50 protein-coding genes (1 of these 50 running past the window's edge) are annotated in these 57671 nt (G+C 44.9%); 46 read left to right on the forward strand and 4 right to left on the reverse strand.

Annotation, left to right across the window (positions count from 1 at the left end):
* Positions 1 to 256: 256 nt before the first annotated feature.
* Both LKD41_RS09595 and LKD41_RS15675 read left to right on the forward strand, forming a co-directional pair.
* Positions 257 to 934, forward strand: a complete 678-nt coding sequence (locus LKD41_RS09595; protein ID WP_022244433.1) for a GTP pyrophosphokinase — start codon at positions 257 to 259, stop codon at positions 932 to 934.
* A gap of 38 nt (positions 935 to 972) precedes the next feature.
* A complete protein-coding gene (locus LKD41_RS15675) occupies positions 973 to 1107 on the forward strand; it encodes a hypothetical protein (protein WP_022244432.1) in 135 nt (44 codons plus the stop codon).
* Between the two features lie 66 nt (positions 1108 to 1173).
* On the opposite strand, the gene LKD41_RS09600 is transcribed toward LKD41_RS15675, so the two are convergent.
* The gene (locus LKD41_RS09600; RefSeq protein ID WP_022244431.1) at positions 1174 to 1797 is read right to left on the reverse strand and encodes a chemotaxis protein CheC; all 624 of its coding nucleotides are present in this window, start codon (positions 1795 to 1797) and stop codon (positions 1174 to 1176) included.
* Between the two features lie 372 nt (positions 1798 to 2169).
* Here LKD41_RS09600 and LKD41_RS09605 point away from each other — a divergent pair, with 372 nt between their 5' ends.
* From LKD41_RS09605 to LKD41_RS09650, 10 genes are all read left to right on the forward strand, one after another.
* Positions 2170 to 2985: an Rpn family recombination-promoting nuclease/putative transposase gene (locus tag LKD41_RS09605; RefSeq protein ID WP_227701049.1), complete on the forward strand. Its 816-nt coding sequence runs from the start codon at positions 2170 to 2172 to the stop codon at positions 2983 to 2985.
* Positions 2986 to 3863: 878 nt separating this feature from the next.
* Entirely contained in the window at positions 3864 to 6512 is a 2649-nt protein-coding gene (locus tag LKD41_RS09610; RefSeq protein WP_227701050.1) for a valine--tRNA ligase, read from the forward strand.
* Positions 6513 to 6639: 127 nt separating this feature from the next.
* Positions 6640 to 7929 (forward strand): bifunctional folylpolyglutamate synthase/dihydrofolate synthase, encoded by a 1290-nt coding sequence (locus LKD41_RS09615; RefSeq protein WP_227701051.1) that lies wholly within the window; start codon positions 6640 to 6642, stop codon positions 7927 to 7929.
* Positions 7926 to 8066 carry a hypothetical protein gene (locus LKD41_RS09620; RefSeq protein ID WP_022244427.1) on the forward strand — a complete coding sequence of 47 codons (141 nt, stop codon included), beginning with the start codon at positions 7926 to 7928 and terminating at the stop codon, positions 8064 to 8066. Before LKD41_RS09615 ends, LKD41_RS09620 begins: the two co-directional genes overlap by 4 nt.
* A 22-nt stretch (positions 8067 to 8088) precedes the next feature.
* Entirely contained in the window at positions 8089 to 9471 is a 1383-nt protein-coding gene (locus LKD41_RS09625) for a tetratricopeptide repeat protein (RefSeq protein ID WP_118172985.1), read from the forward strand.
* 210 nt (positions 9472 to 9681) lie between these two features.
* Entirely contained in the window at positions 9682 to 10002 is a 321-nt protein-coding gene (locus LKD41_RS09630; protein WP_022244425.1) for an STAS domain-containing protein, read from the forward strand.
* Positions 10003 to 10025: 23 nt separating this feature from the next.
* Positions 10026 to 10457 carry an anti-sigma F factor gene (gene spoIIAB / locus LKD41_RS09635; protein ID WP_227701052.1) on the forward strand — a complete coding sequence of 144 codons (432 nt, stop codon included), beginning with the start codon at positions 10026 to 10028 and terminating at the stop codon, positions 10455 to 10457.
* A 7-nt stretch (positions 10458 to 10464) separates the two neighbouring features.
* Complete coding sequence (locus LKD41_RS09640; RefSeq protein ID WP_118056454.1) at positions 10465 to 11187, forward strand: SigF/SigG family RNA polymerase sporulation sigma factor; 723 nt, start codon at positions 10465 to 10467, stop codon at positions 11185 to 11187.
* Between the two features lie 116 nt (positions 11188 to 11303).
* Complete coding sequence (locus tag LKD41_RS09645) at positions 11304 to 12248, forward strand: magnesium transporter CorA family protein (RefSeq protein WP_117946568.1); 945 nt, start codon at positions 11304 to 11306, stop codon at positions 12246 to 12248.
* 21 nt (positions 12249 to 12269) lie between these two features.
* The gene (locus tag LKD41_RS09650; protein WP_227701053.1) at positions 12270 to 13040 is read left to right on the forward strand and encodes an HAD family hydrolase; all 771 of its coding nucleotides are present in this window, start codon (positions 12270 to 12272) and stop codon (positions 13038 to 13040) included.
* On the opposite strand, the gene LKD41_RS09655 is transcribed toward LKD41_RS09650, so the two are convergent.
* A complete protein-coding gene (locus LKD41_RS09655) occupies positions 13003 to 13884 on the reverse strand; it encodes an AraC family transcriptional regulator (RefSeq protein WP_117946466.1) in 882 nt (293 codons plus the stop codon). The genes LKD41_RS09650 and LKD41_RS09655 overlap by 38 nt on opposite strands.
* Before the next feature lie 171 nt (positions 13885 to 14055).
* On the opposite strand from LKD41_RS09655, the gene LKD41_RS09660 reads away from it, so the two are divergent.
* Positions 14056 to 16311: a glycogen/starch/alpha-glucan phosphorylase gene (locus LKD41_RS09660; protein ID WP_022244419.1), complete on the forward strand. Its 2256-nt coding sequence runs from the start codon at positions 14056 to 14058 to the stop codon at positions 16309 to 16311.
* Positions 16312 to 16398: 87 nt separating this feature from the next.
* Here LKD41_RS09660 and LKD41_RS09665 read toward each other — a convergent pair whose 3' ends face one another.
* Entirely contained in the window at positions 16399 to 17322 is a 924-nt protein-coding gene (locus LKD41_RS09665) for a 30S ribosomal protein S1 (protein WP_227701054.1), read from the reverse strand.
* Between the two features lie 688 nt (positions 17323 to 18010).
* Here LKD41_RS09665 and LKD41_RS09670 point away from each other — a divergent pair.
* From LKD41_RS09670 to LKD41_RS09800, 27 genes are all read left to right on the forward strand, one after another.
* Complete coding sequence (locus tag LKD41_RS09670) at positions 18011 to 18967, forward strand: tetratricopeptide repeat protein (protein WP_158567182.1); 957 nt, start codon at positions 18011 to 18013, stop codon at positions 18965 to 18967.
* A 65-nt stretch (positions 18968 to 19032) separates the two neighbouring features.
* On the forward strand, positions 19033 to 19842 hold the full coding sequence (locus tag LKD41_RS09675) for a Cof-type HAD-IIB family hydrolase (protein WP_022244416.1): 810 nt from the start codon (positions 19033 to 19035) through the stop codon (positions 19840 to 19842).
* 14 nt (positions 19843 to 19856) lie between these two features.
* Positions 19857 to 21131 carry a M18 family aminopeptidase gene (locus LKD41_RS09680; RefSeq protein ID WP_227701055.1) on the forward strand — a complete coding sequence of 425 codons (1275 nt, stop codon included), beginning with the start codon at positions 19857 to 19859 and terminating at the stop codon, positions 21129 to 21131.
* Positions 21132 to 21258: 127 nt separating this feature from the next.
* A complete protein-coding gene (locus tag LKD41_RS09685) occupies positions 21259 to 22695 on the forward strand; it encodes a methyl-accepting chemotaxis protein (RefSeq protein ID WP_227701056.1) in 1437 nt (478 codons plus the stop codon).
* A 25-nt stretch (positions 22696 to 22720) separates the two neighbouring features.
* Complete coding sequence (hflX, locus tag LKD41_RS09690; protein WP_227701057.1) at positions 22721 to 23971, forward strand: GTPase HflX; 1251 nt, start codon at positions 22721 to 22723, stop codon at positions 23969 to 23971.
* Between the two features lie 57 nt (positions 23972 to 24028).
* Positions 24029 to 25312: a dihydroorotase gene (locus LKD41_RS09695; protein ID WP_227701058.1), complete on the forward strand. Its 1284-nt coding sequence runs from the start codon at positions 24029 to 24031 to the stop codon at positions 25310 to 25312.
* A gap of 21 nt (positions 25313 to 25333) precedes the next feature.
* Complete coding sequence (gene pyrF / locus LKD41_RS09700; protein WP_118056444.1) at positions 25334 to 26260, forward strand: orotidine-5'-phosphate decarboxylase; 927 nt, start codon at positions 25334 to 25336, stop codon at positions 26258 to 26260.
* Between the two features lie 9 nt (positions 26261 to 26269).
* A complete protein-coding gene (locus LKD41_RS09705; RefSeq protein WP_227701059.1) occupies positions 26270 to 27037 on the forward strand; it encodes a dihydroorotate dehydrogenase electron transfer subunit in 768 nt (255 codons plus the stop codon).
* Positions 27037 to 27942: a dihydroorotate dehydrogenase gene (locus LKD41_RS09710; RefSeq protein WP_022244409.1), complete on the forward strand. Its 906-nt coding sequence runs from the start codon at positions 27037 to 27039 to the stop codon at positions 27940 to 27942. The genes LKD41_RS09705 and LKD41_RS09710 overlap by 1 nt, the downstream gene beginning before the upstream one ends.
* A gap of 87 nt (positions 27943 to 28029) precedes the next feature.
* Positions 28030 to 29364, forward strand: coding sequence for a sensor domain-containing diguanylate cyclase (locus LKD41_RS09715; RefSeq protein WP_227701060.1), 1335 nt, complete (start codon positions 28030 to 28032; stop codon positions 29362 to 29364).
* A 382-nt stretch (positions 29365 to 29746) separates the two neighbouring features.
* Entirely contained in the window at positions 29747 to 30295 is a 549-nt protein-coding gene (locus tag LKD41_RS09720; protein WP_022244407.1) for an RNA polymerase sigma factor, read from the forward strand.
* Positions 30282 to 30644 (forward strand): DUF4179 domain-containing protein, encoded by a 363-nt coding sequence (locus LKD41_RS09725; protein WP_022244406.1) that lies wholly within the window; start codon positions 30282 to 30284, stop codon positions 30642 to 30644. The genes LKD41_RS09720 and LKD41_RS09725 overlap by 14 nt, the downstream gene beginning before the upstream one ends.
* Positions 30631 to 31257: a histidine kinase gene (locus tag LKD41_RS09730; protein ID WP_227701061.1), complete on the forward strand. Its 627-nt coding sequence runs from the start codon at positions 30631 to 30633 to the stop codon at positions 31255 to 31257. The genes LKD41_RS09725 and LKD41_RS09730 overlap by 14 nt, the downstream gene beginning before the upstream one ends.
* On the forward strand, positions 31254 to 31853 hold the full coding sequence (locus LKD41_RS09735) for a PrsW family glutamic-type intramembrane protease (protein WP_227701062.1): 600 nt from the start codon (positions 31254 to 31256) through the stop codon (positions 31851 to 31853). Before LKD41_RS09730 ends, LKD41_RS09735 begins: the two co-directional genes overlap by 4 nt.
* A 161-nt stretch (positions 31854 to 32014) precedes the next feature.
* Positions 32015 to 32368, forward strand: a complete 354-nt coding sequence (locus LKD41_RS09740) for a hypothetical protein (protein ID WP_022242566.1) — start codon at positions 32015 to 32017, stop codon at positions 32366 to 32368.
* Positions 32365 to 41265: a cell wall anchor protein gene (locus LKD41_RS09745; protein WP_227701063.1), complete on the forward strand. Its 8901-nt coding sequence runs from the start codon at positions 32365 to 32367 to the stop codon at positions 41263 to 41265. The genes LKD41_RS09740 and LKD41_RS09745 overlap by 4 nt, the downstream gene beginning before the upstream one ends.
* 80 nt (positions 41266 to 41345) lie before the next feature.
* A complete protein-coding gene (locus tag LKD41_RS09750) occupies positions 41346 to 41732 on the forward strand; it encodes a DUF5640 domain-containing protein (protein ID WP_227701064.1) in 387 nt (128 codons plus the stop codon).
* Positions 41733 to 41915: 183 nt separating this feature from the next.
* Positions 41916 to 42716 (forward strand): PD-(D/E)XK nuclease family transposase, encoded by an 801-nt coding sequence (locus tag LKD41_RS09755; RefSeq protein ID WP_022244160.1) that lies wholly within the window; start codon positions 41916 to 41918, stop codon positions 42714 to 42716.
* Entirely contained in the window at positions 42709 to 42951 is a 243-nt protein-coding gene (locus LKD41_RS09760; protein WP_118056440.1) for a hypothetical protein, read from the forward strand. Before LKD41_RS09755 ends, LKD41_RS09760 begins: the two co-directional genes overlap by 8 nt.
* Positions 42952 to 43215: 264 nt before the next feature.
* Positions 43216 to 43893, forward strand: coding sequence for an orotate phosphoribosyltransferase (gene pyrE, locus LKD41_RS09765; RefSeq protein WP_022244161.1), 678 nt, complete (start codon positions 43216 to 43218; stop codon positions 43891 to 43893).
* 28 nt (positions 43894 to 43921) lie between these two features.
* Positions 43922 to 44392, forward strand: a complete 471-nt coding sequence (locus LKD41_RS09770; RefSeq protein ID WP_227701065.1) for a VanZ family protein — start codon at positions 43922 to 43924, stop codon at positions 44390 to 44392.
* Positions 44393 to 44424: 32 nt separating this feature from the next.
* A complete protein-coding gene (locus tag LKD41_RS09775; RefSeq protein ID WP_022244163.1) occupies positions 44425 to 44757 on the forward strand; it encodes a DUF6142 family protein in 333 nt (110 codons plus the stop codon).
* Between the two features lie 30 nt (positions 44758 to 44787).
* Positions 44788 to 46881, forward strand: coding sequence for an aminopeptidase (locus tag LKD41_RS09780; RefSeq protein WP_227701066.1), 2094 nt, complete (start codon positions 44788 to 44790; stop codon positions 46879 to 46881).
* 49 nt (positions 46882 to 46930) lie between these two features.
* Positions 46931 to 47437 carry a 5-(carboxyamino)imidazole ribonucleotide mutase gene (gene purE / locus LKD41_RS09785; RefSeq protein ID WP_022244165.1) on the forward strand — a complete coding sequence of 169 codons (507 nt, stop codon included), beginning with the start codon at positions 46931 to 46933 and terminating at the stop codon, positions 47435 to 47437.
* Between the two features lie 131 nt (positions 47438 to 47568).
* Positions 47569 to 48489, forward strand: coding sequence for a sugar phosphate nucleotidyltransferase (locus LKD41_RS09790; RefSeq protein ID WP_227701067.1), 921 nt, complete (start codon positions 47569 to 47571; stop codon positions 48487 to 48489).
* Between the two features lie 17 nt (positions 48490 to 48506).
* Positions 48507 to 49439, forward strand: a complete 933-nt coding sequence (gene arcC, locus LKD41_RS09795; RefSeq protein WP_227701068.1) for a carbamate kinase — start codon at positions 48507 to 48509, stop codon at positions 49437 to 49439.
* A gap of 29 nt (positions 49440 to 49468) precedes the next feature.
* Complete coding sequence (locus LKD41_RS09800; RefSeq protein WP_227701069.1) at positions 49469 to 50629, forward strand: N-acetylmuramoyl-L-alanine amidase; 1161 nt, start codon at positions 49469 to 49471, stop codon at positions 50627 to 50629.
* Here the strand turns inward: LKD41_RS09800 and LKD41_RS09805 are convergent.
* On the reverse strand, positions 50626 to 50979 hold the full coding sequence (locus LKD41_RS09805; RefSeq protein ID WP_022244169.1) for a cupin domain-containing protein: 354 nt from the start codon (positions 50977 to 50979) through the stop codon (positions 50626 to 50628). The genes LKD41_RS09800 and LKD41_RS09805 overlap by 4 nt on opposite strands.
* Positions 50980 to 51102: 123 nt before the next feature.
* On the opposite strand from LKD41_RS09805, the gene LKD41_RS09810 reads away from it, so the two are divergent.
* The 6 genes from LKD41_RS09810 to LKD41_RS09835 form a co-directional block, all read left to right on the forward strand.
* Entirely contained in the window at positions 51103 to 53001 is a 1899-nt protein-coding gene (locus tag LKD41_RS09810) for an ABC-F family ATP-binding cassette domain-containing protein (protein WP_227701070.1), read from the forward strand.
* 11 nt (positions 53002 to 53012) lie between these two features.
* Positions 53013 to 54101: an S-methyl-5-thioribose-1-phosphate isomerase gene (gene mtnA, locus LKD41_RS09815; protein WP_227701071.1), complete on the forward strand. Its 1089-nt coding sequence runs from the start codon at positions 53013 to 53015 to the stop codon at positions 54099 to 54101.
* Between the two features lie 136 nt (positions 54102 to 54237).
* The gene (locus tag LKD41_RS09820) at positions 54238 to 55008 is read left to right on the forward strand and encodes an Mrp/NBP35 family ATP-binding protein (protein ID WP_022244172.1); all 771 of its coding nucleotides are present in this window, start codon (positions 54238 to 54240) and stop codon (positions 55006 to 55008) included.
* A gap of 176 nt (positions 55009 to 55184) precedes the next feature.
* Entirely contained in the window at positions 55185 to 56573 is a 1389-nt protein-coding gene (locus LKD41_RS09825) for a uracil-xanthine permease family protein (RefSeq protein WP_227701072.1), read from the forward strand.
* Positions 56574 to 56775: 202 nt separating this feature from the next.
* Positions 56776 to 57327, forward strand: coding sequence for a phosphatase PAP2 family protein (locus tag LKD41_RS09830; RefSeq protein WP_227701073.1), 552 nt, complete (start codon positions 56776 to 56778; stop codon positions 57325 to 57327).
* 96 nt (positions 57328 to 57423) lie between these two features.
* A protein-coding gene (locus LKD41_RS09835; protein WP_022244175.1) for an AAA family ATPase crosses the window boundary here: on the forward strand, positions 57424 to 57671 show its start. It continues 712 nt past the right edge of the window; the window shows 248 of its 960 coding nt (coding positions 1-248); the start codon lies at positions 57424 to 57426; the stop codon falls past the right edge of the window.

The following is a 57671-nucleotide window of genomic DNA, read 5'->3' on the forward strand; positions in this document are numbered from 1 at the left end:
GCACACTGCGGCGTATAAGGTAGATGTCGCAAGCGACCGCCGCAGGCGCGAGAATGTGCCAAGGCACATTCTTTGTTACGCAAGTAGCGAGAAAAAGTCTAGCAGAAAAGAAAGAGCCAAGTTTGCTTGAGCGAACTTCTTTTCTGCTAGACTTTGGTGAGCACTGCGATAACTTTAGAAAAAATTAATAGTTGTTTCGGGTATTTTCTGATATGATAGAAAAGTAAGAAAAATAAACTTATGAGGAAAGTAAAAGATGAATCCATTAGATTTTAGCAGAATAAAAGACGAGGCACATCCGGAGGATTTTTTAAGTGAGATGAAACCCTTTGGGGATTTGATGATGTATTACCGGTGTGCCATGATGGAAGTGGAAACAAAGTTTAAGGTATTAAATGAGCAGTTTTCCACACAATATAACAGGAATCCGATTGAGTCCATAAAAACAAGACTGAAGAAACCGGTAAGTATTATTGAAAAAATCAAACGGAAGAACATTGGATTTTCCATGAAAGCAATTGAGGAGAATATGTTTGATATTGCGGGAGTGCGTGTCATCTGTTCTTTTCAGGAAGATATTTATACTATGGCAGATTTGCTGCTGCAGCAGGATGATATCATTCTGGTAGAGAAGAAAGATTATATTGCACATCCGAAGGATAACGGATACCGTAGTCTGCATCTGATTGTAGATGTGCCGATATTTTTATCGAACGAGAAGCGCCATATGAAAGTGGAGGTGCAGCTCCGGACCATTGCCATGGATTTCTGGGCGAGTCTTGAGCACAAGCTTCGCTATAAGAAACATATTAATAATTCAGAAGAAATAGCAGATAAATTAAAGCATGTTGCAGATGTAATTACAGAAATGGACTGCGAGATGCAGGATATTCGTCATATGATAGAATTTATAGACGATAATACAGAATCGTAGTATACTATAGATATCTGGCACAAGGAGGAGGTAATAAGATGACAGAGGGTGGACTTCTGATTTTCCTTGGAATTTTAATCTTATTTGTAATAATTGTAGCTGTAATAGCGGTAGTAGCCGCAGTATCCGGGGCAGCAGCGGCAATTGCAGATGAGGACAAAGAAGAAGAGTAAAGAAAAAGAACGTTCCTGAATGGAAATTATTCCAGACGGGAACGTTCTTTTTTGTCTTTTACAATGTTATAAATCGATACCAAGTCCTTCAAAAAGCACTTTCATAGAGTCTATTTCAAGAATCAGAATCATGGCACTTTTAATCTGGGTATGGGCAAAACTTAACCGTTCATCAATAAAGAGAACCTGATAATCCAGTTTTGTAAATTCTTTTTCCGGGACAGCCAGAATTTCACCAATGGTACCAAGATGGTTCTGCGGTGGTTCAATATCAATAAAGGTATTTGTCATTTTTGCAATAGAATTTACATAAGCAGCAGTTGTGATGTTTGCCATTTCGCGCAATACGGATAAATCCATATCATCCAGTGAATCAATGGAATCGACATTTTTTTCATAAAAGGTGTTGATAAGCCGGCTGGTAAATTCTTTCTCCACAATCTGAAGCATAACACCATTCATATCACCTTTTACATTTACAGTCATACCAATAGCAGTTTTATCTGCCCCACCAAGATAATCTGCAGCTTTGGTATAATCCATCAGGCAGATATTTGGCACTTCAATATCTACCGGTGTATTTAAGAGACCTGCCAGTGCAGTAGCAGCATTACCGGAACCGATGTTGCCAATTTCAGCTAGAACGCTTAAATGTATAGAATCCAGTTCTTTTAAATTTAGCATAGACATAAAAACTCTCCCTTTGTCATTACAGTATAAATTTTTCTCGTTTTCATTTATTATAACATAGGATACAGGCAATGAGAATGGATTTTTATGGCATTTCGAAAGGAATTATAAAGAATTTTGAAGAGAATTTGAAGAATAAAAATTCTGCTTGTATTCTCCCTTTTTATTTGTTACAATCAGCACAAAGCATATATTCTATTTTTCGAATGGCAAAAGCCAATCTAAATTTCTGGTAACAATTCAATGAATTCTATGCTTTCAAATTCTAATTACAATTAACAAACGCATAGTGCATTGAATGGACGGAACATCAGAGGAAGAAATAGTGTATGCAATCCTGCTTTTCTATGTGCTATGGGAAAAGGAGGAAAAATGAAAACTTTAGAAGAACTGAATCTGGTGGATGACTTTCTGGTAAACAGCCTGACCAGCCACAAAGTTTATGGGGAACAGTCAGCAAGGTATATTTTGGAATGTATTCTGCACCGTCCGATTGGAAAGCTTACAGTGGTGCCGCAACGATTCTTCGGTGGAGAAAATACAGAAGCCCATGGTATCCGGCTGGACGTATATCTGGATGAAGAGAATGGAGAAATTTTTGATATTGAGCCGGACCAGAATGACGGAAAGGGAGATCTCGCAGCACTTCCCCGTAGAGCACGTTTTTATCATGCAAAGATCGATGCAGGAAATTTGCCGGCAGGCGAAGAATATGGAAAGCTTCGAAATGTAATTGTGATTTTTATCACAACCTATGACCCTTTTAGTGAGAACCGAATGGTATATACCATTAAGAATAGCTGTGTAGAAGTGCCGGAATTAGAGTATGAGGATGGTGCAAAGACCATATTCTTGTATACAAGAGGAAAAGAAGGAAACCCACCGGAAGAATTAAAGCAGCTGCTGCATTACATGGAGCATTCGTCCATAGAGAATGCTTCCACCGAAAGCCTGAAAAAGCTTCATCGGATGGTAACTGCAGTAAAGCGGGATGGAGAGGTAGGTCTTGCATATATGAAGAGTTTTGAGCGAGAAGCGAGAATCAGAAGAGAAGGTCAGACACAGGAAATCATAAGACTTGGTCGCAAATTCGGAAAATCAGAGGAAGAGATTTTGGCGTTATTGCAGGAAGAGTTACAGATAAGTGAAGAGTGGGCAAAAGAGTTGTTGGGAAAGTATACTTTATAAAACTCACCCTTGACAAAAGTGCCTGGCAAATTTAATATAAAGCCTAGAGATAAAGGTAATGAGAAAGAGAAGTACATCGGTACGGTTCTAAGAGAGGACGGCTCATCGGCTGGAAGGTCGTCTGAATACGACAGATGGAAGGTAGCTTTTGAACCGGAAGACCCAGAAAGCCTGTAACCGGAATCATATAAAGAATTTCAACAAGGCATAAGTTTTCCCGACACTCCACGTTACGGAGAAGAGATATGCATAGATACTATGCATAACGAAGGTGGTACCGCGCTGATTCGCCCTTCTTATCCAGCTGGATAGGGAGGGCTTTTTATTTTACAGGAAATTGCTTTCCTGTAAAGTAAAAAACGCTCCGCGAGGATGCGCACTGCGGCGTATAAGGTAGATGTCGCAAGCGACCGCCGCAGGCGCGAGAATGTGCCAAGGCACATTCTTTGTTTCTGCATGAGTATAGTATTTGTGGAAGATAGAATATTTATTTGAGGCATTTCAGTTATCTGAAAGATGTAGGACTTTATCTGATAGGAAATACTAGCTGCTCTAAGGTACATGTTTTTCTTGCTTGCAGGCTGTCTTTCCGTTACTTTGACAGGACGGCGGTACTGTCCGACAGAGGCGGATGCGGGACAGTGCTTGTAGACAGCTTATAGGAAACTAAAATAGCATCCGCGTATTGGCGAACAGTGAAGCTGGCTTGTCAAATATTGGAAAGACAGCCTTTATAGCAAAAAGAAAAACATGTGCCTTTAGAACAGCAGTATTTCCTATCAAAAGTCCCATACCTTTCAGATAACTGAAATGTCTACTAATAAAGATAGCACTTTTACAAATTACGAAACGTCCAATTTAGAAAAAGGAGAACAATTATGAGCAAAGAACTTGCAAAAACCTACGACCCAAAAGGGATTGAAGACCGACTTTATAAGAAATGGGAAAACAATGGATATTTCCATGCACAGGCTGACCGCAGCAAGAAACCGTTTACCATTGTAATGCCGCCGCCAAATATTACCGGACAGCTTCATATGGGACATGCATTGGATAATACCATGCAGGATATATTAATCCGTTACAAGAGAATGCAGGGATATAATGCATTATGGCAGCCGGGAACAGACCATGCAGCCATTGCAACAGAGGTAAAGGTTATTGATTCCTTAAAGAAGCAGGGAATTGACAAGAATGACCTCGGAAGAGAAGGCTTCTTAGAAAAATGCTGGGAGTGGAAGGATGAGTATGGCAGCCGCATCATCAACCAGTTAAAGAAAATGGGTTCTTCCGCAGACTGGAGTAGAGAACGTTTTACCATGGATAAAGGATGCTCTGATGCAGTTCTTGAAGTATTTATAAAATTATATGAAAAAGGTCTTATTTATAAAGGCTCCCGTATTGTAAACTGGTGTCCTGTCTGCAAGACATCTATTTCCGATGCCGAGGTAGAACATGAAGAACAGGATGGCTTCTTCTGGCATATCAATTATCCGGTAGTAGGAGAAGCGGGAAGATTCGTAGAAATCGCAACCACCCGTCCGGAGACTTTATTTGGTGATACTGCAGTAGCAGTAAATCCGGATGATGAACGTTATCAGGATATTATCGGAAAAATGTTAAAGCTTCCGATGACAGACCGTGAGATTCCGGTTATTGCAGACTCCTATGTAGATAAAGAATTTGGAACCGGATGTGTAAAGATTACACCGGCTCATGACCCGAACGACTTTGAAGTTGGAAAACGTCATAATCTGGAAGAAATCGTTGTTATCAATGATGATGCAACCATGAACAGCAAAGCCGGCAAATATGCGGGCATGGACAGATACGAATGTCGGAAAGCACTGGTAGAGGATTTAGAGAAGGAAGGACTTTTGGTAAAAGTTGTTCCGCATTCCCATAACGTAGGAACCCATGACCGCTGTGGCACAACCGTAGAGCCAATGATTAAACAGCAGTGGTTTGTAAAAATGGATGATTTAATCAAACCGGCAGTAGAAGGTGTAAAGAATGGAGAAATCAAGCTCCTTCCAAAACGTATGGAGAAAACCTACTTCAACTGGACGGATAATATCCGTGACTGGTGTATTTCCAGACAGCTCTGGTGGGGACATCGTATTCCTGCATATTACTGTGATGAATGCGGAGAAATGGTAGTATCTAAGAACGCACCGGAGAAATGTCCGAAGTGCGGCTGCACCCATATGACACAGGATCCGGATACTCTGGATACCTGGTTCTCTTCTGCATTATGGCCATTCTCAACCTTAGGCTGGCCGGAGAAAACAGAAGACTTAGATTATTTCTATCCGAATGATGTATTAGTAACCGGATACGATATTATTTTCTTCTGGGTAATCCGTATGATTTTCTCAGGATATGAGCAGATGGGCAAAGCACCATTCCATACTGTATTATTCCACGGACTGGTTCGTGATTCCCAGGGCCGTAAGATGAGTAAATCTCTTGGAAATGGAATTGACCCGTTAGAGGTTATTGATAAATATGGTGCAGATGCCTTGAGACTGACACTGATTACCGGAAATGCACCGGGAAATGATATGCGTTTCTACTGGGAACGTGTAGAAGCATCCCGTAACTTTGCCAATAAAGTGTGGAATGCATCCCGTTTCATTATGATGAACTTAGAGGGTATGGAAGTAACAAAGCCTGCAATTTCTGACCTGGCACCGGAAGATAAATGGATTCTTTCAGCAGTTAATACATTGACCAAAGATGTAACAGAAAATATGGATAAATTCGAACTTGGTATTGCAGTACAGAAAGTATATGACTTTATCTGGGATGAATTCTGTGACTGGTATATCGAGATTGCCAAAGTTCGTACTTATAAGAAAGACGAGGATGCCAGGGCTGCCAACAGTGCACTTTGGACACTTCGTACTGTATTAGGACAGGCATTAAAATTATTACATCCGTATATGCCATTTATCACAGAAGAAATCTACTGTACCTTAAATCCGCAGGAAGAGACCATTATGCTGGCTGACTGGCCGGTTTACAAAGAAGAGTGGAATTTCTCGGCAGAAGAAGAGATGCTTGCTCATGTAAAAGAGCTGGTAAAAGGCATCCGTAACTTAAGAACAGAGATGGATGTTCCACCATCCAGAAAGGCAAAGGTATTTATTGTATCTGAAGACAAAGCACTTTGTGAGACCTTCGAGAGCATGAAGAAAACATACCAGAATCTTATCAGTGCCAGCGAGATTGATGTCCAGTCCGATAAGGCAGGAATCGGAGAAGATGCAGTATCCGTAGTTATTCCGGGAGCTGTTGTATACATGCCGTTGGAAGACTTGGTAGATATGGAAAAAGAAAAAGAGCGTCTTTTGAAAGAAGAAGAGCGTCTTAAGAAAGAACTTGCCCGCTCCCACGGCATGTTAAATAATGAGAAGTTTGTAAGCAAGGCACCTGCTGCAAAGATTCAGGAAGAGAAAGATAAGCTTGCAAAATATGAGCAGATGATGGCTACCGTACAGGAGCGTCTGGCTCAGATGAAATAGTTACAAAAGTTAAAAGACAGGTATTGTCGATTCGCCGCAGTTTCTGCGGCGAAAACTTTTTATGGAAACAGGATAACCTCTTGAAAAAATTTCCCACTATATTATACTTAGAAAAGTGGTGACAAAAATGACTTATGAAGAGATTTGCAATTATATATATGAAATACCAAAGTTCACAAAGAAAAACAGTTTAGAGCATACGAAAGAAATGCTGCAGAGGCTTTCTATCAGAGAGCATCAGTTTGAAATCATCCATGTGGCAGGAAGCAATGGCAAAGGAAGTGTCTGTGCATTTATCAATCAGGTGCTGGTGGAACATGGATGTGAAGTGGGACTCTTTACTTCTCCGCACCTTGTATGCATGGAAGAACGTTTCGTAATCAATGGCGAAAAGTGCAGTCAGGAAGAATTTGTAGAAAGCTTTGAGGCAGTGCAGAAGGTGGTAGAGCAGATGGAAGCAGAAGGACTGCCGCATCCAGCATTTTTTGAATATCTTTTTGCCATGGGCATGTATCTTTTTCAGAAGCGGAAAGTACATTATCTTATTTTAGAGACCGGACTTGGCGGAAGGTTAGATGCAACGAATGTATTTGAGGAACCGTTGCTTACGATTATTACATCTATCAGTCTCGAGCATACACAGATTTTAGGAGATTCCATTGAAGCAATTGCAGGAGAAAAGGCAGGGATTATCAAAGAAGGCGTTCCTGTTATCTTTGATGGAAGTAATGAAACAGCGGCAGAAGTGATAAGGCAGACTGCAAGGGCAAAAAGAGCACCTTATTACTGTATTTCTTTAGAAAGTCTTAAAATTCATAAAATAACCGGGAAAACTATTGATTTTTGTTATACCAATGGGTATGATGTTGTTGATTTGAAAATCCCGTTTCCGGCAGAATATCAGATGATGAATGCGTCACTGGCATATCGGGCGTTATCTGTCCTTCAGGTGGAAACCGGAATTGGAAAAGCAGAGATTATCTCTGCAATGGAACATACCAGATGGATGGGCAGAATGCAGCAGGCAGAGCCATTTATCTATTTTGACGGAGCACATAATGCAGATGGTATTGCCCACTTTGTGAAAAATGTGCAGAAGATTGCGGAAGAAAAGCCAGTTCTTCTTTTTTCCATGATGGAAGAGAAGAATCATAAAGAAGCAGTAAAAGTACTGTGTCAGGAAGTTGCGTGGGATAGTATTGTGCTGACCCGCATCCCGGACAGCCGTGGAATAGACCCATTGAAATTGCAGGATGAATTTATGGCAAACGACCGGGAAACAGTAGTAATAGAAGACTGTGCACAGGCATACAGATATGTAAAGGAATACAGGAAGGACAACCAGATGGTATTCTGTGCGGGTTCCCTGTATTTGATTGGAGAATTGGAAAAGATAGCAGGAGGAAATGAAGCATGATAGATTTTGAAGAAGAATTAAAGAAATTCAAACCAAGCCTGGAAGTAGAAGAGGCAGAGGAAGCTATTTACAATCAGGACTTAACGGATATGACAGACATTTTAAGAGAAATGATGAAAGAAGCAAGACGACAGTAGAATTCGTTAAGTGAGGTAAAGTATGAAATGTTATAATTGCGGAGCAGATCTGACAGGGGACAACCGTTGTCCGAACTGTGGAATTGACGTAAAAGTATATAAGAAAATTGTGATGACCTCTAATTATTATTATAATCAGGGATTAGAGCGAAGCAATGTCCGTGATTTATCCGGAGCGATTGAAAGTCTTAAGAAGAGTCTTCGGTTTGATAAGACGAACATTCAGGCAAGAAATCTCCTGGGACTGGTACTTTTTGAGACCGGTGAGGCGGTATCTGCCATGGGTGAATGGGTGATTAGTAAGAGCCTTCAGCCAAAGGATAATGATGCAGGACGTTATCTGGACGCTGTGCAGAAGAATCCGGCACAGTTAGAAACGGTAAATCAGACCATTAAGAAATACAATCAGGCATTGTTATATTGCAGACAGAATAGTACAGATCTTGCAATTATCCAGTTGAAGAAGGTATTGTCCTTAAACCCGAAACTGGTAAAGGGACATCAGCTGCTGGCTCTTTTGTACATGAAAGAGAATAAATTCGAGCAGGCAAAGAAGTCATTGCGGGCAGCTATGAAAATTGATTCCAGCAATACGATTACACTGCGTTACATGAAAGAGACCAATCAGATGCTGCGCAGTGCCAACAGCGGTAAGAAGAAAAAGAAAGAAGATGACCTTATTTCCTATAAGAGTGGAAATGACCTCATTATCCAGCCGACAAAATTCAAAGATACTTCAGGTTTTGCCACAATACTGACCATTTTGCTTGGGGTGGCAATTGGTGTTGCAGTCACCTGTTTCCTTGTAGTGCCAAGTGTAAAGCAGAAGGCAAAGAGTGATGCCAATACATCAGTGGTTCAGGCAAATGATACCATAACCACGAAGAATCAGCAGATTACCAATCTGGAAAATCAGATTGATGACCTGAACCAGCAGGTGTCTTCTGCAAAAAGCGATTCCGAGGAGACTTCCAATAAGATTAGCAGCTATGACCAGCTGCTTTCAGCATATAAATCCTTCCAGGAGGGAGATATTACAGCAGCAGGAGATGCACTTTCCGGTGTGAAGGAAGAAAACCTTTCCGATACCGCAAAGGAAATTTATCAGAATATCAACGCAACTGTAAATGACCAGTATCTTCAGGTGACTTATGCAGACAGTTATCAGGCATACAGTAATTATAACTATGAAGAAGCGAAGACCGGATTTGAAAAAGTAGTAGAGATGGATGAGGCATACCAGGATGGCAATGCGATTTATTATCTGGCACAGACCTACCGGAATCTGGGCGAGAATGAAAAAGCCATTGAATACTATCAGAAAGTGATTGATGGTTATCCGAATACGGAACGTGCAGCCAATTCTTCCCGCTATCTGGAAGAATTACAGAATGCAGAACAGTAACAGAATAAAGAAAAACAGTTTACAAAAGACGTCAGGCAGATTGCCGGGCGTCTTTTGTAGTTTACAGGAAATTGCTTTTCTGTAAACTACAAAACGCACCGCGAGGATGCACACTGCGGCGTATAAGGTAGATGTCGCAAGCGACCGCCGCAGGCGCGAGAATGTGCCAGGGCACATTCTTTTTACGTAATGTATATGGAGGATAGAAGAATGGAATTTAAGTATGAATTAGAAAATGGATGTCTTACCATCCGGGTACCAAAGGAGTTGGATCATCATTGCGCCACACAGCTGCGGGCAGAGGCAGATTTACTGATTGATTCTTACCGGGTTAACAAACTGGTTTTTGATTTTGCCGGTACAGAATTTATGGACAGCTCAGGGATTGGCGTGGTAATCGGAAGGTGCCGGAACATGAATTACAGCGGCGGAAAAGTGGTGGCAGAGAATATGAATGAGCGGATCCGGAAAATTTTTGTGGTATCAGGTCTGCATAAACTGGTTCAGATGAAAGAAGGGGAGAAGAAGTAGGTATGAAAATGGAGGCTGTAAATATGGAAAGAAGAAATGAGATGAAACTGGAATTTGAGGCATTATCCGTAAATGAAGGATTTGCCAGAGTAGCGGTAGCAGCATTTTGCGCCCGGATGAATCCCACACTGGATGAGTTAGAGGATATTAAAACTGCGGTATCGGAGGCAGTAACCAATGCCATTATCCATGGCTATGAAGAAAAGGAAGGAACGGTAGTGATGCAGTGCTGTCTTTCCGGAAGTACCGTACATATTACCGTAAAAGACAGCGGGAAGGGAATTGCGGATATTGAACGGGCAAAGGAGCCGTTTTTTACGACAAGGCCGGAGCTGGAGCGGTCCGGTATGGGCTTTTCTTTTATGGAGGCTTTCATGGATGAAGTAGAAGTACGGTCAAAGGTCGGAGAAGGAACTGTTATAAAAATGAAAAAAAATCTGGTGCGGGAAAGTTAAGTGGAGAATGGAACAGACAATTGCTTATATCAAACGGGCACACAAAGGGGATAAGCAGGCAAGAGATACGCTGGTGCTTGGAAATCAGGGGCTGGTCTGGAGTGTGGTACAAAGATTTTTAGGAAGAGGACATGATAAAGAAGAACTGTTTCAGATCGGATGCATTGGACTGATGAAGGCAGTGGATAAATTTGATGTAAGTTATGAGGTATGCTTTTCCACTTATGCAGTGCCGGTGATTATGGGAGAAATCCGCCGCTTCCTAAGGGATGATGGCATGGTGAAGGTCAGCAGGAGCATGAAAGAAAAAGGCTATCTTATCAGCAATGCAAGAAAGGAACTGACAGACATGCTTGGAAGGGAGCCGGAGTTAAAGGAACTGGCAGAAAAAACCGGGCTTTCGGAGGAAGAGATTGTCCTTGCAGTGGAAGCCAATGGAGAAGTAGAATCCATTTACCAGAGCGTCTATCAGTCGGATGGCAGTGAAATCTATCTATTGGACCGGTTAAAGGATAAGAAGAATGCGCAGGAAGAACTGGAAAATAAGCTTCTGATAGAAGAATTGCTGCAACAGTTATCCGGAAGGGAGCAGCAGCTGATTAAGATGCGTTATTTTGAAAATGCCACGCAAAGCCAGATTGCTGCAAAGCTTGGCACCAGTCAGGTACAGGTCAGCCGCATGGAGAAGAAAATATTACTGCAGATGAGAAAATACATGAGTCAGGGTTGACAAACAAAGGGGGTGGAAATATACTAAAAAAGGATTAAGCGAGATTCCCTTGTCAAAGTGTTCCGGCTTTGATGGGGATTTTTTTTACAGGAAATGAAGAGAAAGGAAGTGGAAAGATGATTAAGTACTATTGCAGTGAACAGAACCGTATCACCGAAATTGAATCACCAGGGGAGGATTGCTGGATTTCCCTTGTAAATCCAACAGAGGTAGAAGTCGCAGCAATGGTAAATCAGTATGGAATTGATGCAGATGCCATGCGTTCCGCACTGGATACGGACGAGCGCTCGCGTATTGAAACAGATGAGAATTATACTATGGTATTGGTTAATATCCCGAATATTGAAACCCATAATGATAAGGAACTTTATGATACCATTCCACTTTCTATTTTTGTGGTAAAAAAAGCAGTCATTACAGTAAGTCTTGAGAAGACTCCAATATTAGAAGCATTTGCCAATGGCACGGTGCGAGATTTTAATCCTGCCATGCGTTCCCGCTTTGTGCTTCAGATTTTGTACCGGACATCCTCTCTTTTCTTACAGTACTTAAGAAGTATTGACCGCCAGAGTGAAATTGTGGAAAACAAGCTGCACAAGTCCACACAGAACCGGGAGTTAATCGAGCTTTTGAAACTGGAAAAGAGTCTGGTTTACTTTACGACAGCACTCCGCTCCAATGAGGTGGTACTGGAAAAATTATTTAAAAATGACAATATTAAAAAATATCAGGAAGATGAAGAACTTCTTGAGGATGTTATTGTTGAAAACAAGCAGGCAATTGAGATGGCAAATATTTACAGCGGCATTTTGAGCGGAATGATGGATGCTTTTGCATCAGTTATTTCCAACAATCTGAATGTGGTAATGAAGGTGCTTGCCATAATAACAGCTGTACTTTCTGTTCCGACTATGATATTCTCAGCGTATGGCATGAATGTAGCTGCAAAGGGAATGCCGTTCGCAGAGAGTCCTTATGGATTTGTTATTATCGTATTAATTGCAGTGGTATGCAGTCTTATTGTTGCATTAATCTTTGCTAAGACAAAGATGTTTAAATAAAAGCAGGAAATGGAAGGTAATATGTACGACAATTATGTGTTTGATCTGTATGGAACACTGGTAGATATCCATACAGAGGAAAATGATGCTAGGGTATGGGAAAAACTGAGTCTGTTTTACGGATTTTATGGAGCTTTATATGACCCGCAGGAATTACAGGAATCTTATCTGGCATTGATTCAAAGCAAAGAGACAGATTTAAAGGGAGAGTTGGAAAAGGAGCCGCACTATGCCCATGAGGCATTTCCGGAGATTCGTATTGAAGAAGTATTCAAAGAGCTTTATGCGAAGAAGGGGATAAAGGCTGATGATGCGCTGGCAGTTCATACCGGACAGTTCTTCCGGGTACTGACCATGGAGTATGTGCGGATTTATGATGGCGTAAGAGAATTATTAAAAGCATTGAAAAAATGTGGTAAAAAGGTATATCTTTTATCCAATGCCCAGAGAATCTTTACGGAATATGAGATGAATTATTTGGATATTACAAAATATTTTGACGATATTTTAATTTCATCCGATTATGGAACCAAGAAACCGGACATCCGTTTTTTTGAACAACTGATAGAAAAGTATCATCTGGATGTGAAGAAAACACTGATGATAGGAAATGATGTACGTTGTGACATCAACGGGGCCAAAGAGGCAGGTCTTGACACTTTTTACATTCATTCGAATATTTCTCCAAAAGATGACAAAAAGCCGGACAGTACCTATTACCTGCCTGCAATGGATATGAAAAAAGTAAAAGAACTTATCCTGCAAAACGCTTCCGGTACTCACGGGGTGTAACATAAAAGCGTTTCTTAAACAGCCGGTTGAAGTAAGAGAGGTTGTCAAAGCCTACTTCAGCGGCAATGTCTAATATAGAAGCTTCAGACGAAATAAGCAGCCGGCTGGCCATGGTCAGCCGGTAATCATTTAAATATTCTGTAAAAGTAGTTCCCATGGTATTTTTGAAAAACTTCATAAAATGAGACTGGCTTAAGTCCAGCGCATCTGCCATTTCTTCAATGGAAATTTTACTGGCATAATTTGTCTCAATATATTTAATGATGCGTTTCATCTTTTCCAGGGATTTCTGGTTCTTGCGGGAGGCACTTGTTTCGCAGCAGTTAGAAATCAGAATGGAAAAGAGCAGGAAAAGCTGTCCTTTAATCACAAGCTGGAAGGCCGGGGGATTGGTCCTGCAGACTTCATCCGCAGCATTGATACAGCCGGCAACCTCGTTATAGAATGGCATACCCGGTGTAAAATGTGTGGTAAGCCGCAGTGTGCCGTCTAAAAGCGGTGTAAAGTAGCGGCTGTTACAGATGTCTGTCTGTTTGGCAAGGAGCATTTCCAGTTTAAAAATAATATTAATATATTCCATTTTGTAATCGAGATACTGTTCAATGGAATGAACCTGTCCCGGAAGAATCAGAAGAATACTTCCTTCCTGAACCGGATATTCTTCCAAATCTACGGTAATCAGTCCGCAGCCTTTTTTGATGTAGATAATTTCCGTTTCATCATGCCAGTGGGCAGGCACCCGCTCAAAATCTAAGGGAATTGAACAGGGATAGGTGATATATGGGAAACTTTCTGAACCATGTGATTTCTTTTCCTGGTAATTTTCATATTCGAGAATATTCATGGGAAACGCCTTTCGTCAAAATGTACAAAAAAGTGATTTTTTCTAAAATCACCGAAATATGATAGTATTGTACCACTTTTGACCGGTATATTACAAGAAAATGTAAAAGAAATGTTAGATAATGCATACATAAGAGAACGAACTGAATTCAAATTTTACGGAGGGTCAAAAATGAATTTACAGGAAATCGTAACAAAGAAATATAACAAGGGAATTGCTGATTGCTCTAATGAAGAATTATACTTCGCATTATTAGAGATGACAAAAGCAATGGCTGAGAAGAAAGAAAACCACAACGGAAAGAAAAAATTATATTATATTTCCGCAGAGTTCTTAATTGGAAAACTTCTCTCCAACAACCTGATTAATTTAGGTGTATATGATGAAGTGAGAGATGTACTTGCAGCAAATGGCAAAGACATCTGTGCAATTGAAGAGGTTGAGCCGGAACCATCACTTGGTAACGGTGGTCTTGGAAGACTTGCAGCATGCTTCCTTGATTCTATTGCAACATTAGGATTAAACGGTGATGGAGTTGGACTTAACTATCATTACGGATTATTCAAACAGGTATTTGAAAACAACCTTCAGAAAGAAACCAAGAATCCTTGGATTCAGGATGAAAGCTGGCTGACAAAGACAGATAAGAGCTATCAGGTACAGTTTGGTGGATTTAATGTAACTTCAAAATTATATGATATTGATGTTACCGGATATGAAAACACAACCAACAAGCTTCATTTATTCGATATCGAAACAGTAGATGAGAGCATCGTTGGGGATGGAATTGACTTTGACAAAGAGGATATCAAGAAAAACCTGACATTATTCTTATATCCGGATGACAGTGATGACAAGGGACGTCTCCTTCGTGTTTACCAGCAGTACTTCATGGTAAGCAACGCTGCACAGTTAATCTTAGATGAGGCGGTAGAAAGAGGATGTAACTTACATGATCTTGCTGATTATGCAGTAATCCAGATTAATGATACCCATCCATCTATGGTAATCCCGGAGATGATTCGTCTGTTAATGGAAAGAGGAATCGGCATGGACGAGGCTATTGCAATCGTTTCCAAGTGTTGTGCATATACCAATCACACCATCTTAGCAGAAGCATTAGAGAAATGGCCAATCTCTTTCTTAGAGAAAGTTGTTCCACAGTTAATGCCAATCATCTACGAATTAAACAACCGTGTAGTTGCTAAATATGATGACAAGTCTGTATACATCATTGATGATGAAAAACGTGTACACATGGCTCATATGGATATCCACTACGGATTCAGCGTAAATGGTGTTGCATACCTTCATACAGAAATCTTAAAAGATTCTGAGTTAAATAACTTCTACAAGATTTATCCTGAGAAGTTCAATAACAAGACAAACGGTATCACATTCCGTCGTTGGTTATTACACTGTGATAAGGGATTAACATCCTTAATCGAAGAACTGATTGGACCAGGATTCAAGAAAGATGCAATGGAACTGGAAAAATTAGGACAGTTCGTAAATGATGATGCAGTATTAGATAAATTACTTGCAATCAAGACTGAGAACAAAGTTGTTCTTAAGAACTACTTAAAGGCAACACAGAACATCGACTTAGATGAGAACTCAGTATTTGATATCCAGATTAAGAGATTACATGAGTACAAGAGACAGCAGATGAATGCACTCTATGTAATTAACAAATATTTTGAAATCAAAGCAGGAAAGAAACCGGCAAGAAAGATTACTGCAATCTTTGGTGCAAAGGCAGCTCCGGCTTACATCATTGCAAAAGACATTATCCATTTAATTCTCTGCTTACAGCAGTTAATTGCAAATGACCCGGAAGTAAGTCCGTACTTACAGGTTGTTATGGTAGAGAACTACAATGTTACTTTAGCTGAGAAATTAATCCCGGCAGCAGATATCCATGAGCAGATTTCCTTAGCTTCTAAAGAGGCATCCGGAACATCTAACATGAAGTTCATGTTAAATGGTGCAGTAGCAATCGGAACCATGGACGGAGCAAACGTAGAAATGCATCAGTTAGTAGGAGATGATAACATCTACATCTTCGGAGAGTCTTCTGACGAAGTAATTGAGCATTACGCAAAAGCTGATTATGTATCACGCAAGTATTATGATAATGATGCAGATATCAAACGTGCAATCGACTTCATCGTAAGTGATGAAATGAAAGCAATCGGAAATGCAGAGAACTTAGAGAGACTTTTCAATGAGTTAATCAATAAAGACTGGTTCATGACTCTTCCGGATTTCGAATCTTATCGTGCAAAGAAAGATGAAATGCTTGCAGATTATGAAGATAGAAAAGCATGGGCAAAAATGATGCTGACAAACATCAGCAAAGCCGGCTTCTTCTCATCGGACCGTACAATTGAGCAGTACAACAAAGATATTTGGAAATTAGACTAAATTTTGATAAAAGTATTCTCCAACCTTTAAAAACAATGAGGGACAGATAGAAATATCTGTCCCTTGTTGCGTTTTATGAAATACGACTTAGAGCTTCAATCCCTTTAACAGTGCGCCAAGGCTGGTAGAAGCACTTTCATCAGAGGTGTAGGCGGATAAGTCTTCTTTTTCTTCTACAGAAGTATCTACCATTTCTTCTTCCAATGCACGCATGCTTAAGCTGATTTTGCCGTCGTTGGTATTTAAAAGCTTGGCTTTTACATGCTGTCCTTCCTTTAATACTTCGGAAGGCTTGTTGATACGGCGTTCACAAATCTGGGAAATGTGGACAAGTCCCGTAAGTCCGTCCCCAAGGTTGATAAATGCACCATATGGCATCAGACTTTCTACCGTTCCTTCTACGATACTTCCTGGAACAAGCATGGCAATCTTATGATTTCTTTCTTCTGTTTCTTTTTCAAGAGCAACGGATTTACCGGAGAGCACCAGACGGTCATCTTCCTCGTCTACAGTAATGACACGGACTTCTAATTCTTTGCCAACATAGCTTTCGGTATCTTCTACATAGGCTGTGGTAATCTGTGAAGCCGGAATAAATCCGCGAATGCCATAAAGGTATGCAACCACACCGGCTTTTACCGCTTCACTGACCTTTACGGTAACAACGGTTTCGTTTTCCAACAGCTCTTTTAACTTATCCCAGGCAAGCACTTCGTTGGCTTCTTTCATGGAAAGTAAAATGTTGCCTCCTCCATCATCCCGGCGGATGACCGTTGCTTCTAAGATATCTCCCGGATGAATGTGTTCGTCAATGACAAAGGATGGGTCGTTGCTGACTTCATCTGCTTTGATGATTCCCGGGGCATAATACTTTAAGTCCAATGTGATGGCGTCTTCATCCACAGAGATAACGGTTCCGGTTAAGATGTCTCCTTCGTTGATTTTCCGGAAGGAAGCCTCAAGCTCTGCTTCAAAGTCCTGCATGGTTTCTTTTGCTTCGTTTTCTGACATAGTAAAACCTCTTTTCTTATCTGATTCTGGTTAGGCGATTGCGAAAGGGGACAGGAGCTGCCGGTAAAGAAGTTTTGCGGTATTCCAAGAGACTGTTTTTCGGATGATGAAATACCACCGTTCTAAGTGGTTCGTTTTTCTTTTTACGATAAAAACAGTCTTTTCCATGTTTGAGCAGAATCGGGACACTGTCCGTCAAAGTACTGATGCCTGATAAGGGCTGTTAGGGGCACCCGGAATTTCATCTGGCAGCAGGCAACGCTGGTACAGGGATGTACCAGCGAGGCACAATTGAACATGGATGTGAATTTGTGCCGGTTGCCAGATGAAAGAAAAAGTATGCCGAAATTCCCAGTGCCCCTTGCAGACATTATGTGGCATCCGCCCTTGATGGACAGTGCCCCGATTCTGTCAAAGCAAGTGAAAAGACAGTTTATAATCAAGAAAAATAAACCACTAAGAACGGTTGGCATTTCACATCAAAGAAAATCAGATTCCCTTGGAATGCCGCAAAATTTTTTTGCCGGAATCCTTTCTGTTCCGATTCGCAATCGCCTAACTATATGCATGAGAATAACTCATGATTTTTCTTGCAGTGTATCACAGGAAACGAAGAAAAACAAGCCGGGGCGAGGTTGAAAGAAGAGCCTTAATTTGCTATACTAAAGCGGATGAAAGCGAGGCAATTATGAAGAAAATAAAATATATGGCAGTTGTACTTGCCACAGGACTACTGTTGGCCGGCTGTGAGGAGGATGAGACACAGAATAATAAAGATGCATATCGGCAGATAGGCATCAACTGTATGCAGGAGGGTGACTATGAAGGCGCCATTGATGCATTTCAGAATGCACTGGACCAGTCGCTGGCAGTTGTGGGAGAAGAAGAAATAGATACCTGTTATTATAAAGCAGCAGCACAGTATGCCGCAGGAAAGAAAGAGGATGCCATTGAGACCTATCAGGCGTTAATCAATTATGACAAGAAAAATGCCCAGGCATATTTCCTGTTAGGAGAACTGTACCGGAAAGAAAATGACATGGATAAAGCAAAAGAAAATTTTAATCTGGCAGCACAGTATGCCGGCAGTGACTATGAAATGTATATTGCTTTGTACCAGGAGTGTTATGCCGCAGGAATGCAGACCGAAGGTCAGGAGTATCTGAAAAAAGGTATTGAAGCAGGTGGTAAATCAGCGGAGGACTATGCCCAGAGAGGCAGAATTTATCTATTACTGGGAGATTATGATAATGCGGAAACAGAGCTTACGACAGCTATTAATAAAAAGAGCACGGAAGCTTCTTTGTATATGGCACAGCTCTATGAAGTGAAAGGCGAAGATGAGAAGGCAGCCGGATTATATAAAGAATATATCGATGAAAATCAGGATAATCCGACAGCATTGATCTGTCTGGGAGGAATGGAATTAGAAAAAGGTAATTATGACAGTGCAATAAACTATCTTAAGATGGCACTGGATTTAGATGCAGGCTCACAGAAGCAGGAGGCGCAGCGTAATCTGATACTGGCATATGAACAGAGCGGAGATTTCACATCTGCAAAAAGCGAGATGGAGGATTATACAAAGAATTATCCGAATGACGAAGAAGCTGCCCGGGAATACTTGTTTTTGATGACACGTTAAGCAAAAAGGGCAAAATGTATGGGACAGGAAAACGAGGGAAAAAGGCAGAGAGGAACAATACGAAAATGAGCGAAACCTATGAGATTATCGTGCTGGATTTAGATGGCACCTTAACCAATTCAAAGAAAGTCATTACACCAAAGACGAAAGACGCACTGATGCGGATTCAAAAGGAAGGGAAAAAAGTAGTGCTGGCATCCGGCCGTCCTACCGGGGGCATCGTAAAGCTGGCAGACGAACTGGATTTGAAGAGCTATGGCGGATTTGTACTGGCATTTAATGGTGGAAAGATTATTAATTATGAGACCGGAGAGATTGTATACAATAAGACAATACCGGTAGAACTGGTGCCGGCAGTGTATGAGCAGGCATGCAGACTGGGTGTAGGCGTGCTTACTTATAAAGGAAATACCATCATCCATGGAAACGGAGTGAATGAATATAGCCGTAACGAGGGAAAAATTAACGGAATGCCGATAAAAGAGGTAGATAATTTCGCAGAATATGTAGATTATCCGGTAAATAAATTCCTGATGACAGGAGAACCGGAAAAGATTGCAAAAGCACAGGATGTGATGCGGCAGACCTTTGGAGAACAATTAAACATTTTTCGCTCAGAACCGTTTTTCTTAGAAATTGTTCCACCATCCATTGATAAGGCATATTCTCTTGGAAAACTGTTAGAATATCTGGGAGAAAAGAAGGAGCAGATGATCTGCTGTGGAGATGGCTTTAATGACAAGTCTATGATTGCATTTGCCGGGCTTGGTGTGGCAATGGCAAACGCACAGCCGGAGGTAAAAGAGGTCGCAGATTATATTACCACTTCCAATGATGAAGACGGAGTGGCGCTTGTAATAGATAGATTCATGTAAGGAAGGCGTATGGCATGCAGAAAATAACAGAACTATTGTCAAAGGGAAAATCACCATATCATGTAACAGAATGGACAGGAAAGCAGTTACAGGAGGCAGGGTATGAAGAATTAAAGCTGCAGGAATCCTGGCAGCTTCATGCAGGCGGTAAATACTATGTAAGACCGTATTCCGGTATGGTAGCAGCATTCTCTGTTCCGGAACAGCTGGACAGAAAGACGGCACTCCGCCTGATGCTGGCCCATACAGATTTTCCATGTTTTAAAATAAAACCGAATCCTGAAGTGAAGACGAAGGATTACAGGCAGTTAAATGTGGAGCCATATGGCGGTATGCTCAAAAATACATGGTTTGACCGTCCACTTGGAATTTATGGGAAAGTGGTATTAGAATCGGAACATCCATTTGCACCGGAAGTAAAGCTTTTCGGAAGTGAGGAACCGGCAGCAGTGATTCCGTCATTAGCACCACACCTGAACCGTGAGGCAGGCGGAAAACAGGAATATGATATGCAAAGAGAACTGCTTCCACTGCTTGGAATAGAGCAGGACGGAGACGTTACAGAGAATTTTTTCACGGATTACTTAAAAGAACAGCTTGGGGCAGAGGCAAATGAGGTTTTAAGCTATGATTTATTCCTTACCAATATGGATGAACCGGAATTAATAGGAAGTGATAAGAAGCTTCTTTCTTCTCCGAGAATCGATAATCTGGCATCGGTAGCAGCAATTGTGGAGACAATGTGTGAAAAAACGACCGGAGATTCACTGGTTGTGGCAGGATTATTTGATAATGAGGAAATCGGCAGCCGCTCCAAGCAGGGAGCAGACAGCAGTCTTCTTAAGGATATCATAATGAAGATTGGTGCAGCCTTTGGAATGGCAGAAACAGAGGTAAATGATATGCTCCGGGGAGGCTTTCTCTTGTCTATAGACGGAGCTCATGCCGTACACCCGAATTACACAAATAAATCAGATATTACGAATGATGTGATATTGGGAAAAGGAATTACCGTAAAGACTTCTGCCAGCCAGCGGTATCTTTCTGACAGTGAGGCAACAGCGGTGGTGATGCAGCTTTGTAAAAAGACAGATATTCCATATCAGGTGCAGGTAAACCGTTCCGGCATGCCGGGTGGACAGACCCTTGGACCGATTGTGGTTTCCTATCTGCCGATGCAGGGAGCGGATATTGGAATTCCGATGCTTGCCATGCATTCTGCAAGAGAACTGGCAGATATGAGAGATTATCAGGCATTGGTAATGTTTTTGAAAATATTTTCTGCATAAAGAAATTGCAAAAAAAGTTGAATTTTTTGGAAAAATATCACAAAATGTCGTTGACAATCGGTAAGATTCAGTACAAAATTAGTAGTATAACGTAATGCACAGAAAGTGCATTGATTGGAGGAAATATATGGCATTGGGAAAGAATAAAAAAATTATAAATCTGGTTCAGTCAATTAGTGAGATGAAAGAAGAGAATTATGCTGCAGGTTCACCGGAACTGCAGAATATGTATGAACGCATGAGCGCTGGCAGACGTCAGCTTGCACAGGTATATGGGGAAGATATGCAGGCAGTTATGACAATGAGTGCCTTAGGCCTGAAAGTTGGACATGATACCGAAAAGATGACAACGACAGCAGAGGATGTCAATACAGCAACAAAGGCAATCCATGATGCAGCAGCAGAAACATCCAGTATTGCAGAGGAAGTAAGAAATGCCCATGAGGGTCTGACCAATACAATTGTTGATGTATCAGAGAAAACTACTGATATTTATAAGAAGATAGAGAATGGCCAGGAAGAACTGACAGCTATCCGGGATTTATCCAAAGATGCAATCTCAGAATCCACAGAAATGAAGAAGAATATGGATGCATTGATGGATGTTATCAATCATATGAATGAAGTCATTGAAGGTATCAATGCAATTTCCGAACAGACCAACCTGCTGGCATTGAACGCATCAATCGAGGCAGCAAGAGCAGGAGAAGCAGGAAAGGGATTTGCCGTTGTAGCGGAAGAAATCCGTCAGCTGGCAGAGGGAACCAAACAGTTAACTGGAAATATGGGTGAATTCGTAGAAGGAATCCGTGATGCTTCTGAGAAGAGTTCTAAGAGTGTGGATGTTGCAATTACATCTCTTGACAATATTGATCAGAAGATTAATGCTGTATGGAATATTAATGACGAGAACAAGAAAAATGTTGGAACCATCAGCGAATCGATTGGTTCCCTTGCTGGTATCAGTGAAGAAATCAGCAGCTCCATGAATGTGCTGGAAACCCAGGTGTCCTGTATTGAAGACCAGTGCAGTAATCTCAGCAATGATGCAGAATTGCTGACCGTTATAAATGGAAATTTAAAAGGTTCGGTAGAACCATTAACCCAGGTTGAAACGGGTATGGATAATGTGGCGAAGGTTATAGGAGAAATGAGCCGTGATGCATTTTACCGTATGGATAATGCAGTTTTTGATGCTTATGTACAAAAAGCAATGGAAGCACATAGGGCATGGCTTGAGACTTTACATACCATGGTAACTGAGAAGAATGTCCTTACGTTACAATTTGATGATACAAAATGTGGCTTTGGTCATTTTTACTATTCCATGCATCCGGAAAATCCGGCAATTGCACCGGTCTGGAATGCACTGGCAGAGAAACACAGAAGATTCCATGGATATGGAAAAGAAGTGCAGCAGGCACTGTTTGATGAGAACGCGGAAAAAGCAGAAGAAATTTATCTGGAAGCAGAGAAATGCTCAAATGAATTACAGAATGATTTTGCTGCAATTTTAAATATTTCTGCAGGATTATCCCAGAACGGACAGAGTGTGTTTGCATAAACAGAAAGTAAGAAAAGGATATTTTATGCCTGAATTTTTTGAAAACAATGAAATGGAAGAAAGAGTCATCCTGGTTGGCGTAAGCAGCCAGGATGGCGATGATACAGAAGACTCCCTGGATGAATTGGAGGAGCTGGTGAAGACTGCCGGAGCAGTAACGGTGGGCAGGGTAATCCAGAACCGTCAGACAATACATCCGGGGCTTTATATTGGTAGCGGAAAAGTAGAAGAGCTGCTGGATGAAATTGCATGGACCAATGCAACAGGAATTGTCTGCGATGACGAACTAAGCCCGGCACAGCTTCGGAATCTTTCAGATGCCCTGAACGTAAAAGTGATGGACAGAACCTTAATTATCCTTGATATTTTTGCTGCCAGAGCATCTACCAGTGAAGGAAAGATACAGGTGGAACTGGCACAGCTTCGTTACCGCATGAGTCGTCTTTCCGGCATAGGAAAGAGTATGTCAAGGCTGGGAGGAGGAATTGGAACGAGAGGTCCGGGAGAGAAAAAGTTAGAGGTAGACCGTCGTCTGATTGCATCAAGAATCAGCCAGCTCAAACGGGAGTTAGAGGAAGTGAAAAGGCACCGGGAAGTGAATCGTGTGGCAAGACAGCGGAATCATGTTCCGGTGGCAGCGATTGTAGGGTATACCAATGCCGGTAAATCAACCCTTTTAAATGCTCTGACCGGAGCTGGAATTCTTGCAGAGGATAAACTTTTTGCAACCTTAGACCCGACTACCAGAATGTTAGAACTTCCGGGAAGCCAGAAGCTTTTGCTTACGGATACGGTAGGGTTTATCCGAAAACTGCCGCATCATCTGATTGATGCCTTCCGTAGTACTTTAGAGGAAGCTAAGTATGCAGATTTTATCATTCATGTGGTGGATGCATCCAATCCACAGGCTGCCAAGCAGATGCATATTGTATATGAGACATTGCACCAGTTAGAGGTTACAGATAAAAAGATATTGACATTGTTTAATAAGCAGGATGCCATTACAGACTGGGAACCATTGCGGGATGGCAGGGCAGATATTACTTTACGGGTATCTGCAGCAAGAGGTGATGGACTAGAAGAACTGAAAGACTGCCTCGCCCGGATACTGCGGGAGAACAAACACTATCTTGAGACAGTGCTGCCATATGACAAGGGTGGATTGCTGCAGCAGATAAGAGAAACAGGAGAATTAATAGCAGAAGAATATCTGCCGGAGGGAATCCGTATAGAAGCATATGTACCTCCGGAGCTATTTGAGAAAATACATGCATGAGCAGATTGCCCCAGAACTGCTTGTATGCTAAAATAGGAGCAACAGGAGGTATTCCACATGACAATCTTAATAAAAGGTGGCCGCATTTTAGATCCGGCTACGAAAACAGATGATGTAATGGACCTTTTCATAGAAGATGGAGTCATTACCAAAAGAGGGAAAAATATCAAGAAAAAGGCAGAGAAGACTATCGATGCCAAAGGACTGTATGTAATGCCGGGACTCGTTGATATGCATGTGCATTTGCGGGATCCAGGATTTACTCATAAGGGTGATGTTGAAACAGAAACCCGTTCCGCAGCAAGAGGCGGATATACCACGGTACTTGCAATGCCAAATACCAAGCCGGTGGTAGATAATGCTGATGTGGTACGTTATGTACATCATAAGGCAGAAAGTGTCGGACTGGTGCATGTATTACAGGTTGGTGCTGTAACAAAAGGACAGCAGGGAGAGGAATTAGCTGACATCAAAGAGATGGTGGAGGCAGGAAGCCCTGCAATCAGTGAAGATGGCAAATCAGTCATGAATTCACTTCTTGCAAGAGATGCCATGCTGGTAGCAAGAGACTGTAACATTCCGGTACTGTCACATTGCGAAGATAAGAATCTGGTTGGCTCCGGCGTGGTCAACGAGGATGAGAATGCAAAACGGTGGGGACTGGCTGGAATTACCAATTCCGTAGAAGATATCATGATTGCAAGAAATATCCTGTTATCCAAAGATACCGGTGCACACCTGCATCTTTGCCACTGCTCCACAAAGAACAGTGTAATCATGGTAAAATATGCCAAGTTAGAGCATATTCCGGTATCCGCAGAGGTATGTCCGCATCATTTTACACTGACATCAGATGATATGGTAGAGGGAGATACTAATTATAAGATGAATCCGCCACTCCGCCGGAAAGATGATGTGGAGGCATTGAAAAAGGGACTTTCCGACGGAACCATGGAAGTCATTTCTACAGACCATGCACCGCATACAGCAGATGAAAAAAATAGCAGCATGGTAAAGGCACCATTCGGAATCGTTGGAATGGAAACTGCAGCAGCACTGACTTATACAGAACTCGTGCTGGGTGGATACTTAACACCGATGCAGATGGTAGAGAAGATGAGCTATAACCCGGCACAGATTCTTCATTTGAAGAAAGGAACTTTGGAAGAGGGAAGAATGGCAGATGTCATGCTTTTTGATCCGGAATGCACTTATGCCATTGATAAGAACAAGTTCTGGTCGAAAGCAAAGAATACACCATTCCACAGCAGAAAAGTAACCGGTAAAGTAATGATGACTATCTGTGACGGCAAAATTGTATATGATGCAGCAGAAGAATAAGAAAAAGAAAGGCTTAAAGATATGATTAACAAATTAATTAAAAAAATCGAGAAAACCCATGCACCAATCGTTGTCGGCTTAGATCCGATGTTAGATTATGTTCCGGAACATATTAAGGCAGCAGCATTTAAGGAGTGTGGTGAGACTTTAGAGGGTGCAGCAGAAGCAATCTGGCAGTTTAACAAAGCAATTGTAGATGCCACTTATGATCTGATTCCTGCTGTAAAACCACAGATTGCCATGTATGAGCAGTTTGGAACAGAGGGTGTGAAAGCATATCAGAAGACAGTAGATTACTGCCACTCCAAAGACCTTGTGGTAATCGGAGATGTAAAACGTGGCGATATCGGTTCTACATCCGCAGCATATGCAGTGGGACATCTTGGTAAAGTCCAGGTGGGAAGTAAGAAGCTTTCTGCTTTTGATGAAGACTTTGCAACCGTTAATCCATATCTTGGTTCAGACGGAATCAAGCCTTTCCTGGAAGTATGTAAAGAAGAGAAAAAAGGTATCTTCATTTTAGTTAAGACCAGCAATCCATCCAGTGGAGAATTCCAGGACAGATTAATTGATGGCAGACCACTGTATGAATATGTCGGTGAAAAGGTAGCACAGTGGGGCGAAGAAGTCATGGGAGATAACTACAGCTATGTGGGAGCAGTAGTAGGAGCAACCTATCCGGAGATAGGAAAAGTCCTTCGTAAAGTAATGCCAAAGAGCTTTATCCTGGTTCCGGGATACGGTGCCCAGGGTGGAAAAGGAGCGGACTTAGTACATTACTTCGACGAAAACGGACTGGGTGCAATTGTCAATTCATCCCGTGGAATCATTGCAGCATATAAGCAGGAGGCTTATGCATCTTTTGGAGCAGAACATTTTGCAGATGCATCCAGAGCAGCAGTAGAGGCAATGATAAAAGATATCGATGGAGCTTTACAGGCAAGATAGGAGAAGAAGATGGCAGAGAAGTTTAAAGAACAGGCGATTATTATCCGCCAGGAAGAAATTGCGGATGACATTTACAGTATGTGGCTGCGTACGGAAGAGATTGCAGCACATGCAAAAGCAGGTCAGTTTGTATCTGTATATTGTAATGAAGGAAGCAGGCTGCTTCCAAGACCAATCAGTATCTGTGAAATTGATAAAAAGGATAATGCCATCCGTCTGGTATACCGTAAAGTTGGAAAGGGAACAGAAGAGTTTTCCGGTATGCATACCGGCGGAATTCTTAATATAACAGGACCGCTGGGAAATGGATTTCCGAAGAAAGAAAAGAAAGCGTTCTTAATTGGTGGTGGAATTGGTATTCCGCCAATGTTAGAGCTGGCAAAAGAATTGGACTGTGAAAAGCAGATGGTACTTGGTTTCCGGGATGAGCTTTTCCTGATGGATGAATTTCGTGAAGAAGGAGAAGTCTATGTGGCAACTGAGGACGGAAGTGCCGGGACAGAAGGAAATGTATTGGATGCCATCCGTGAAAATGGGCTGACAGCAGAGATTATCTATGCCTGCGGGCCAAAGCCGATGCTGGCAGCTATTAAGGAATATGCAAAAGAGAAACAGATTGAGTGCTGGATTTCCATGGAAGAACGTATGGCTTGTGGAATCGGAGCCTGTTTAGCCTGCGTGTGCCAGTCTAAGGACAAGGATGAACATTCCAATGTCAATAACAAACGTGTATGTAAAGAAGGACCGGTTTTCCGGGCTGAGGAGGTGGAACTTTAATGAATACAAGAGTAAATCTGGCAGGAGTATTATTGAAGAACCCGATTATGACAGCATCCGGAACCTTTGGCTCCGGTCAGGAATACAGTGAATTTGTAGATTTGAATAAATTGGGTGCAGTAGTGACGAAAGGTGTTGCCAATGTACCATGGCCGGGGAATCCGACCCCTCGTGTGGCAGAAGTGTACGGTGGAATGTTAAATGCTATCGGTTTACAGAATCCTGGTATTGATGTATTTGTACAGCGTGATATTCCATTTCTTACCCACTATGACACACGCATTATTGTAAATGTTTGTGGAAAAACAGCCTCCGATTATATAGAAGTTGTGGAAAGACTGGCCGAACAGCCGGTAGATATGCTGGAAATCAATATTTCCTGCCCAAATGTCAAAGAAGGCGGTATTGCCTTTGGACAGAATGCTGCTTCTGTAGAAGAAATTACAAAAGAAGTGAAAAAATATGCAAGACAGCCGGTTATTATGAAATTGAGCCCGAATGTAACGGATATTACAGAGATGGCAAAAGCGGCAGAAGCAGGCGGAGCAGATGTAATTTCCCTGATTAATACACTGACTGGAATGAAGATTGATGTAAACCGCAGAAAATTTGCTTTGGCAAACAGAACTGGTGGGATGTCCGGACCGGCAGTGCATCCAATTGCAGTGCGTATGGTATATCAGGCAGCCCAGGCAGTGAATATTCCGATTATCGGAATGGGAGGTGTACAGAGCACTGAAGATGCATTGGAACTGATACTGGCAGGAGCAACCGCAGTATCTGTGGGAACTGCAAACTTTACTAATCCTACCGCAACGATTGATATTATCAATGGTATACAGGATTATATGGAAAATAATGGAGTTGAAGATATCAATGAACTGATTGGTGCAGTCACTGATTAATGGGACTGTTTTTGGTGCTGCCGGAGAGATAAAATGATGTCCAGGGATAAAAGGTAAGTAATGTAATTGACGGAAAGGATAGAAACAGTGGAAAAGATTTGGAATTTCTTTGAAAATCTTAATGAATTTGTATATGTCTCAGATGTTGATACATATGAGCTTGTGTATATGAACCGGAAAACACGGGAAAACTTTGGATTTCAGACCCAGGAGGAAATAAAAGGAAAGAAATGTTATGAGGTGATGCAGCATAATGCCGCCCCTTGTAGTATGTGCAATAATCAGGAACTGGTAGAAGGTGAGTTTAAAGAATGGAAGTATTATAATCCGGTTCTTGGCAAACATCTGTTGTTGAAGGATACTATGCTGGAACAGGATGGTCGACGTTACCGGGTAGAAATTGCACTGGATGTCAGCAACGAAGAAAAACAGGGAAGTCTGATTCAAAACTATGAAAATATGGAGGCTATTATAAATGAGGGCATAAGAATTTCGTTAAATGCCCCTACGTCAGAACAGTCGCTGGAAATTATTCTGGAATATCTTGGAAAGGCATTGAATGGAGAACGTACCTATATTTTTGAAAAAAACTTATTGGGAAATGACGATAACACCTATGAATGGGTAGCGAATGGTATCGGGCCTGAGAAAGATAATTTGCAGAATGTTCCGGCTGAAGTATGCGAGAACTGGTACCGCAATTTTAGGGAAGGCAAAAATATTATCATTGGTAATCTGGAAAATATACGTGAGAGTGATCCACTGCAGTATGAGAATCTGAAACAACAGAATATTTCAACGCTGGTAGTAGTTCCACTGTATGAAGGGCAGAAAATCATCGGTTTTTATGGAGTTGATAATCCTCCCGAAAAAATGTTGGATTATACTTCTAATATGCTTCAGATTATGGGATATTTTATTGTCTCCAGCATCAGAAGGCGTAATCTGGTGCGGGAATTGGAACGGATGAGCTATAGTGACCAGCTTACGAAACTTGGAAACCGGTTTGCCATGGAACAGTATGTTACAGATGCATCAGGGACTTCAGGCTTTGGTGTGGTGTATTGCGATATTACAGGACTGAAAAGGGTAAATGATACTTTAGGTCATCAGGCAGGTGACCAGCTCATTCTGCGTGCCGGCGAATTACTCCGTGAGGAATTTTCAGACTATGGACTGTTCCGTATTGGAGGGGATGAACTTCTGGCACTGTGTGCAGGTATCGGAGAAGAGGAACTGAAGCAGCGGATAGAACGTATGAAGGCTGGCATGAAGAAAAAAGATGTAGTAATGGCAGTCGGATCAGTATGGCAGGAAAGCTGGGAGCGTGGATTTGACCTCTTGCTGATGGAAGCTGAACGCAGAATGTATCAGGAAAAAGCAGCTTATTATAATAATGCCGGTATAGACCGGCGCCATTAAGAAAAATGCATTGAGGTTTTCAGGGAAGTATGGTAGCATAAGAAATTAGGTAAAAGAAAAAAGTGTGTAGTAATTCGTAGGAAGGATACGCCAAATATCAAGAGTGGCAGTGAATTCGTCCATGTGTTTGTAGAGATACAGATGCATGGACTTTTTTTATTTTGGTTACCGGCACAGAGCAGTGAACAGCCGATAGAAGCTGGAAAACAGGAGCAAATGGAGCCGGAAGAGAATGAGTTTCTGGATTGCTCGTTTGGTGTGTCATCCGTGTGGGCTTGCTTTTTATTCGGATATTCGTATATAATGTATTGTATTGAGTATTATCCATGCGGATCCTCTCCGCATTGGAATTGGAAGCATCCGCAAAAAGGAAGTGAACGCTATGACCTGCGACGAGGCTTTATACCGCCAATATCTGAGCGGCGACGACGAAGGACTCAATGCCCTGATGAAAAAATACGGCGACCCCCTGACCCTGTATATCGACGGCTATCTGCACGACGTTCACGAGTCCGAAGAGCTGATGCTGGACGTTTTCGCCTATCTGTTCACGAAAAAGCCCCGCATCCGGGACGGCGGCCTCAAGGCGTATCTCTATAAGGCGGCGCGGCACATGGCGCTGCGCCACAAGAGCAAACGAAAGCCACTGTTTAGCCTTGATGCGCTGACCAACGAGCCGGACGGACGGCTGCTGACGGAGGAGATCATCCGGACGGAGGAGCGAAACCGCATTCTGCATTTCTGCATGAGCGAAATGAACCCGGACTATCGGGAAGTCCTGTATCTCACCTATTTTGAGGATATGAGCTACGCACAGGCGGCGGAGGTCACGGGAAAAACGGTAAAACAGATCACCAACATGGTGTATCGCGGAAAAGAGAGCCTACGAAGGCTCTTAGAACGGGAGGGAATCACAAATGCGGAGTCATGAGGAACGGGTCACGGAGACCAAGCGGCGCATTGCTAAAATTGAACAGGAGAAACGGCTGCGGCGCAATACGATCACCATGGCTTCCGCTGTGGCGGCGTGCCTTGTGCTGCTCATAGGCGCGTCCCTCGCCATGCCCGGCATTGCCGCAAGCATCCAGACAGGCGATTATTGCGGCTTTGAAACTGCGGCAAGCATCTTTCACAGCGGCGTAGCTTTGGGATATATTGTCATCGGGCTTCTGGCGTTTTTACTGGGCGTGTGCGTGACCGTTTTGTGCTTCCGGCTGCGGCAGATGAACCGTGAGGACGGGCAGGACAAAGAAAGCGAGGGAATTCATGGAGCTGATTGAGAACCTGCTGCAATTACTGACCACATTCGTCGGTGCGCTACTTTCGGGTATCTCTTGCCGAAAAAGTGGGCGGCAGGCGTACTTCCTGCTGCTGTGCTTCTACGGCTGCTTTGCCCTCAGTGCGCTCTACTGGACGCTGTATCTGCTGCTGTTCGATACCACGCCGCGGGTCTTTTATGTGTCGGAGTTCGGCTGGGTGGCCAGCGTAATTTTCCTACGCATTTTGCAGGCCACGCTGACCGGAACAAATGAGCGCAGTTTCCACTGCCGCAGGGCATGGCTTGCGCCTGTGTTCGGCGTGCCGCTGCTGGCGTTCTACTGCACTTTCGGGGACATTTTCTCCAACCTGATCTGGTGCGGCATGATGATATGGCTCTCCTTCTGCGCCATTCGAGGGCTTGCCTATGCGAAAACGCAGACGGGCACAGCGCGGAATATGCGGTGGTTTCACATCGGCGTGCTGTGCTTTGTGTACGCAGAATACCTGCTGTGGACGGCGGGCTGCTTCTGGCCGGATACCTCTCCGGCAAGTCCAACCTTCTGGTGCGATATGCTGCTGACGCTTGCGATTCTGGGGCTGCTGCCTGCCACGAGAGAGGCGGTGGAAGCATGACCTACATCGAAAACATCTTCATCTGCATGGTATCTCCCCTGCTGGTGGCCGCTCTGTGCATGGGCAGGCGGCAGCTCCGCTTCTTCCTGTTCTGCATTGCCGGAATGGGGGTGTGCCTGCTCTCGGCCTATATCAACACCTTCCTCGCGGCGGTGTGTCAGGCGGACGCCCTTGCCGCCACGGCGGAGATCGCGCCGGTGGTGGAGGAAATGATGAAGCTGCTGCCGCTGATGGTCTATCTGCTGGTGTTTGAGCCGGAGGGGGATAAAATCAAGGCTGCCGCCATCACGGTTGCCCTCACTTTCGCCACCTTTGAAAATGTGTGCTATCTCATCCAGAACGGCGCGGACCGCTTCTCCTTCATCTTCTTCCGGGGCTTCGGCACGGGCGCGATGCACGTCCTCTGCGGCTTGATCGTGGGCGGCGGGCTTGCCTACATGTGGCGGCGGACGTGGCTGAAGGTTGCAGGCACCTGTGGGCTGCTGGGCGCAGCCATCACCCTCCATGCCATCTACAATCTGCTCATCGCCTACGCCCTGCCGGTGCTGCTGGTGGCGGCAGGAAGGCTATCCGTTTTCCGATTATCACGGAAGTAATAACCGAATATCCACTCTTTGAGAGCTGCTTTTTGGCAGCTCTCAAATTTTTGTGAAAAATTATGCGTTTTGGGTGAGAGTTTTTTCGTTTTTTTGTACCTATATAAGTGAAAGGGTTTTTATCACAGTTTCAGACAAACCGGAAGGGGGGTTCAAACGAAATGTACGATACCGCAAGACGGGTCGCACTCGTCAAGCAGCGGGTGCGGGAAAACAACCGCCGAAGGCAGCAACGCGGCATATATGGACTGAGCGCCGCGTGTATGCTGCTGTTCGCGGTGCTGATGCAGGCGGCAGACGCATTTGCAGTGCAGGGACAGACCGCCGCATGGGGCAGCTTCGGCGCGATGCTTCTGCGGGAGGACGCAGGCGGCTATGTGCTGGTGGGCGTCGTCTCCTTTGCTGCGGCGGCAGCGATCACTGCGCTGTGCTTTCGGCTCAGAAACAGAGAAAACTGTAGAAAAGGCGGAGAGGATAAGCCCGCCCGACACGAAAAGGAGGAGAAAAGCCAATGAAAAAACGAATACTCAGTATCTTGCTTCTATGCTGCATGGTGCTGACCATGCTGCCGACAACTGCGTTTGCATCGGTGAGCGATTCGCTGGGCAACACACCTGAGGAAAATCAGGCGATTTTGGAGCAGCTCGCCGACCTGACTGGCGGTAGCAGCGACCAGGTGCTTTCCATGCTGAACGCTTTGGGGCTGCTGGATGAAGACGGCAATTTCAAGGTGGATCAAACCATCACGCTGGACGGCCAGGTGTTGACACTGGCGGCCGTCATGGAACTGCTGGAAAATCCCGCCACGGATCTCACCCGTATAGCCGACGTGGATGGGACTCCGGTGGCGCTGGGCGATTTGAAGACCATGATCCAAATCGAACAGGAGCTGCAGCGGATCAAGGACACCTATTTCTCCGGCAGGGAGTTTACTGGGGAAGCACTGGAGAATCTCAACAGCCTGATGGAGCAGCTGGAGCTGCAGGGTATCAGTTTGCAGTATTCCGCCTCTGCCACAAAGCCTGAGGGCGTTGAGACGGTGGATATGAGCGGCATGATGAGCCAAACACTGGAGAGACAAGCAAACAACGAATGGAAATCCGGGACTTTTACTGTATACCGCGGAAAACCGGCCGGCTTTTCCTACCGCATTCAAGGAGGCCAGCTCAGCAAGTATATCACCGATGTGGAGGTCTCGATAGGCGAGACGAGTAAGGTCGTCGAGCAAAGCGACGGGTCCTACAAGCTGACCTATGACGTAGGCGAAACTTACAGTTTAGGTGGTTGTAAAATCACTGTCAAGGTTCAAACCAATGGAGGGAACCCAGACTGGCTCAAGGATTCTTATTCCTATGGCGACCTGCTGGGGATGATCGAATTTTACGATGCGGAAAATCTGGTGTTCTATGACGGCGCCGCTTATGCCGACCACTGTCAGCTCAAGCTAAAAAAGACGGTTGACGCCCCCGCAATAAAAACATCAATGACCGCGCCGGACTATGAGAAAACATACAAAAGTGAAGGCACAATACAGGGGGATATGTATATTCCTTTGCTGGCGGATGAATACAATGCCGGCGAGGGTGCCAAAAATCCGGATTTCGTTGCACTAAGCGATACCATCGGAATTCTGGAGGGCGCCCGCAACTCGGTGCTTCCCGGCGGCTCATCCAAATTTTATCAGCCATACCAAATCGACGCCAGCATCAAGTTTGACTGGAACCCCGGCAAAGAGACCTATACCGGCCCTGCGCCGTATGGCTATGATAGTGCCACACAACCCCATGCCCCGTTCTATCTGATGGAGTACAAGTTCGATGAAGCAGATCTGACGCCCACCAGCGGCGACAGAAAGAAACCGGGGAACTGTACGATTCAAAAGGGCAGTACGGTCAAAATCTCCCTGCAGTCTACCACGCAAAACAGAGGGGATCAGAAGTACTGGCTGCCCTTCCGACTGTATATGAAGAGTGTAATTGACGACCAACCATATGCCTCCGCCACCGTCAATACCAGCAGCGTCACCGCCAGGCTGTTGGACACGGACGCCCCCATCATTCAAAGCGTCACGGCCCCGGCGGGAACCTATGCCAGCGGACAGCATGTGCCCATCACAGTTACCTTTAACGAGTTCGTGGATCTTAGAAACGCCAGCGTGACCATCAATGGCAAAGAGTATACCGCCGCTGCTCTTTCCATGAACAACTACGGTGTCACGGCAATGCTCTGGTACCCGGTGCAGGATGCGGATGCCACCACGGTCACCGTCAATGGTATGACCGGTGTGGAAGATGTTTTCGGCCATATGCTGGATACCACACTCTATCAAGGCGATTCGATTATCGACGTTACGCTGAAGAGCGTCTTGATGCGCAACGCTTCCACCGAACTGACGGCCACCTACGCCAACGGCAAGGCATCGTTCACGATGCAGGCCAACATGGCGCAGGACTACGAGACCGCATACAGCAATTATCACACCCCGGAAGGAACAGAGCCGAAGGAAGCCCCTTTCCGCCTCGAGCTGAGGTACGACTCCGCGGTTGAACCAATCCATCTGCAGGTCTATCTGGACACAGAGAAGGAAGCCTTCACCATTAGCGACTACGCAATCGCACCCGCGGCTAACACCCGCACCTATACGGTGACGCTGCAGGCCAACGAGGGCACGAAAGACGCTCCTGACTGGGTGAATGTTCTTCCCCTGACCCGGCAGTTCACGGTGCCAAAGAAAGTTTCCGCGCACACGGTGACCATCGTCCCGGAAGCGAATGACGCCGACTATACGATTTCCCTCGGCGAAACCACCCGCCCCACGCTTAGGGCCGAGGTTTTTGGGGAAGGCGGTGAGCAGGCAAGCTACACCACCGGCAAATGGAGCAGCAGTGACACGCTCATTGCCACCATCAACGAGGATACCGGCGTTGTTGCCACCACAGGAACCAAGGTGGGAGCCGTCACCTTTACCTTTACGGCGGACAACGGGACTGAGGACGCTACCGATGATGTGACGGGCGAGTCAGAGCCCTATACCGTGACGGCAGGCGATTCCTTAGCACTGGTGATTCCCGGCGGATCGTCCATCGTGACGCGGGTAAATCAGCCCGCCACCGTGCTGTGGAGCTCCAACGCCGCGCTGATGGCACCGGACAAAGAGTTCAATTACAGGATTGATCTGTATGAGGGCAACTACGCGAATGAGGCGGCGCTGAGCGGCCTCAATCCCGTTGCGACTTATACCGCCGGCAAGGATAAAAACAGCGTGCGGATCGAGGAGAATGTGCTCTCCAGGCTCTCCAACGGCGATACCCCTGCCTACACGGTATTGGTCTCCATGCCGCACCCCAACGCCGAGGGTGAGAACGTCCGCCTGTCGGCACTTGCCTGGATCATCGTGCAGGCACCACCTGCCACAGCCAAGCTGACACCGCCCCAGAGCATTTACCTCACGGATACCGACAGCGCCGTCAATATCGACTGGTCGGTGGAAAACGCCACTGACGGGGCCTCTCAACAGCCCACGCTGACCATTACCCGGGTCACAGAGGACAACACCACCCAAGAGGTGGCCAGAGAGAGCCTATCCGGTACCTCCGGAAGCTTCTCCCTGTCATTGCAGAGTGTGAAGGACGGCAATCTAAAGGACACCTATCAAGTGGTTTTGAGCGTGGAGAACCCTGGTGAGGAATCTCCCAGCACAGACTCCTTCCCCCTGTATGTCTACGATGCCGACGCACTGAAGGTGCAGGACGACAAAGGAGACACGATTTCTAAGCTGACCATGGACAATACCTCCAAGGTCAGCGGCAGCCTGCCCACTGATACAGCTGAAATTTTGCAGCTGCGCCAGGAGTTGGGGCTGATCGAGTACATAGGCATCAACTATGACGAGTACGGATGGAACTCCTTTAAAGACGGCATCCGGTGGCTCTCCAGCAACAACAATGCCATTTCCGTCAACTACAAGCAGGGCGGACTGTATGAGGACATCAGAAACTTCTCCTTTGATTCCTACCTTCCCGAAACCAAAATGGCGCTGTCCGGCTTGGCCAACGGTACCGCAACCGTCACGGCTACCCATGCCGCCACGGGCATGCGTGCCGATGTACAGGTGACAGCGAAAACGCTGCAAAATAAGTTCTATCTCTTCCAGCTGACGCCTGCAGCGGAAACTACGCTGCAATACACCGATGGCAAAGGTGTGTCCAAAACGGTCACGACCAACAGTGAAGGCGTGCTGGCGCTTTACGAACCCAACGGAATCGCCAGTGAGGTGTCTCTGCAGTCCGGCTCCGGCGCGGATATTTATCTGGGCACCATCTATAAAGAAAATCTGCGTTCCGGCGAGCAGGATGCCACAAAACTGCAGCTTTATCCCTTGAATACCTTCAGCCTTCGGCGAGTCGCCCGGGCATCTGTGACGCTCATCACGCCGGGCGGCGATCCGCTGGCGAACAAGACGGTGACCGTTCGCGGTGGCGTTTATAAAAACGGAGGCTACTGCGAGACAGCTCTGCTGGGCTCCGGGGCAGGAGCACTTGTCAGCGGCATCACCGGCGACACCTATACCACGGATGCGGAGGGAAATATAACCGTCTATCTGGATTCCACCCAGTTCTGGTCGGCCGAAAAGGGCGAGTGCAACACCACGGTGCTTTCCGCTCTGGATCAGCTGGAGTACATTCTGGAGATCAGCGCAATTGACGGCGACAAGTACTATCCGCTGCTGCTGACCGTCAACGGCAAGCTGGGCGTGGATGATGTAATGCGCACCGCAGAGGGCGTTGTCTCTCTGGAGTGCGTGCCGGAAGGGGAGGAAAACAAACCCTTCATTGTGGCGCAAAGCGTTGATTACGGTCTTGCCAACGGTCAGAAGGTGGATGTCCGCAACTCGACTGGGAAGATTGGCCCTAACAGCAGCTTTAAAACAGCAACCCTGCACACCACCATGTTCCTCTGGGGCGAGAAGATTGCCAACGCGAAGAATTACAGTCTCAAGCTGGCGGACGAATACGGCGTTCTTCCTGCCGCCCAGAGCAGCAGTACCACGCAGTATCCCTTCTCATCCATCCCTGTAGCGGAAAACGATCTGACCCTCACCGAGGCCACCATGACCACCTCTGGATGGATCGCCGACGGCAAGGATGTAGGTATGAAAACGCAGCTGAGCCTGAACGGCAGCCTGCTGCAAGAGAAAATAATGCCCTTCCGGGTCGTTGATCTGACCCGAGTGCCCAAGGTGACAGAGGATGAGCGCGTCACCGGTATTCTGCTGACGATGAAGGACTCCAGTGGAGTGAATGACGTTGACTTTGGCGGAGTGGGCGATAGTAACATTCTCAAGGTGCTGACCGGACGGCTGGATGATCTGAGCGGTCCGGTGGACACATCCGTGTTCAAAATGATTATCACCCCTAGCGAAGATCCCTCCGTGTTCCGTGCCATGATTTGGGCCGGGTACAATACGCTGGAGATGGAGGACATGGACTATTCCGAGGACGGCGTGGCCTTGGGTGCGAATGTGCTGACACAGAACCTGGAAGTGGGCGTGCCCGGGACCGGGGATCTGAGTCAGATGGCCAAAGGCACCTATAATCCCGAGGGGGAGTACAAAGCCAACCCCATGGCCGGCAAGGTCACCAACACGGATCTCAACTTGCAGTTGGAGGGCTTTTACGAAGCGGAAATCCGCTATAACGCCGAAAAAAAGGAGTGGGAGGTTTTCACCGTAGGCGGCGGCTTTACCGCCGGCGTTGGCGTGGGCTTCACCTTCAGCGTGAACGCCATGGCTGGCCCCGTACCGTTGACAGCAACCTTTGAGCTGGGTGGTGCCATTCAGCTGGATTTCCGTACCGCAGTGCGCTACGGCCGGCAGGGCGAGGGTACAGAGCTTGCCTGGAGCGATCCAACGGCCACGGCAGTGAATGACTTTTTGACCACGCTGCGTATCAACGCCTATGTCCACGCGTTTGGCGGCATTGGATTTGACTATTCGGTCGTGGCGCTGAAGATCGGCCTATTCGGCAATTTGGATGTGGATAGTCAGAATAAGTTCCTTTCCCGCACCTATCTTGCCGACGAGACAAAGCGCCAGATCAACGGTCAGGCCCTGGGGATCCAAAGCGAAGTGGGAATCAAATTTGTGGCCAACTTCCTGTTTATCTCCTACGAGGCGGTGATCGCCTCCGGAACCCTTGGAGCTACCAGGACTTTTAATGACTGGAAAACAATCGACAACTACTGGAATAACGCCACCAGTGGGCTGAGCCTTGCCTCGCTGCGGATGGCGGCGGCCCAGAGCGGAATGCAGGTGGCTTCTGGCAGTGCAACGCTCCAAAGCCGGGACTATCTGGAGCAATATGCCCGTACTTGGGGCCAGCCCCAGCAGCGGATGATGCTGTTCTCTCTGAACTCCACCAGTGGGCTGGAAAACATCCAGACCAATGCCAACCCCACATCCTATCCACAGCTCAGCGATGACGGGAAGGTATTGGCCTACATCAACGACGGCAACAGCAGCAGTATTTACGACAGCCGGGCGCATTTCTCCACCCTCAATGGCGGCGTCTATACTCTCTCCAGTGAAATTGACGCTTCCACAGAGTTCCCCGGCTACGGTGACACGAGCGTTTCTTTGTCTGGCACTGGCAGCTTCGCGGCGGCGGCTTGGGTTCGCATGGGCACCGACCTGCCGGGTAAAAATGCCGGTGATTCCGTGACATTGGAAGAGCAAAACCTGCTGATGAACAGCACGGAAATCGTAGTGTCCGTCTATGACGGCACAACCTGGACTTCCACCCGCCTAACCAACGACGGCATGCCGGATCTGGCCCCAGCCACGGCAGTGGGCGGCGACGGCAAGGCCATCGTGTTCTGGCGCAGCGTCTACACCCCCGATCCCGGTACGCAGGACAGCAACAACCTGCTGAACTTCACGACCAGAGATTGTATCATGTACCGTTGCTATGACAGCAGTAACGGCACCTGGAGCAAGTCCAAAATGCTTTATAACGGTGCTACTGGCAGCGTGAAGGCGTTGCAGGCGGCCATGCTGCCCGACGGAACCGCTATGGCGGTTTACTCGCTGGACCGCAGCGGAACCGGAGATACCTCCGCCTACGAGATCGCCTATTGTACCGTGGCTGCTGACGGAACTCCCGGTACAGCCATGCTGGCGACCTGTGACAGCAATCTTGACGAAAACCCCCAGGTCGTTGCAGCCAACTTCGGCAGCGGGGATGACCGATTTGTCATCGGTTGGCATAGTGTCCGAGACGGCAGCAGCGATATCCAGCTGTTGGCTGTGGACGGCAGCGGCACCATGTCCAACAGTTTCCCCGGCTCTCTGTCTGCCCTGACCAGCAGCGGCAACGCCGTCGTGGGCGGAGACTTCCGCTTCGCTTCCCTCAGTGGGGATCATCGCAGCCTCAATGATCTTACCATCGTCTGGAATGAGACTGTCAATGATGCCAACGGCGCGGTAGATCACGGCATTTTGAAGGCGGCCAAGCTGCGCTATGCCACAAATACCTACACTCTGTCTGCACCATTGGAACTGGCAGAGCTGCCGGATCGCACGCTGGCTGACCATTTTGATGCCTATGTCAGCGGCACCAATCAGGTGCAGGCTGCCATTCAGGCAACCCGGTATGACGATAAAAACCCAGAGGTAATCGGCGGCGTGACCGTTCCGGGGGAGGAAACGATCCTCTATACTGCTACCTCTAATTTTATCACCGATGCGGTGGCTGTGGAACAGATCGGTGTGGATTATGCAACGCTGGCATTGAACAGCCTGACACCCATTCGCTTTACCATCCGCAACACCGGGCTGAACGATGTGACAAGCCTAACGGTCAGCCTTGACAGCGGGGAAACCGTCACCCTTACGGAAACACTGCTGCCCAATGAAAGCACCACCCTTACCGTCTGGCACCATGTGAAGGATCGCGTGACCGACCCGAGCTATACCATCACCGCCGCCGGCGGCATCAACGAAAACGGCACAGTGTATCTGGATTATCCAGACATTGGCATCTCGCAAATGGAAGTGATTGCGGAGAGTGCCGGCAAACGCACGGTGCGCATGACCCTATATAATTCCTCTGCCGCCACGCTGGCCGGCGGAAAGAACCGCGAGGTGAAGCTTGCGTTCTATGCGGACGATCTGCATACCCAATCTGCAGCGGTAGACTGCGCCACAAACGGCGTATCGGTTCGCGATAATGAAATTACCATTTCCGAAGACAGCGCCCTCGCCCGCATCGATCAGGGAACCTTTACACTGGACCTGACCTATGATCTGGGCGGGTATATGACATCCATTGGCAAAACCGAGATCCCCAATGTGGGTACCTATCTGTACGCCGAGGCGTGGGTGGAAGGTCAGATCGGTGGAACAGGAAGCAATCAGCGCCTGCCGGAGTATGACGGCAGTGACAGCGAGGCCAGCGTCCATATGACCGGCGCACTGGCCCGCACCGGAGAGCGGATGACTATGGATGTGACACAGGGGAACGACGGCAACGGTCACAGCACCGCCGCCATTACCCTGCGCAACAACTCCCTGCAGTCTCAGACTAGCGCAACGCTGGTGGCCACGCTGCTGGATGCTGCCGGGACCGTTCTGGAAACGAAAAAGACCAGTATTGGCGGTGCCATCTCCGGGGAAACCTTCCGGACGGAAACCGTCACCTTCTCCCAGCTTGGCACCCGCGTAGTGGTGCGAGTCGCAGTGCCCGGTAATGACCTTCTGACCTTTGAAGGTCTGGCAGTGGGGATCGGCGATTTTACCGCCAACGGAACGAACTATACCTATACGCTGCAAAATGATAGCGGAGCAACATCTACGCTAGTCACAGCGGTGTCTGGAAACGGCGAGCCCGTGAGCATCAACGGACAGGCTCTGTCCACCGGCGGCAGCGCAACCGTTGCCATCCCCGACAGCGGCACAACCGACATTGTCGTGGAAATCGGTGCTAAAACCTACACGCTGACGATTCTGCGCAATAGTGGCACAGGCGGCGGTGAGCATACTCACAGCTACGGCAGCGAGTGGAAGTACGACGCCGACAACCACTGGCATGAGTGCTCCTGCGGTGACAAGGACGATGTTGCAGTACATAGCTTCAAGTGGGTGGTAGATAAGGAAGCGACCGCAACCCTAAAGGGCTCCAGGCATGAGGAGTGCAAGGTTTGCGGCTACAAGAAGGCGGCAGTTGAGATTCCGGCTGCCGGCTCCACAACAAAACCGACCGATCCTACGCAAACCAACCCGGACACCGGCGCAGAAAGCCCGAAAACCGGTGACAACAGCAATATGATCCTCTGGATCGCACTGCTGTTTATCAGCGGCGGCGCAGTAATCGGCATCAACGTTTACAGCAAAAAGAAGAAAGAAAACGCTGAATAAATCAGCTGCGAACCTTTGAGCAAAGGGCGGTGACGGACATTGCCGTCATCGCCCTTTCGCTTGGACTGGAGAAGAACCACATGATGCAGGATTATCAATCGAACCGCCCCATCAGGCAGCAACCGCCGGGACGATTCACGAACAAGTCAGATCAAACGGTAGAGAGAATCAGAAAAAGGAAGAAAAAACAGACGCAGCGCCGTATGGTGCTTTGCGGTGCGATCGCCGCACTGGAGCTGCCCTCCATATCCTACGATTTCGCCTATACCATCGACGGCAACAAGCTCATGATCGATTACGCCAACGAGTCGGTGCGGGATTCCGAATATGAATTTACCGTTGATGGAAATACCCTTACCTTGATCGGTGGCGAGGGCACGGTCGGCAGGACATACGAGCTGAGCGGAGTATGCGTTACAAGATGTCCGCCTATGATGATTTTACGGAGGAATATGATTATCGTGTGAAATACAACAGAACACACAGATAACAGGGTGGAGATTGTATGGAATTTTAAAGAGATATGATTGTGAAAGAGGTTATTAAAATTTCACAAATTAATTAGTAGGCAGGAGGTGTTTTTTCGTGTATACTATAACCAGAGGTCAGAAATACAGGAAGAACACCGAAGAGATTTGGAGGTGATAAGAATGCTGACAAAGCAACAAAAACACGAGCAGGATATGCAGAGAATAAGAGAATTTCGCCTGTTTGATGACGATTTTTTGAAGAAATGCTTTGAAGATCATGATGAATGTGCGGAGCTTGTTCTGCGTATTATAATGAATAAAGAGGACCTTAAGGTTCTTCATTCTAAAACGGAATATGTCATCCAGAATTTGCAGGGGCGTTCCGTTAGGCTGGATGTAAAGGCTACGGATTCTGAGAATAAGGAATACGATATAGAGGTGCAGCGAGCGGATAAGGGAGCAGGACGAAAGCGTGCAAGACACAACAGCAGTATGTTGGATGCCAATGCACTTGCACCACAGGAAGATGTCAATTTTCTTCCGGAAACATATGTGATATTTATTACGGAGCATGATGTGATAGGAAAAGGAGAGCCGATATACAGAGTAGAGAGAAAAATTCTGGAAACCGATGAATTTTTTGATGATGGTTCCCACATCCTGTATGTGAATGGAGCATATCGAGGGGATTCGGATATCGGGAAGCTGATGCATGATTTTTCCTGTACCGATGCGGATGATATGTTTTATGGAAAACTGGCAGACAGAGTCAGATACTTCAAGGAAGATGCGAAAGGAGTTGAGAGTATGTGCAAAGCAATTGAAGAAATGAGAAATCAGGAGCGTGAAGAAGTAACACGTGAGTTCGTTGTTCGTATGATTCGTGATGGCGAAACATCCGTTGAGAAAATGGCACGTTATTCCGGCTTGTCTTTGGATGAAGTGAAAGAAATCGTAAAGCAGGAAGCAGTTCTTGCCTGATTATAAGGTGTGCGTATGGGGCAGAGAAATCTGCTCCATATTTGTTGTAAAGGAAGAAAAACAATTTTCAGATACCACTTCGAACGGTGGAAGAGTGGGAAGCAAAACAAGAAGGAACACGATGATACTGTTTGAGGTCACAGTTTGTGACCTCAAAAGAAGGGAGAGGTGGAAGAAGATATATATGTCAGCTCTTACAATGTCAACCATAAGATTTAATGGAATGGAAAGTTGACTTGAAACCAGAACTGTCATATGAGAATAGATTTGGAAACAATGAATATGAACAATGAATATGATGATTTGTCAGTTGAAAAAAAGTGAATTTGGTGGTATGCTAAGAAAGTATATCTATGCTTAACTTTTTGGTTTGCTGAACAAATCAGAAAGGATTGATATATATGGGTAAATCGTTAAATGGTACAGTTGTGGCACAGTAAAGCAAAATTTAAAATACAAAATGCCGAAGAATGGCTTAAAATCAGGAGGTTTTAATAAAATGGAAGCATATAAAAAAGAGTTTATCGAATTTATGGTGGAGAGTGAGGTTTTGAAGTTTGGTGACTTTACATTAAAGAGTGGAAGAAAGTCACCATTTTTTATGAATGCAGGTGCATATGTAACCGGTTCACAGTTATCCCGCCTTGGAGAATATTATGCAAAAGCAATTCACGACCACTATGGTACTGATTTTGATGTACTGTTTGGACCGGCATATAAGGGAATTCCGCTTTCTGTTGCAACAACAATCGCATTCAGTCGTCTTTATGGCAAAGAGATTCGCTACTGTTCTAACCGTAAAGAAGTAAAAGACCATGGCGATACCGGAATTTTGCTTGGAAGCAAAATCAAAGATGGTGACCGTGTTGTTATTATTGAGGATGTAACGACATCCGGAAAATCTATTCAGGAGACATTCCCAATCATTCAGGCACAGGGAGATGTAACCATTCTTGGACTGATGGTATCCTTAAACCGTATGGAAAAAGGACTTGAGACAGACAAATGTGCACTCGATGAGATTCAGGAGAAATATGGTTTCCCTGCAAATGCAATTGTCAGCATGGCAGATGTGGTAGAGTGTTTATACAACCGTCCATGCCAGGGCAGGCTTATCATTGATGATAAGATGAAAGAAGCAATTGATAAATATTATGAGCAGTATGGGGCAAAATAAACAGCAAAAATGAAATGGGGAAAAGAAATTGAGTCAGAAGACGAGAAAACTGCTTCGTATCGGAGCATGGATTTTATTCGTAATATATCTGGGTCTGCTTTGCTATTTCCTGTTCTTCTCAGAAATGCTGGGAAGAACCTATTCCGAAAGAAGCTACCATTATAATCTTATGCCCTTAAAAGAAATCAAGCGGTTTATTATTTACCGGAAGGCACTGGGCGCGAAAGCAGTCTGCTTTAACCTTCTGGGAAATATTGTCGCTTTTATTCCTTATGGAATGCTTCTGCCATTACTGGCACATAACCAGAGAAAGTTCTACCGGGTAGTGCTTTTGAGTTTTGACTTCAGTCTGCTGGTAGAACTGGTACAGCTTGTATCCAAGGTAGGAAGCTTTGATGTAGATGATCTGATTTTAAATACCATCGGCGGGGCAATTGGATATGTTGGATTTTTGCTGGCAAATCATATCCGGTGTCACAAATTTGAGCAGAAAGAATAGACTTCGGTACAAAATGTATCGGGAGAAAGAACATGAGAAAAAGACGAAGAGGATACAGAAAATATAAATTTACAGAAAAGACACTTTCAAAAAGAGGAATTACAGCACTTGTTCTGGCACTACTGTCACTGGTCAGTTTTGTGGTGATGGTAGTTCTTGCATTCAGAAGTGCCGGTAATTTAAGCATATACATAGCCTGCTATGGAATCCTTGCCTTTTTTGCAGCATTAGCCGCAGTGATTCTTGCAATCATAAGCCTGAAGGAGGAAAATTCATTTCGCAGCATTCCGTATGCTGCTACATTTTTGTCAATTTTTTCACTGCTTATCTGGATTGCTGTCTATGCAGGCGGTATTCTGTTGTAGGCAAAATTAGAAATATAAAGGATAGAAAGTATGGAATATCAGAATTTAAACGCAGAAGAAAGAGAAGCAATTACAGAACGACTGGATTTGGTGACGGAGCGGATACATGAACTTGCGGCAGAACCGGAGGTTTGTGAGCCGTTCCGTGCTTATTTTAAAGGAACAGCAGCATTTATTGTAAAAACGGAAGAAGTATTGCGGCAGGTATTAAATGACAGCTTCTGCAGCCAGAGCAGGGAAACATTACAGAAGATAAATGAAGCATTGTATGAGGACATTCTGCCGGAACATTATAAAGAAAGCTATGCCAACCCGGATTATGCCTGTGAAACCCTGGGCGAGGAATACGGCACACTCCTTAGCATGCTCTATGCAGAGCTTCGGAGCCTGATTCCTTATGCTTATGAGGGCGATGTGGAAGCCTATACCTGCTTCTGTGAATTGTTTATCCAGGTTTATACCTGTTTTAATGACGAAGAGGGAACAACCCCGAAAGAAGTGCAGCAGGCAATTTACTGGTTTTTCCACGATTACAGTGAATTGTTTACCGAGCGCAGCGTCTGTGAAATGGTAGATGCCAGCCGGGATTTCTTTACCCGGATAGTAATGGATTCTGATTTACAGGATTTAAAATACCTTTATTATTATGGAGAGCCTATCGGAGAAAATGAAATCCGTATGGCAGAGTATATGAACCAGCTTCCGCAGGAGAAGATTCAGGCAATGGCGGATACTTATACGGAAGGCTACCGGATTGGATTTGTTACTACCGGAAAAGACTTATCCATAAAATCTACCGTAAATGTGGAGTATGCCATCGGAATGGAACGTATGGTGCGGGCAGCAATTGCAAATTTTGAGAAGATGGGATTAAAACCGACGATTTACCGGGAGGCGTTTTCTTCCTTCCGTAACCGCGGCAACTCCAAGCGGGGCTGCTATGCAACTTCTGTGAACCGTCAGTTTGATTATGACCATAAAGCAGATAAAGCAGTATATTTAGACAAAGCCTTTGTGGAACGCCGATTAGAGACACTCCGGACCGTATATGAAGATAAGAAAAATCTTGCAGCAGGCTACGCAGGTCCGGCTGTAATCGAGGTGTTCGGAGAACCGTTATTTGAGCCGGAAAATAAAAAAACTGCCTGCCATTACAGTGATAAGCAGAATGAATTAAATGTCTATTATGCGTCACAGGCCGGGCAGATTACCAATCAGTATATTAAGGGAGAGGAAAGAAGCTTTACGATTATTGCTTATCCGCTTCCGCAGATTGGCAGTAATTTTGAAGAAATCTTTGATAAGACGGTGGAATTAAATACACTGGATTATACCCTGTACCGGGATATGCAGGCGAAAATAATTGAAGTATTAGACCAGGGCATCCGGGCACATATCAGAGGGAAAGGCGATAACGAAACAGATATGACCGTGGAATTATACCGCCTTAAGAATCCGCAGAAAGAGACTATCTTTGAAAATTGCGTGGCAGATGTCAATATTCCGGTAGGGGAAGTGTTTACTTCACCGGTGCTGACCGGAACCCACGGAGTACTGCATGTATCTTATGCCTATCTTAACGGACTCCGGTATGAGAACCTGAAAATGACGTTTGAAGATGGAAAAGTTGTGGATTACAGCTGCAGTAATTTTGACAGTGAAGAAGAGAACCGGAAATATATTTATGATAACGTACTGATGCATCATGATACGCTGCCGTTAGGGGAGTTCGCTATCGGAACCAATACCACGGCATACCGGATGGCAAAGGACTTTGATATTGCAGATAAATTGCCGATTCTGATTGCAGAGAAGACAGGTCCACATTTTGCAGTGGGAGATACCTGTTATTCCCAGGCGGAGGATACGCCGGTTTATAATCCGGATGGAAAAGAAATTGTGGCAAGGGATAATGAAATCTCAATTCTTCGGAAAGAAGACGAAAGTAAGGCATACTTTAACTGCCATACGGATATTACGATACCGTATGATGAATTAGACTGCATTTATATCGAACGGGCAGATGGCAGTACCGGGGATATTATAAGAGATGGCAGGTTTGTAGTACCGGGCACAGAAAAACTGAATGAGCCGTTGGAAAATAAGACTTCATTTCCGGCGTAAAACAGTGTATACTAAAAGGACAAGTATCTATGAGAAAAGGAGAAAGAAAATGGCAAAAGTAGGAATTGTAATGGGCAGTGATTCAGATATGCCTGTAATGGCAAAAGCAGCAGATATTTTGGAACAGCTTGGAATCGAGTATGAGATGACAATTATTTCCGCACATCGTGAGCCGGATGTATTTTTTGAATATGCAAAGAGCGCAGAGAGCAAAGGATTTAAAGTAATTATCGCAGGAGCAGGAATGGCAGCACATCTTCCGGGAATGTGTGCAGCAATCTTCCCTATGCCGGTAATCGGAATTCCAATGCATACCACATCTTTAGGCGGAAGAGATTCTCTTTATTCTATCGTACAGATGCCGACCGGTATTCCGGTAGCAACCGTTGCAATCAATGGTGGCGCAAATGCAGGAATTCTTGCAGCAAAGATTCTTGCAACATCAGATGATGCATTATTGGCACGATTAAAAGAATATTCTAAGAATTTAAAAGAGCAGGTAGAAGCAAAGGATAAGAAGCTTCAGGAAGTCGGCTATAAAGAATACATGAAATAGCAGGCGCAAGTGAGTCAACACGCTTTTAGAGCTGGCGAGTGACGAAATCATTAGGTAAGAACAGTGAAATAGAGGAAAAAAGAAAAGGGTAGAGAGAAAAAAGTTTTAAAATAAGGTTGAGGAGAATACGAATGAAAACAACACTGATTATTATGGCGGCAGGCATTGGCTCCCGTTTTGGCGGCGGAATTAAGCAGCTTGAGAAAATGGGACCGAACGGCGAGATTATTATGGACTATTCCATTTATGACGCGGTGGAAGCAGGTTTTGATAAGGTTGTATTTATCATTCGCAAGGATATTGAGGCGGATTTTAAAAAAATCATTGGAAACAGAATCGGAAAACAGGTAGAAGTAGATTATGTATTCCAGGATATCAATGATATACCGGAAGGCTTTACAGTGCCGGAAGGCAGAACAAAACCATGGGGAACCGGTCAGGCAGTATTATGCTGCAAAGGCGTAGTGAAGGAACCATTTTTAGTCATCAATGCAGATGATTATTACGGAAAAGAAGCATTTGTAAAGATGCATGATTTTCTGGTAAATCATGAAGAGGATAAGGAAAGATTCCGCCTTGGAATGGCTGGATATATCCTGAAGAACACACTGAGTGATAACGGAACCGTTACCCGTGGTGTCTGTGTGGTAGATGAAAAGAGTGGTTATCTTGAAAAAATTTTAGAGACACACAGCATCTATGCCGATGAAAAAGGAAAAGTACATTGTGAAGAAGCTGATGTGGCAGAATGGATTCACCCGGATGTAAATGTATCTATGAACATGTGGGCTGGCTATCCGGATTTTATTGATTATCTGGAAGAGGGCTTCCGTGAGTTCTTGGCACATATTGAAGACAATCCGATGAAGAAAGAGTATCTGCTGCCAAATATTGTGGAATTGCTTTTGAATCAGGATAAGGCAACCGTAAAAGTTTATGAGACAGCAGACCGCTGGTTTGGAGTTACTTATTTAGAGGACAAACCATTTGTTGTGGATTCCATCCGCGGACTGATTAAAGACGGTGTCTATCCGGAAAATCTTTGGGCATAGAATTGGAGGATTGTAACATGAAAAAGAAGAGAATTGTGATTGCATTAGGACATGAAGCATTGGGAACAACACTTCCGGAACAGAAGAAAGCAACCAAGCTTACCGCAAAAGCAATCGGAGATTATATTAAGGATGACTGTCAGGTAGTTCTTTCCCACAGCAATGGACCACAGGTGGGAATGATACATACTGCAATGGCTGAATTCGCAAGAATTTATCCGGAATATACTGCTACTCCGATGTCTGTCTGCTCTGCTATGAGTCAGGGCTATATCGGATACGATTTGCAGAATGCCATTCGTACCGAATTATTAAACCGTGGAATTTACAAACCGGTATCTACTGTTTTAACACAGGTAACCGTAGACCCATACGATGAAGCATTTTATCATCCAACCAAAATTATCGGCCGTGTCATGACAGAGGAAGAGGCAGAAGCTGAGGAGAAGAAAGGTAACCATACGGTAAAACAGGGTGAAGGATACCGCCGTATCGTAGCAGCTCCAAAGCCAATGGACATCGTAGAAATTGATGCCATCCGTGCACTTTCCGATGCAGACCAGGTAGTAATTGCCTGTGGTGGTGGCGGTATTCCTGTATTAGAGCAGGATAATAATCTAAAAGGTGCCAGCGCAGTTATTGAAAAAGACCTTGCAGCAGGCAGACTTGCAGAGCTTTTAGATGCTGACCAGCTTATTATCTTAACCAGTGTTGAGCATGTGTGTTTAAATTATGGCACAGCCAATGAACAGCCATTGGATGAGATGACAGTAGAAGAAGCAAAACAGTATATGGACGAGGGTCAGTTTGAAGAAGGAACCATGCTTCCGAAGATTCAGGCAGCAATCGATTACATCGGTAATTCTGCAGTCCGTTCCGTACTGATTGCCAACTTGGAGGAAGCATTAGATGGCGTCAGCGGATTAAAGGGAACTTTGATTCATAAGTAAGATGATATAAGGGAAATGTGAGGAAATCTATGAGAACATCAGAAAGAAGCACATTCCATAAGGGCAGCAGGCACTCGGCAGTTACCGTATGCCTGTTGCTTGTTATGTGTCTGGTATTTCTGACCGCTTGCGGGAAGGATAAAAAAGACGATACAGTTGCGAATGTGAATACCGAAGAAACATTAACAAATACAGAGGTACCAACAACAGAAAGTGTAATTGACACCGAAGAAGTTGTAGATACGGAAACAGAAACAGAGACGGAAACAGAGCATGTTCCGGCAGTATTGAATCCGGATACGGTAGTTTATGCAGAAGAGACTGTTTATACGACAACAAGAGTCAATGTGAGAGTAGAACCTTCTACCGATGCAGAGGTTTATAAGAAATTATCTGCGGGAAAAGAACTTACCCGCACTGCAAATGATGGAAGCTGGAGCCAGGTCTCATTGGATGAAGGAACTTATTATATAGCATCCGATTATCTGACCACAGAGAAGCCGCAGGAGCCGGTAGCATTGACTGGAAGTGCAGGAACCGGAATTACATCCGGAAGCGGCGGACATGTCATCTGCATTGACCCGGGACATCAGAGCAGAGGAGACAGTACACCGGAGCCGGTAGCACCGGGATCTTCTGAGACCAAGGCAAGAGTAACCGGAGGAACATCCGGTGTTGCAACCGGACAGACAGAGTATCAGCTTAATTTATCCGTCAGCTTAAAATTGCGGGATGAACTGGTAGCAAGAGGTTATACCGTAGTCATGACAAGAGAAACCAATGATGTGAATCTCAGTAACAGCGAGCGGGCAGCCATTGCAACCAATGCGGGAGCAGAAGCATTTGTCCGTATACATGCCAATGGATCTACCAACAGCGGAGCCAATGGAGCTATGACAATCTGCCAGACGGCGTCCAATCCGTATGTAGGAAGCTTTTACAGCCAGAGCCGTTCTCTTTCCCAGAATATACTGGATAGTCTGTGTGCACAGACCGGTGCAAAGAAGGAATATGTGTGGGAGACTGATACCATGAGTGGAATTAACTGGAGTACCGTACCGGTAACAATTGTAGAAATGGGATATATGACAAATCCCACCGAAGATTCCAATATGGCAACGGACTCTTATCAGACTCAGATTGCACAGGGAATCGCCAATGGGATTGATGCTTATTTTTCCGGTAATTAGGCAAGATAATTAATGACAGCAAAGAGAATGAGATCTTCTTTTGGAGAAGCATTTGCAATGCTGTGGGATTCACCACTTTTGCAGACGCAGGTGTCACCGGCTTCTAAAGCGACGATGGTTCCGTTATCGTCATAGGCTGCATGGCCGGAGAGAATGGTGATGATTTCTTCTTCCCCTTCATGCATATGCTTTCCGAGAGAACAGCCCGGTCTTAAGATGAGTTTTGCAATCATCTTGGCTGGGCTTTCATAGTCTATAGGATTGACGGAACGGATAATCTCAACGGTGCCGGTTCCGCCTTTCATATTTTCGTTAAAAATATGTTTTAATTCAGATGCTCTATGATACATATATTACCTCCTGAATAGTTGTGCTATGCATTACAGTATAGCCAGTGAGCAGTCAAATGTAAATATGTATTGTGATAGAAAATTATTGCCAATAAGAATGAAAAAGAAATACAGGAGACCTTTATGAATTTATTATCAGCAGAGAATATAACCAAGACATTTACCGGAAGAAAGTTATTTTCCAATGCCTCCTTTTATTTGCAGGAAGGAGAGAAAGTCGGAATTGTGGGAATTAACGGAACCGGAAAATCCACTTTACTGAAAATGCTGGCAGGCTTAGAGGAACCGGATGCTGGAGAAATCACCAAGGCAAATCATGTGGTAATCCGCTATCTTCCGCAGATGCCGGAATTTGGAGAAGAAGAGACTGTTTTAGAAAGTGTACTGGTAACGGCACACCGGAAAAATCAGGCAGATGCTTCCGGGGAAGATTATCAGATGTGGAATTTAGAGAGCAAGGCAAAATCCATGCTCACAAGACTTGGCGTATATAATTTTGAGGAAAAGACGAAAAACTTATCCGGTGGAGAAAGAAAACGTCTGGCTCTTGTGGCAGTGCTTTTAACACCCTGCGATATTCTGCTGTTAGACGAGCCTACCAACCACCTGGATGCAGATATGGCAGAGTGGCTGGAAGGGTATTTAAAGGGCTTTAAGGGAACACTGATTATGGTAACCCATGACCGGTATTTTCTGGACAGCGTATGTAACCGTATTGCAGAAATTGATAAAGGCTCCATTTACAGTTATCAGGAAAATTATTCCGGTTATCTGAATCTGAAGCAGGAGCGTATGGATATGGCAGTTGCCGGGGAACGGAAGCGGCAGTCCATCCTTCGCAAGGAGATCGCCTGGATGCAGCGGGGCGCAAGGGCAAGGTCTACCAAGCAGAAAGCCCATATCAAACGTTATGAGAATCTTAGAGACCAGTCGGGACCACAGTTTGATAAGCAGGTGGAATTAAGCTCGGTTTCCAGTCGTATGGGAAAGACGACGGTAGAGCTTCATCATATCAGTAAATCCTATGGAGAAAAAAAGCTGATTGAGGATTTTTCCTATATCTTTCTTAAGAATGACAGAGTCGGATTTGTGGGACATAATGGATGCGGTAAGACCACTTTAATGAAGATTATCGATGGCAGGGTAAAGCCGGATGCCGGAGAACTGGTTATCGGACAGACCATAAAGATAGGCTATTATTCCCAGGAGATTGAAAAGGATGCATCGGCGGGAGTTGCCTATATGGATCCGTCTTTAAAGGTTATTGAATATATCCGCAATACTGCAGAATATGTCCGGACAGAGGATGGACTGGTGTCCGCATCAGCCATGTTGGAGCGTTTCTTATTCCCACCGGAAGAACAGTATGGCGTTATCGGAAAACTTTCCGGTGGAGAAAAGCGGAGACTGAATCTGCTTCGTGTATTGATGGAAGCACCGAATGTATTGATTTTAGACGAGCCGACCAATGATCTTGATATTACCACACTGGCAATCTTAGAGGATTATCTTGATAATTATGATGGAATCGTCATTACAGTATCCCATGACCGGTATTTCCTTGACCGTATCGCAAAGCGGATTTTTGCATTTGAACAGGGAAACATAAGACAGTATGAGGGCGGTTATACGGATTATCTTGCCAAGCGGCCGGAGGATGAGACAGCAGTGGGAAATGCAGGCACAGAGACATCCGGGAAGAAAGCAGACCAGACGGAAAACGCAGATGCCATAGAGAATACCGAAAAGAAGGATTCCAGGGCGACCTGGAAGAGCGGCAGGAAGTTGAAATTTACCTGGCAGGAGCAGAAGGATTATGAGACCATCGAGGACGATATTGCGGCTTTGGAAGCAAAGTTAGAAGAACTGGATGAGAAGATGGGAAGCTTTGCCAGTGATTTTGTAAAATTAAATGAGCTGACCCAGGAGAAGATAAAAGTGGAAGATGAATTAGAGCATAAGATGGAACGCTGGGAGTATTTAGAAGAACTGAATGCCAGAATAAAGGCTCAGGACAGGTAGGAGATAAGGCTATGGAGAAGGAAAAAAACAGTAAGAATATTATGGATTATGCAACGGTTACACTCTTAGATGCAGAGAATGCCATTGAAATCATCGACCAGACAAAGCTGCCGGGAACGATAGAACTGATCCGGTTAAAAAGTGCACAGGAAATCTGGAATGCCATTTATTTATTGAAAGTCCGTGGCGCACCGGCAATAGGTGTGGCAGCAGGCTTTGGCATTTATCTTCTGGCAAAAGAAATTGAAACAGAGGATTATGAAGTCTTTTATGAAGCTTTTCAGAAACAGAAAGAATATTTGAATTCTTCCCGCCCGACCGCAGTCAATCTCTCCTGGGCATTAAACCGGATGGAGAAAGTCTGTATTGCAAATAAAAATAAGCCGGTTGCAGAGATAAAAGAATTGCTTCATAAAGAAGCCCTTGAGATTCAGGAAGAAGATATCCGGGTCTGCAAAAGTATCGGAGAACACGGGCTGACACTGGTGAAGCCGGGTGATGGCATTTTGACCCATTGCAATGCCGGACAGCTTGCCACCAGTAAATATGGGACTGCTACAGCACCGATTTATCTGGGGGAAGAAAGAGGTTATCATTTTCATGTATTTGCAGATGAGACAAGACCTCTTTTGCAGGGGGCGAGACTTACTTCTTTTGAACTGCATGCAGCAGGGGTGGATGTGACCCTGATTTGTGATAATATGTCTGGCACCGTCATGAAACAGGGAATGGTACAGGCAGTATTTGTAGGCTGCGACCGGGTGGCAGCCAATGGAGACACCGCAAATAAAATCGGAACCTCCGTTGTGGCAACGGTAGCAAAGCGGTATCATGTACCTTTTTATGTCTGTGCACCGACCTCTACCATTGACTTAAATACAGCAACCGGAGATGACATCTGCATTGAAGAGCGTCCGGCAGAGGAAGTGACGGAAATGTGGTATCAGGAGCGGATGGCACCGGAAGGCGTCAAAGTATACAATCCGGCATTTGATGTGACAGATCACGATTTAATCAGCGGAATTGTAACAGAGTATGGAATCGCAAGAGAGCCATATACGGAGAGTTTAAAAGAAATCCTTTCGAAGAGAAATGCATAAGGTATCAATTTTTGTGCAAACTGATATCTTGAAAAGTGGCTATCAGTAAGGTATGATAGTAATAATGAGGTTTTAATAAAAATATAGGCGGTGTCGATCACGTACACCGCCTGTTTAGCGAAAAGAGGGAATAGAAATGGCAATAAAGTTTCAGAAAGAGCCAATGAATGCACATTCATCCATAAAGCATGTAATCGGCGTAGTCAGCGGTAAAGGTGGTGTTGGAAAATCTTTTGTCACAGCATCCATGGCAGCCGCTATGCGTAAGAAAGGTTATGAAGTAGGTATTATGGATGCCGACATTACCGGACCATCTATTCCAAAGATGTATGGAATTCACGGAAAAGCAGTCGGAGATGGAAAAGAGATTCTTCCGGCAGTGGCAGAAGACGGAACCAGGATTATGTCTGTAAATTTATTGGTTGATACAGAAGAAACACCGGTTGTATGGCGTGGACCAGTCGTTGCCGGCGTAGTAAAGCAGTTCTGGAGTGACGTGGTATGGGGTGACATTGATTACCTTTTCGTAGATATGCCACCGGGAACCGGAGATGTTCCACTGACTGTATTCCAGTCTCTTCCGGTAGAAGGAATCATTATCGTAACTTCTCCGCAGGAACTGGTTCAGATGATTGTAAAGAAAGCATATAACATGGCAGGGATGATGAATGTTCCTGTCCTTGGAATCGTTGAAAATTACAGCTATTTAAAATGTCCGGATTGTGGAAAAGAGATTTCTTTATTTGGAGAAAGCCATATTGATGAAATCGCAGCAGACCTTGATTTGTCCGTTCTTGGAAAACTCCCATTGGACCCGGCATATGCAAAAGCTGCCGATGCAGGACAATTTTATACTATGGACAACCCATATATTGCCAAAGCAATTGAGGCGTTGGAACAAATTTAGATAATAACAGGTAATCTGCCATTTCGGTGGGTTACCTGTTTTATGCGGGAAAATATGTTTCCCGTAGTTAAAGCGGATGCAGCATAGCAACAGAAAAATGCATGAAAAGCACCGCAGACGTGGAAAATAAAATTCCACGGATATCACACATTATATTTTAAGGAGGAGCTTTCGTTATGAACGAACGAAAAGACGCAATTCGCGACGCACGGACACTTGGTGTTCCAAAGATGCTGTTGTTAGGACTTCAGCACATGTTCGCAATGTTTGGCGCAACCATTCTTGTGCCGATTCTGGTGAACAGCTATTTTAAGGGAGAAGGCCTTTCCGTACAGGTTACTTTAATCTGTGCCGGTCTTGGAACTTTATTCTTCCACCTTTGTACCAAATTAAAAGTACCTGCATTCTTAGGTTCATCCTTTGCATTCTTAGGAGGATTTTCTACGATTGCACAGTTGGATACCGGAGTCTTTGCAGACATGACCATGGGAGAGAAGCTTCCATATGCCTGTGGTGGTATTGTTGTCGCAGGAGCTTTATATCTGATTCTTGCACTTGTTATCAAAGTCGTAGGAGTAAAGAAAGTAATGCGTTTCCTGCCACCTGTTGTAACAGGACCAATCATCATCTGTATCGGCCTTTCCCTTGCACCATCTGCAGTAAACAATGCATCCACCAACTGGATTCTTGCACTGATTGCACTGGCAGTTATCATTATCTTTAACATCTGGGGAAAAGGAATGTTCCGCATTATCCCAATTCTTTTAGGTGTTGTCATTTCCTATGCAGCAGCACTGATTATGCAGGCAGCAGGACTGACTAATCCGGATGGAAGTGCTATCTTAAACTTTACCGAAGTAGCATCTGCAAGCTGGGTAGGACTTCCTCCATTCCAGTTATGCAAATTTAACCTGACTGCAATTCTGGTTATGGCACCAATCGCACTGGCAACTATGATGGAGCATATCGGAGATATGTCTGCAATTTCTGCAACTGTTGGTGAGAACTTTATCGAAGATCCGGGACTTCACAGAACCTTAATCGGTGATGGACTTGCAACCGCATTTGCAGGTATGGTTGGTGGTCCTGCAAATACTACATATGGTGAGAATACCGGTGTATTGGAATTAAGCCGTGTGCATGACCCTAGAGTGATCCGTATTGCAGCTGTATTTGCAGTTATCTTAAGCTTTATTCCGAAAATGGCTGAAATCATTGGTTCTATGCCATCTGCAATCATCGGTGGTGTCAGCTTCATGCTTTATGGTATGATTTCTGCAATCGGTGTCAGAAATGTAGTAGAAAATCACGTTGATTTCACCAAATCCCGTAACTTAATCATTGCAGCAGTAATCTTAGTCAGCGGACTTGGATTTTCCAAGGGACTTACCTTTACCATTGCAGGAACCAGCATTACTTTAACCGGACTTGCAATCGCAGCCTTAGCCGGAATTATCTTAAATGCAATCTTACCTGGTAAAGATTATCATTTCGGAGATGATCCAAAGGCAGATGCCAACCGTGGACTTGATATGAATCCGATTCAGGAAGAAGATATTCAGTAAGAAACAGAAAGCAATTCATTTAGAAAGAAACAGGTCATATCCAGCTTGTGAGGGCTGGGGTGACCTGTTTTGCGTTGCTTGGGAATAGCTGGCGTTTAGTTTTTTAATATTTCATTAAGTTGTTTCGAAATCAAAGGAAACACGGTATACTATAAGCAGCAGTAAAAGTGATGAAAATGTGGAGAAAGAAGAGGAACATATCATGTTAGAACAGTTATTACATATAGATGGGCAGATTTTATTATGGATACAGGAGTATTTGCGATTCCCGGCACTGACTTCTGTGATGAAGGATATTACGAATCTTGGAAATGCGGGAATCTTATGGATTCTGATAACCATTGTGCTTTTGCTGGACAAGAAGACGAGAAACGTAGGCTATATGTCGGCACTGGCACTAATTGGTTCGTTAATTGTAGACAATATTTTACTTAAAAATCTGGTGGCAAGAACCAGACCCTATGAAGTGGTTGATGGATTGAAACTTTTAATTGAAAAGCAGTCAGATTATTCTTTCCCATCGGGACATACCGGAAGTTCTTTCGCATCAGCAATTGTATTATGGAAAGAGCTTCCTAGAAAATATGGAGTAATGGCATTAATTGTAGCTGTTCTGATTGCATATTCACGGTTATATGTAGGGGTGCATTATCCATCGGATGTGTTGGCAGGAGTGGTGATTGGAACCGTACTGGCGTTAGTTTCGGTATGGCTGGTAAAAAAGATTCAGGGACAGAAGAAACTTGTGAAGTAAGAGAAACATTTCTGAACTAGAGGCGAAAAATAGAGAATGATAGGAAACAGAGAAGAGCCAGAAAACAGAAAGCAGACTCAAAGCAGGAGGAGAAGGATGGAATTACAGCAGGCGGTGGAATTATCAAAGCGGGTTCAAAATGAAATCAAAAAAAGCGTAAAAGGAAAAGATGATTGTATCAGAAAGGCATTCTGTGCAATTTTAGCAGGAGGACATATTTTAATTGAAGATGTACCGGGAGTGGGAAAGACAACGCTGGCGCTGGCTTTTTCGAGGGCATTGTGCCTTGAAAATCACAGAGTACAGTTTACACCGGATGTACTGCCGGCAGATATTTTAGGCTT

The organism is Roseburia sp. CLA-AA-H209, assembly GCF_020687575.1.
Lineage (GTDB): Bacteria > Bacillota > Clostridia > Lachnospirales > Lachnospiraceae > Roseburia_C > Roseburia_C amylophila.

Coding starts and splice junctions, on each gene's coding strand:
- LKD41_RS09595 (WP_022244433.1), top strand. CDS start 257: ATGAATCCATTAGATTTTAGCAGAATAAAAGACGAGGCACATCCGGAG.
- LKD41_RS15675 (WP_022244432.1), top strand. CDS start 973: ATGACAGAGGGTGGACTTCTGATTTTCCTTGGAATTTTAATCTTATTT.
- LKD41_RS09600 (WP_022244431.1), bottom strand. CDS start 1,797: ATGTCTATGCTAAATTTAAAAGAACTGGATTCTATACATTTAAGCGTT.
- LKD41_RS09605 (WP_227701049.1), top strand. CDS start 2,170: ATGAAAACTTTAGAAGAACTGAATCTGGTGGATGACTTTCTGGTAAAC.
- LKD41_RS09610 (WP_227701050.1), top strand. CDS start 3,864: ATGAGCAAAGAACTTGCAAAAACCTACGACCCAAAAGGGATTGAAGAC.
- LKD41_RS09615 (WP_227701051.1), top strand. CDS start 6,640: ATGACTTATGAAGAGATTTGCAATTATATATATGAAATACCAAAGTTC.
- LKD41_RS09620 (WP_022244427.1), top strand. CDS start 7,926: ATGATAGATTTTGAAGAAGAATTAAAGAAATTCAAACCAAGCCTGGAA.
- LKD41_RS09625 (WP_118172985.1), top strand. CDS start 8,089: ATGAAATGTTATAATTGCGGAGCAGATCTGACAGGGGACAACCGTTGT.
- LKD41_RS09630 (WP_022244425.1), top strand. CDS start 9,682: ATGGAATTTAAGTATGAATTAGAAAATGGATGTCTTACCATCCGGGTA.
- spoIIAB (WP_227701052.1), top strand. CDS start 10,026: ATGGAAAGAAGAAATGAGATGAAACTGGAATTTGAGGCATTATCCGTA.
- LKD41_RS09640 (WP_118056454.1), top strand. CDS start 10,465: ATGGAACAGACAATTGCTTATATCAAACGGGCACACAAAGGGGATAAG.
- LKD41_RS09645 (WP_117946568.1), top strand. CDS start 11,304: ATGATTAAGTACTATTGCAGTGAACAGAACCGTATCACCGAAATTGAA.
- LKD41_RS09650 (WP_227701053.1), top strand. CDS start 12,270: ATGTACGACAATTATGTGTTTGATCTGTATGGAACACTGGTAGATATC.
- LKD41_RS09655 (WP_117946466.1), bottom strand. CDS start 13,884: ATGAATATTCTCGAATATGAAAATTACCAGGAAAAGAAATCACATGGT.
- LKD41_RS09660 (WP_022244419.1), top strand. CDS start 14,056: ATGAATTTACAGGAAATCGTAACAAAGAAATATAACAAGGGAATTGCT.
- LKD41_RS09665 (WP_227701054.1), bottom strand. CDS start 17,322: ATGTCAGAAAACGAAGCAAAAGAAACCATGCAGGACTTTGAAGCAGAG.
- LKD41_RS09670 (WP_158567182.1), top strand. CDS start 18,011: ATGAAGAAAATAAAATATATGGCAGTTGTACTTGCCACAGGACTACTG.
- LKD41_RS09675 (WP_022244416.1), top strand. CDS start 19,033: ATGAGCGAAACCTATGAGATTATCGTGCTGGATTTAGATGGCACCTTA.
- LKD41_RS09680 (WP_227701055.1), top strand. CDS start 19,857: ATGCAGAAAATAACAGAACTATTGTCAAAGGGAAAATCACCATATCAT.
- LKD41_RS09685 (WP_227701056.1), top strand. CDS start 21,259: ATGGCATTGGGAAAGAATAAAAAAATTATAAATCTGGTTCAGTCAATT.
- hflX (WP_227701057.1), top strand. CDS start 22,721: ATGCCTGAATTTTTTGAAAACAATGAAATGGAAGAAAGAGTCATCCTG.
- LKD41_RS09695 (WP_227701058.1), top strand. CDS start 24,029: ATGACAATCTTAATAAAAGGTGGCCGCATTTTAGATCCGGCTACGAAA.
- pyrF (WP_118056444.1), top strand. CDS start 25,334: ATGATTAACAAATTAATTAAAAAAATCGAGAAAACCCATGCACCAATC.
- LKD41_RS09705 (WP_227701059.1), top strand. CDS start 26,270: ATGGCAGAGAAGTTTAAAGAACAGGCGATTATTATCCGCCAGGAAGAA.
- LKD41_RS09710 (WP_022244409.1), top strand. CDS start 27,037: ATGAATACAAGAGTAAATCTGGCAGGAGTATTATTGAAGAACCCGATT.
- LKD41_RS09720 (WP_022244407.1), top strand. CDS start 29,747: ATGACCTGCGACGAGGCTTTATACCGCCAATATCTGAGCGGCGACGAC.
- LKD41_RS09725 (WP_022244406.1), top strand. CDS start 30,282: ATGCGGAGTCATGAGGAACGGGTCACGGAGACCAAGCGGCGCATTGCT.
- LKD41_RS09730 (WP_227701061.1), top strand. CDS start 30,631: ATGGAGCTGATTGAGAACCTGCTGCAATTACTGACCACATTCGTCGGT.
- LKD41_RS09735 (WP_227701062.1), top strand. CDS start 31,254: ATGACCTACATCGAAAACATCTTCATCTGCATGGTATCTCCCCTGCTG.
- LKD41_RS09740 (WP_022242566.1), top strand. CDS start 32,015: ATGTACGATACCGCAAGACGGGTCGCACTCGTCAAGCAGCGGGTGCGG.
- LKD41_RS09745 (WP_227701063.1), top strand. CDS start 32,365: ATGAAAAAACGAATACTCAGTATCTTGCTTCTATGCTGCATGGTGCTG.
- LKD41_RS09750 (WP_227701064.1), top strand. CDS start 41,346: ATGATGCAGGATTATCAATCGAACCGCCCCATCAGGCAGCAACCGCCG.
- LKD41_RS09755 (WP_022244160.1), top strand. CDS start 41,916: ATGCTGACAAAGCAACAAAAACACGAGCAGGATATGCAGAGAATAAGA.
- pyrE (WP_022244161.1), top strand. CDS start 43,216: ATGGAAGCATATAAAAAAGAGTTTATCGAATTTATGGTGGAGAGTGAG.
- LKD41_RS09775 (WP_022244163.1), top strand. CDS start 44,425: ATGAGAAAAAGACGAAGAGGATACAGAAAATATAAATTTACAGAAAAG.
- LKD41_RS09780 (WP_227701066.1), top strand. CDS start 44,788: ATGGAATATCAGAATTTAAACGCAGAAGAAAGAGAAGCAATTACAGAA.
- purE (WP_022244165.1), top strand. CDS start 46,931: ATGGCAAAAGTAGGAATTGTAATGGGCAGTGATTCAGATATGCCTGTA.
- LKD41_RS09790 (WP_227701067.1), top strand. CDS start 47,569: ATGAAAACAACACTGATTATTATGGCGGCAGGCATTGGCTCCCGTTTT.
- arcC (WP_227701068.1), top strand. CDS start 48,507: ATGAAAAAGAAGAGAATTGTGATTGCATTAGGACATGAAGCATTGGGA.
- LKD41_RS09800 (WP_227701069.1), top strand. CDS start 49,469: ATGAGAACATCAGAAAGAAGCACATTCCATAAGGGCAGCAGGCACTCG.
- LKD41_RS09805 (WP_022244169.1), bottom strand. CDS start 50,979: ATGTATCATAGAGCATCTGAATTAAAACATATTTTTAACGAAAATATG.
- LKD41_RS09810 (WP_227701070.1), top strand. CDS start 51,103: ATGAATTTATTATCAGCAGAGAATATAACCAAGACATTTACCGGAAGA.
- mtnA (WP_227701071.1), top strand. CDS start 53,013: ATGGAGAAGGAAAAAAACAGTAAGAATATTATGGATTATGCAACGGTT.
- LKD41_RS09820 (WP_022244172.1), top strand. CDS start 54,238: ATGGCAATAAAGTTTCAGAAAGAGCCAATGAATGCACATTCATCCATA.
- LKD41_RS09825 (WP_227701072.1), top strand. CDS start 55,185: ATGAACGAACGAAAAGACGCAATTCGCGACGCACGGACACTTGGTGTT.
- LKD41_RS09830 (WP_227701073.1), top strand. CDS start 56,776: ATGTTAGAACAGTTATTACATATAGATGGGCAGATTTTATTATGGATA.